This is a genomic window from Pseudomonas sp. Irchel s3f19, assembly GCF_900187555.1.
Lineage (GTDB): Bacteria > Pseudomonadota > Gammaproteobacteria > Pseudomonadales > Pseudomonadaceae > Aquipseudomonas > Aquipseudomonas capeferrum.
The window spans coordinates 56822-114492 of sequence record NZ_FYDW01000011.1 but is presented as its reverse complement, the minus strand read 5'-3'; the positions used below and the strand labels follow the sequence as shown (position 1 = coordinate 114492).

The following is a 57671-nucleotide window of genomic DNA, read 5'->3' as shown; positions in this document are numbered from 1 at the left end:
CGCAGTTTTTTCGCATCTGAAAACACCGCCTCGCTATAACCAAAACGCAGCGTGCTCCAATAACGTTTGCCGCCGCGCGTCACTTCACACCCCAGGTGACAACCAATGACTTCGTCGCCCAAGGTGATCAGGTCCAGACGCCCTACATGCTTGGCGATGCGAAACACATCGTCTGTGGGGAACTGCGCGGCATGAATACCTTGCCTTGCGGTGGCATAGGGGCGCAGTAGCTGGCTGTCGGCCATTGCGATTTCTTCATCCGACAGTGTCCGCCTCATCTGGTAGAGCGGTCGGTTCTTGCGAATGCTGCGGCGCAATTCGCTGTCGTAGCGTGCGGTAATGTCCTCCAGCGGGCGCCCCAGCGGTACCACGGCGCTCAGGTAGTGCGGCACCGACAAGGCCCCGGTGGTGGGCAATTCACTCACCAGCACCACATGGGTCGACGCTTCAGGCTCTGCACTGTCGGCGGCCACCGCGCCGGTGCCCGGTACCTTGCCACCAATCAGCAACTTGGCCATCTCGCGCTGATGCTTACGGCCGATGTAGAGGATTTCGTAGGGGCTTTCCTGCTGCAGCCGGAACCTCGCGACTTCCCACCGCCAAAAACAGGCTCGCCCAAGCACTTCTCGTATTTTGCTGGAGAGCAACCTGATCTCGTAGCGCGTGGAGGGAGAGATGAGTTTTCGTGCAAGAGCCGCCAAGTTCTCTTTCATGCTGGTTCGACATCCTTTGATGTTGTCTAAGGGCAGATCAGCAAAAGATCACAGTTGACTGCAATAAACACACCCAACGCGCTGATATATAAAAGATTGCTTACGAAACATCACTCTCACATTCAGTAACAATTTAAGATGCAAGGCCATGCTTTGGCAAGCGGCACTTTGACAGCATGAACACCTATTTTATGACGTCAAATTTCTTGTTTGCATTTGATGACTTTATGACGCTAACCCATGACGTATGTTCAGTTAAGCGCACTACTCGGCTACCACCTGGTTATTAGCAATTGCCCTTTGATACTGGCTCCTCATAAAGGAGCATCCACATGCCCGCCCTCTCTACGCTCGCCCCCCATCAAGACCTGCTCAAGCAACAGCTTCCTGCCTGGGCCCATCGAATAGCGGCCTCTCAATGGCAGCGTTTGAAACAAAGCCATGTACCGGCCTATTTCACCCAGGACTGGTTCGCCAATGCCGCCCCTGCTCTTCGCGAGGCTGTACAGCGTAGCCAATCGCGCCTGTTACGCTCGCAAGCCACGCTCGCTCGCTCGCTGCGGGGGCTTGAACAAGTTGCCGAATTCGCTGAATCGCGACTCAAAGCTTGCCTCGCCGAGCGGGGCTGCACGGCACCCTTGCGTGGCACTGAGCTGCTTCGGGTAGAAAGCACCTGGCATTGGATAGGGCTGCGCACGCTTTACAGTCATCGACGCGACAATCTGCTGCAAGCCGCACTGCAGAACTTCGCCGACGACGAGTCCTTCACGCCCCAAAGTGCCATCGCCCTGAGCGCCAATATTCATGTAACAGCCGCCGAGGTGCAGGGCATCGCGTTCACCGGCGCGCAAACGCCCGCATCGCACTTTGCGATGCCCACGGAGCACTACCTGGTGGATCCATTGCCGCTGGCACCCGCTTCGTTCGCCGCGCTGTGTCGCACACTGGACTTAGGGGGGCAATACCAGACTCATCTGGATCAGCATTTCGCCAAGCCCCCGGTACGTGAGCAGGCAATAGCCGTGTACAAGGACCGGTTGCGCCTGGCTGCCGACCTGGCCTACCTGCGCCATGAACTGAGCGGTGCCACGCGTGACCACGTCGACCTTTTGTTGCAGGGCGATAATCTGCCGTGCTGGCAACTGGCGTTATTCGGTATCACGCTGCACGAGGTCATGCTGATCGAAGCAGGGCGCGCCGGGCTGCTGCTCTATCTGCCCGGCCACGAGGCGCTGCGGCTAGTTACCGATCTTGATGCAGTTCACGACGCATTGGCGGCCCTGTTGCTGGAGCCCGCCACCCGGCAGATGTTCATGGCTTACATTGAGCAGAGCCAGCATCAACACTTTCTCGACTTGCTGCACCAAAACCTTGATGCCTCGGGCACGTCTGCCGACGACCAGGCATGGTCGCGGGCCAGTCATGCAGACCTGCGCCCGACGCGGCTAGCCATCACCGAGGAGCCATTCGGTTTCTATCAGGCGCAGCACGTAGACCGCCTCAAGCGCGAAGCACGCCAACTGGCGGTGCCGACGGCTGAAGCCGATGCCAAGGCGCGGGCGAGCCGTCTGCAAGCGTGGGAAGACCGTGGCCTGGATGCGCTGAACCTGGCCGGTTTCTTCATTCCTGCCGTGGGCACGCTGATGCTGGCGGTGACAGCGTGCCAACTGCTTGGCGAAGTGTACGAGGGTTATGAAGCCTGGCATCAGGGTGATCGCCATTTGGCACTGGGCCATCTGGAGGCGGCCGGGCTGAGTCTGGCACTTGCCGCTGGCTTGGCGACTGCAGGCCACGTGGTGCCGAAGCTGTTCAAAAGCCCGCTGCTGGAGCAGCTGCAGGAGGTGCGCAGCAGCGATGGCGGCTACAAGCTCTGGCAACCTGATCTCACACCTTACCGCAGCGACCAGCCGTTACCGGAGCACGTACAAGCCAACGCACAGGGCCAGTACCTGCTCGACGGCCGGTATTTCATTCGCATGGATGGCCATCTCTACGAGCAACGCCTGGACAATGAATTACAGCAATGGCGTATCGTCCACCCCCATGTGCAAGACGCTTGGCAACCCCCGCTGGAACACAACGAACAGGGCGCTTGGCGCGGCTGTCATGAACAGCCATCACAGTGGTCGTTCGCGGTACTGATACGTCGTTTGGGGCAAGACTACCCTGCGCTGACGGCAGACCAACTTACCCTGGCAGGCCGCATCAGTGGTAGCGATGCAGCCAGCTTGCGCCGCGTACACCTCGAGGGGCAGCCGGCACCTGTGTTGTTGCTCGACACCTTGCAACGTATGGCCGCGCAAGCCGAGGCGCAAGCACTGGGTGGCGACGCGCCAGAGGCCTTGTTCGCGCGCCTGTATAACGGCGAGGGGCCCATCGAGCCCGCAACAGATCGGTTACTGCAGGCCTACCCTCGCCTGTCGGCCGCACTGGCCAGGCGCTTGCTGGCGCCACTGGACGCTGTAGAAGCACTGGCCTGGGAACACGACGCAACGTTACCTGCCTGGCTGCGCCAACAAATTGAACATACACACAGCGAACTGCCTCTTGTACGTGCCTTGGAAGGCGTGCTGGTGCCGGCTCGGGCCAGTGCCGAAAGCGAACGCCTGCTGTTCAGCGCCCTCGCTGACTGGCCTGACTGGCCGCGCGATGTACGCCTGGAGCTGCGTGCCGGTAGCCCCGAAGGCCCGCTGCTCGACAGTGTTGGCAGTGACCAGGCCAGGCGCATCTGCCGGGTCATCAGGTCTACAGAAGGCTATGAAGCTGACCTGGGGCAGCGCCCTGCCCCCGCCACGCGGGACCAGGACCTGTGCCGCGCAATCGAACAGGCGCTGCCGCAGGCCGATCGTGGCGCACTGGCGATCACCGTGGCAGATGGGGGTTCGATACGCCAGCGCATCCAGAGCTGGGCCAACGAAAACAGGGAGGCCCTTGCGCAAAGACTGTGGGGGCATGGCGCCATGCGACGCGCGCTCCCCGGCCAGCTACGTGGGGGGCGCCCGCTTGACCCCGAACCACCGCACCCGCGCCAAACGAGTTCACTGGCCGGGGCCTACCGCCGTCTGTACCCCAATGCCACCGATTCAGAGATCGAGGATGCGCTTGAAAGCGGGCAAGAAGATGATGAGACTGAGGACAATTCCCTTCTCTCCCCCACACAAAGACTGCGCGACCTGCAGCAACGTCTGGATACCCTGCGCCGCGACCTGCACGAGTGGGCCCGCCTCGACCCGCAGCGCCCACACCAGCGGCAGCGAGCGATCCGCCCGATCGTCAACGCCTGGCGGCGCCTCTCGACGGTTTCGCTCGGGGACGGGGGGCGCATCTACAGCCTCGACCTTTCCGGCCTGGAGCTTGAAGACCAGGATTTGGCCAGCCTGGTCTTGCCGGACGACTTCACCCATGTGGAGCACTTGTCGCTGAGCAATAACCCCTCGCTCAGCCAGTTGCCCGCAGTGCTCCATGAGCGCCTTCCCTGGCTGAGACGTTTGTTGCTGTCCAAATGCCGCTTCAATTCACTACCCCGTTTGGCCAACCCTGGCCGATTGACCTGGCTCGACCTGGACAACAACCGCATCACTTGGGACTACCGCGCACAAGCATCCTTGAATCAATGCTCCGGGCTCGTAGTCCTCGACCTTTCGGGCAACCCACTGCTGGAGGCCCCTGACTTGAATGGGCTTGATCACCTGAAAACCCTGTTCCTGAATGATTGCGGGCTGACCGAGTTACCCGCAGGCCTGGAGCGGATCGCCGAACCTATGGTCCTGGACATGTCGGGCAACCAGTTCCTGAAATTGCCCGACGGCTTCAGCCTCCCGGAACCGTCCGCCCAGGCCCTATGCCTGGAAAGTGAATGGCTCGGCGAAAGCGTGCTTGCACAAATTGATGCTTACAACACGGCCCATCAGGTCGATCTGCTGGTAAGTGAAAGTGACTATGACGAGTTCTTCGAGCAAACCGGGCCTGAGGAAGCCGCACTTTGGCAGCGCTTTCCGCTGCAGTATCGTCGCGACCTCAGGCCACTGCTCGGCGACGATTTTTTTCGAAGCCAGCCCCAGCAAGCGCGAGCGGAATTCTGGCGCCGCCTGGCAGCCATCGATGCTGATCAGGTACTGCGCGAAGAATGGCTGACCCACCCGCCAGCCAACCTGTTCCAACTGCCACTGTGAAGTGATCAGCAGCCGCGCCTGTCACCCAGGTGACAGGCGCTGCCGGCGCGGGTTGCGCGCTATCCAGCCGTGCAATTCGGCGGCGGGCATCGGCCGCCCGATCAGGTAACCTTGCCCCTGATCGCACCCGGCATTGCGCAGAAAGTCGTACTGCTCCTGGGTTTCGATACCCTCTGCGGTAATGCGGTACCCCAGGGCATGCCCCAGGTCGATGATGGCGCGGGCAATGGCCACGGCATCATCGTCAACCGGCAAGTCCTTGATGAACGCGCGGTCGATCTTCAGGTGATCGATAGGCAGCGCGCGCAGGTAGGCCAGTGATGAATAGCCGGTACCAAAGTCATCCACCGCAGTGGCCACCCCCATGGCCTGCAATTGCGCCAGCACCGCACAGGCTTGCTGCTGGCTCTCCATCAGCAGGCTCTCGGTAATCTCCACTTCCAGCAGATGGGCGGGCAACCCATGGCGCTCCAGGGCCACCGCCAGGCTCGACACATAATCGCTGCGCTCGATCTGCAGCGCCGCGACGTTGATCGCCAGCGGTCCCGGCAGGCAATCGTCCATACGCCATGCCGCCAACTGCGCACAGGCCAGTTCCAGCACCCGCTCACCCACGGGGATGATCAACCCGGTACGTTCTGCCAAGGGGATGAACTCGGCCGGTGATACCAGGCCGGCTTGCGGATCGCGCCAGCGCAGCAGCGCCTCGGCACCCTCCAGCCTGCCGCTGAACAGGTCCACTTTGGGCTGGTACCAAAGCTCGAACTCATCGTTGTTCAGCGCCCGGCGCAAATTGCGCTCCAGTTCCAGGCGTTGCTGCAAGCGCGCAGTCATGTCCGGGTGGTAGGGCCGCCAGGTGTTACGCCCGCTTTCCTTGGCGGCATACATGGCGGTATCGGCGTGGCGCAGTAGGTTGTCGACACCTTCGCCGTGCTGCGGGCACCAGGCCAGGCCGATGCTGCCGGTAACCAACGCGGCATTGCCCTTGAGGTCGAACGGCCGTTGCAGGCAGCGCAGCAGGTGGCACAGTTGGTGGCTTATCTGGCCCTGAGTGCCCTGGAGCATGAACACGAACTCGTCGCCGCCCAAGCGGCAGACGCGGTCGTGCAGGTCCAGTTCCTGCAGAAAACGTGCGGTGGCTTGTTGCAGCAGCAGGTCGCCCATGGCATGGCCGAGGCTGTCGTTGACCTGTTTGAAACCGTCGATGTCGAGTACCAACACGGCCAGGCCGTGCCCCTTGTTGATGGCCTCGGCCAGTTGCCGCTGGAACAGCACCCGGTTGGGCAACCCGGTGATGGTGTCGTAGTGCGCCAAGCGCTCGAACTGCGCCTGTGAGTGGTGCAGCTCGCGGTTTTGCTGCTGCAGATGGCGCTGCTTGCGCTTGAGCCGCACGGCGTACAGGCCAAGCAAGCCCGTGGCGGCAACGACCAACCAGAACAGCGGCGAAGCCAGCAGTGCGCACGTCTGTTCATCGCAAAACGGGGGGCTGGATGTGATCATAGGCCTGCGCACGCACTCGGTTAGTGCTGTATCGGCGCAGCGCAGGCAATGTTGAGCCAGACTGGTGTTTTTCCTGCGGCCGGTGCATGCTCGAAGCTGAAGCGTTTCACCTGGCACGCAATCCGCTCAGATATGTGAGGTGCAGTACCCATGAACCGTCTGCTCGATTCACTCTTCCCCACTGCCGACAACATCCCCGACACCTGGCGCCTGGAAGCCCCCCTGGAACAACGCGACTACTTGGTGAACGGCCAGCTCAAGCGCTGGGACGGCCCGCTGGCCACGGTGCGCAGCCCGGTCTGGCTGAAGCAGGCCGACGGCGAGCAGCAGGTCGTGCTCGGCAGCGCCCCGCTGCTTGACGCCGACACCGCCCTTACCGCGCTGGATGCCGCCGTGCAGGCCTACGACAAAGGCCGCGGCGCCTGGCCAACAATGCGCGTGGCCGAGCGCATACAGCACGTCGAAAGCTTCCTTGCACGCATGCGCGAACAGCGCCAGGCGGTGGTCAAACTGCTGATGTGGGAAATCGGCAAGAACCTCAAGGACTCGGAAAAAGAGTTCGACCGCACCTGCGACTACATCGTCGACACCATCAATGCACTCAAGGACCTCGACCGCCGCTCAAGCCGTTTCGAGCTCGAACAAGGCACCCTTGGCCAGATCCGTAGGGCGCCACTGGGCGTGGCACTGTGCATGGGGCCATACAACTATCCCCTCAATGAAACCTTCACAACGTTGATCCCCGCGCTGATCATGGGCAATACCGTGGTGTTCAAGCCGGCCAAGTTTGGCGTGCTGCTGATTCGCCCGTTGCTCGAAGCTTTCCGCGACAGCTTCCCGCCTGGGGTGATCAACGTCATCTATGGCCGCGGCCGCGAGACCGTCAGCGCGCTCATGGCCAGCGGCCTGGTCGACGTGTTCGCCTTCATCGGTACCCACAAAGCCGCCAGCGACCTGAAGAAACTGCACCCACGCCCACACCGCCTGCGCGCGGCGCTCGGCCTGGACGCCAAGAACCCCGGCATCGTGCTGCCCCAGGTCGACCTGGACAACGCCGTCGAAGAGGCCGTCACCGGCGCCCTGTCATTCAACGGCCAACGCTGCACTGCGCTGAAGATACTGTTCGTCCACGAGGATGTGGTCGAGGTCTTCCTGGACAAATTCCAGCGCAAGCTGGCCGCGCTCAAGCCGGGCATGCCGTGGGAGCCAGGCGTCGCGCTGACGCCTTTGCCGGAGCCGGGCAAGGTCGACTACCTCGACGGTCTGGTGGCCGATGCCACGGCCAAGGGCGCCCGCGTCATCAACGAAGGCGGCGGGCAGAGCCGCGGCTCGTTCTTCTACCCCGCCCTGCTCTACCCGGTGAACCATGAAATGCGCGTGTACCACGAAGAGCAGTTCGGGCCGCTGGTGCCGGTGGTGCCCTACCGCGACCTGCAGACCGTCATCGACTACGTGCTCGACTCCGATTACGGGCAGCAGCTGAGCTTGTTCGGCAACGACCCGGCGACCATCGGCAGCCTGGTCGATACCTTTGCCAACCAGGTCGGCCGCATCAACATCAACGCCCAGTGCCAGCGCGGGCCAGACACCTACCCGTTCAACGGCCGCAAGAACAGCGCCGAAGGTACGCTGTCGGTGCATGACGCTTTGCGCGTGTTCTCGATCCGCACGCTGGTGGCGACCAAGTTCCAGGAAGCCAACAAAGCGCTGATCAGTGAGATCATCCGCAATCGCCAATCGAGCTTCCTGACCACCGACTACATCTTCTAACCCGCCAGCGCTTAATGGAGAAATGGCATTTGCATTGGTCGCCAAGCTGTATAAACATACAGCTTCGCGATCAGTGTCGGCCTTGCCCTCGCAAGCGGCCAGCACTGCCAATGCAAAAGGAGGCCATACCATGCCAGCCAAACCCATCCCCGAAGGCCAGCACAGCATCACCCCTTACCTAGGCATCAAGGACGCCGCCAAGGCCATCGACTTCTACAAGCAGGCCTTCGGCGCCATCGAAATGTTCCGCCTCGACGGCCCTGACGGCCGCGTCGGTCACGCCGAGCTGAAGATTGGCGACTCGTCACTGATGCTCGCCGACCCGTGCGACATGGAGGGCGGGCTTACCGCCAGCCAGCATGTCGATGGCGCGGCCATCGGCCTGCACCTGTACGTCGAAGACTGCGACCAGGTCTACGCCCAGGCCATTGCAGCGGGTGCCACTGCGCTGCGGCCGCTGCAGGATCAGTTCTACGGTGACCGCAGCGGCACCCTGAAAGACCCGTTCGGCAACCTGTGGTTCATCTCCACGCACAAAGAGGACCTCACCCCGGAAGAAATCCGTGCCCGCGCGGCCAAACTGTTCAGTGGCAACTAAGCCGCCGGCTGCGCGCCTCAAGTTGAAAGTGAAAGCGCTTTGCTTGAAGCTTGGGGCTCGTAGCTTGGAGCTGCCCGTCAATGCGTATCATCGATAAAACCGCCGCGCAGGTGCGCAGCCTCACACCCGCCGAAGAAGAACTGCTGGTTGGCTTCAGCACAGGGACGCTCGTCGGCCCACGGCTGCTGCAGGCCAACCAGTTGCTGATGAAGGTGCGTAACGCCAACCAGTGGCTGGCCTGCGACTGCCGCAAAGACGCCCTGCCGGTGCTCAACGTGACCCTCAATGGCAGCACCGGCACGCTGTTTTTGAAAAACAACCCCGGTACCGCCGAGCATGCACCGGGCTGCCCGTTCACCAAGGACGAGCGTGAAGCCGCAGAGCGCGAAGACGACCCTGCACCACCCGCCGCGTGGCTGCCACCCGATACACCGTTGCGCCTGATCGGTGACTTTCGCCCGGCCCAGGACAACGGCGGCGGTGATGGCAATGAGCGGCGCGAGCAGCAACGGTTGCTGTCGCTGTTGCTGACCTGGGTCGAGATCAGCGGCCTGAACCTCTACGCCACCCACCTGAAAAAAGACCTCACCGGGCAGTTTGCCGAATTGCGCAGCGTTGCCAGCCGCTACCCGCTGCTGGAGCGGGTGCCGGCCAGCAACTACCTGGAAACCCGCCTGGACATGAAGCACATGATGATGCTCAAGGCCCGGCTGCGCGAGGCCACCGTGTTCGGCAACCACCGCCGGCATGGCCTGATGCTCGACTGTGTCGACCAGATCAAAGGGCGCAAGCTGTTCAACAACCGCAGCGACGAGGGGTTCGACTTCCAGGGCCATCACCTCTATTGGGGCGGCAACCGCACGGCCGGCCCCCTGTTGGCATTGGCGCTGTACTCGCCCACCAGCGCCGGTAGCCATTTCTACGAACTGATCCATGTGGCCAGCGTACCGGTGCTGTCGCGTGCCCACCTGTTCCCGGTGTACCGCGATGAAGAGCGCGAGCCGCTCAAGGCGCTGGTGTCGCTGATCGACTGGATGGCCAGCAAGGGTGTGAAGGTGCAGATGCGCCGACCGGTGATCGGCGGCCAGGTGATGGATGAACTGGTCCTGACGTCGGATCAGGACCGGGTGCTGTCAGTGTCGCTGCTGGAGCAACCGATCGGCCCCGAGCCGGATGCCGAGAACTTCAAGCGCTACGCCGACTTCAAGAGCCTGGAGACCTTCCGCAAGTTTGTGGCGGGTTTCTTCATGCGGGAGCGCTGAAACCCTCAGGTGTTGGATGTGCGTCCAACACCTGAGGTTGTACTCAGATCAACCAAGAAACAGCTGGTAAGCCGGGTTCTCGGTCTCGTCCCAATAGCGATACCCCATCTCGTCCAGTGCCTGGGGCAACCTCGCCTGCTCATCGGCCGGCACTTCAAGTGCAGCAAATACCCGCGCTTCTGCGGCGCCATGGTTGCGGTAATGGAACAGGCTGATGTTCCAACGTTTGCCCAACCGCTCCAGGAAGCCCAGCAGCGCACCTGGCCGCTCCGGGAACTCGAAGCGCAGCACACGCTCATCCGCCCCAGGCGCGGCATGCCCGCCCACGGTGTGGCGCACATGCAGCTTGGCCAGTTCGTTGTCGGTCAGGTCGAGTACGCTGTAACCCTGCTCGGCGAGGCTGGCCAGCAGCTTTTCACGTGGGTCGTGCAGCGGGTGGGTCTGCACCCCGACAAACAGACGCGCTTCCTTGCCCGGGTAGTAGCGGTAGTTGAACTCGGTGATCTGGCGTTTGCCCAGTGCCTGGCAGAAGGCGCGGAAGCTGCCCGGTTGCTCGGGGATGGTCACGGCGATGATCGCCTCGCGCTGCTCGCCCAGTTCTGCCCGCTCGGCCACATGCCGCAGGCGGTCGAAATTGACGTTGGCGCCGGAGTCGATGGCGACCAGGGTCTGCCCCTGCACACCCTCGCGGGCCACATACTTCTTGATACCGGCCACGGCCAGGGCACCGGAAGGCTCGGTGATCGAGCGGGTGTCGTCGTAGATGTCCTTGATCGCCGCGCACAGCTCATCGCTGTTGACGGTCACCACCTCATCGACGAAGTGCCGGCACAGCTCGAAGCAATGGGCACCGATCTGCGCCACCGCCACACCATCGGCAAACGTGCCGACCTGGGGCAGGATCACCCGTTCGCCTGCGGCCAGCGCAGCCTGCAGGCAGTTGGAGTCTTCCGGCTCGACGCCGATCACCTTGACCTCGGGCCGCAGGTATTTCACGTAGGCGGCAATGCCCGCCACCAACCCGCCACCGCCCACCGGGACGAAGATCGCATGCAGATCACCCGGGTGCTGGCGCAGGATCTCCATGGCCACCGTACCTTGCCCGGCGATCACGTCCGGGTCATCGAAGGGTGGCACGAAGGTAGCGCCCTCTTGCTCGGCCAGCTGCAGGGCATGGGCCAGTGCGTGGGGGAAGCTCTCACCGTACTGCACCACGTGGCCACCCCGCGAACGCACCCCTTCGACCTTCAGCGAAGGTGTGGTGGTTGGCATGACGATGGTGGCTTTCAGGCCCAGGTGCGAAGCTGCCAGGGCGACGCCCTGGGCGTGGTTGCCCGCCGACGCGGTGATCACCCCGCGTTCACGCTGGGCCGCTGTCAGACGCGACAGCCGCGTGTAGGCACCGCGGATCTTGAACGAGAACGTGGGTTGCAGGTCTTCACGCTTGAGCAACACCTGGTTGCCAAGGCTGGCAGACAGCGCTGGCGCTGGCTGCAGCGGTGTTTCGATGGCCAGGTCGTAGACGGGCGCTGAGAGAATGCGCCGCACCTGCTCCGAGAGTAGCTGCTGGGGCGTGGGCGGGGTACGCAGGTTGGCGCTGAAGCTGGTCATCGATGACTCCTTGGCTGTTTTCACGGTGCCCAGGAGTCAGAGAGTAAAAACCCGCCTCCAGGGCGGGTTAGGTGCACGTACGCGCTAGCCCGCCAAACTGATAATGGCGGTAATAATAATGGCGTTCACGTGCGGGAATGTGTTCATGGGGTAAGAACTTATCCCGCCACATGGCAGCAAGTCAACACTTTGCCTGCTGCGCCGAAAGCGGCACATCGAAGACCTTGTCGAAGCCCCACTGGAACACGAAGGCATAGACGAAGAAGAACACGAACAGCGCCAGGTTGGTCAGAAACGCCGCCCACAGGCTCACATCCAGCCACCACGCCACCAGCGGCAGCAGAATCACCACCAGCCCGCCTTCAAAACCCAAGGCATGCAAGACCCGGCGCATGAAGGTGCGCTTACGCTGCTGCTGACGCGCCTCCCAGCGCTCGAACGCCCAGTTGAAGGCCATGTTCCAGCTCATGGCAATGCCCGACATGAGCACCGACAGCGCGGCCGATTGGGCCATACCGGCAGCAAACGCCAGTTCCAGCGCTGGGGCCACGCAGGCCACGGCGATGGCTTCGTAGAGGATGGCCTGGACGATTTTGCGTGCCTTGCCTTGCATGTTCAGCTCCCTGAAAAACGACCTACCAAGCTACAAGATGTGGCCCACAAGAAAAAGGCTGAAATTCATATCTGACTAACCGTTCAATAAAAGGCTCGACCGCACTGTGCGCCGCTGTGGCCTGCCCAGCACGTATTGGACAACCCTGTATTGGGCTGCTTGTACAAATGCCGTGCACGCAGCGACACGTCATGCACCTTCGTCCAGGGAGCCGTACGAGGACCACGCATGAGCCTGCATGCCTCAAAGGAGCTCACCGATGCTCAACTGCGCCATGGCCACCACCTGGACCCTCCTCAGCCCGTTCTACGGCACCAACATCGACCTGCAAGACCTGGTAGCCGCCATGCTGATCAGCTACGCGCTGTTCATCAGCGGCCTGGTCATCTACAGCTACCTGCGTATCCGCCAGGCCAAGCTGCACAACTTTTATATGTCCAAGGTGCTGCTCGACCAGGCTTACGACATCGACAACTTCAAGCAGGTCAACGACCGGTTTGGGCATGATGTTGGCGATGAGGTGCTCAAGCGCGTGGCTCAGCACATCAAGGCGTCAATCGTAGGCCATGAATTCGCCAGGCTCGGCGGCGAGGAGTTCGTAATCTTCTTCCATGGGCTGGATCAGCCGGCTGCCGATCGACAGGTTGCGGCGTTGTGCAGGCGTGTACGTGAAGACCGGGGGGCGCATCCGGTGACGATCAGCATCGGGCTGGCCCGGGTGGACCCTGCAGATACCTTGACCAGGGCGCTGGTCAAGGCGGATCAGGCGTTATATGAGGCCAAGCACAACGGTAAAGATCGCTTCGTGCTGTGGACTGCCCAGCAGAGCGAACCTACCCACCCGCAGGCAGGCGAATCCTGAACTGCGCCCCGCCCAGCGCAGACTGCGCCACCGTCAACGTGCCGCCCTGCCCTTCGATGGCCCTCCGGCTGATCGCCAGCCCCAGGCCGAAACCACCGGTATTGCGGTCACGGCTACGGTCCAGGCGATAGAACGGCTGGAAGATCCGCTCACGTTCTTCAACCGGAATGCCGATCCCGTCGTCCTCGACCGTCAGCAGGCAAGCGCCGTCCTCTTCAAGCCGCAACCTCAACAACAGGTTTTCGTCGCAATAACGCATCGCATTGCGCACCAGGTTCTGCACCGCCCGGGCTGTCAGCCGTGGGTCGAGCACGAACCGCGGCAGCTCACGCTCGGCACGCACTTCCCACTGGATGCCGCGGCTGTCGAGCTCTTCGGCAAAGCCGCCAAGCACACTGTCGACCAGCTCCAGCAACGACACCTCGACCCGCTCACGGGCCTGGTCGGCGTTGTACAGGCGGCTGTAGGACAGTAGCTCGAGCACCAATTCGTCCAGCTCACGCACGTGCCCAACCAGCTCCAGCAGGCGCTTGCGGCTGGTGGGCGGCACCTCGTCGAACAGCAGCACAAGGCCGAAGTCCAGGCGAGTCAGCGGTGTGCGCAGCTCATGGGATACCGCATTGAGCAGCTCGCGCTGCTGGTTGACGTGGCGCTCCAGGTCGCTGGCCATGGTGTCGAACACCCCGGCCAGTTCGCCGATGTTCGAGTGCGGCGAGATGTGCGTGCGTTCCGCCATCTGCCCCTGGCCCAGGCGCCGGGCGGTCTCTTTGAGCCGCTCCAGGTCGCGCCAGTGCGGCCATACCCACAGCAGCAGGCAACCGAGCATGGCCGCGCCGATCAACACCGTGACGCCCCACGACAGCACGTTGATGTCCAGTGGGTCCGGGGGCGCATGCAGGCGCACCAGCCAGTCCTTGTCGAGCGGTGCCAGCACCGTCTCGTAATAGCCCCAGTCGGCGATGCGCACGGCGTACGACCCGTGCTCCAGGCGCGCCTGTTCATCCTCGCTCAGCTCGGCCTGGTCCCTGCGCAGCAGCTTGATTTCGAGCGGTGCGAAGGCGTCTGCCAGGTCTTGCTCCACCGCTGGCCAGCGCTCGCGCGGGGCTTGCTGGAACTGGCGCACGATCAGCGACTGCACGCCTTTGGCCTGGTCCAGGTTGTAGGCCATGAAGCGATCATGGAACAGCCCGACGATAGTGTCGGGGATGAACAGCAGCGCACCGGCGTAGGCGACGATGATCACCAGGTAGAGGCGCACCAGGATCTTCAGCATACTCGGTCAGCACTCCCACTCGACGCGGCTGAACAGGTAACCTTTGCCCCACACGGTCTTGATCTTGCGGGCCTCGCCAGCGCTGTCGTCGAACTTGCGGCGCAGCTTGGAAATGGCGACATCCACCGAGCGGTCGGTGCCGTTGAACTCGATGCCGCGCAATTGCTGGAGGATGCGGTCGCGGCTGAGCACTTCACCGGCATTGCGCGCCAGCACCACCAACAGGTTGTATTCGCCGCTGGAAAGCTCCACTTCTTCACCGCGCCAGCTGACCAGGCGCTCGGCCAGGTCGATGCGCAAGCAGCCGACCAGGATCTGCTCGCTGTCCAGGCGCGGCTCGTGAACGCCGCTGCGGCGCAGCAAGGTCCGTACACGCGCCAGCAGCACACGGGGCTCGCACGGTTTGGTCACGTAGTCGTCGGCGCCCATCTCCAGGCCCAGCACCTGGTCGTGGCTGTCGTCGCGGGCCGTCAGCATCAGGATCGGCAGGTTCTGCGATTCCTGGCGCAGCAGGCGGCACACCTGCAGGCCATCGATACCTGGCAGCATCAGATCGAGGATGACCAGGTCGGGTTTGTCCTGGCGCAAGGCCTCCAGCACATGATCGCCGCGGGCGATCACCCGGACATGAAAGTCGTTGCGTTGCAGGTAGCTGGCGATCAGTTCGGACAGAGCGCTGTCGTCCTCGACCAGGAGAATATTCGGCATAGGCGTTTGGGTAGCGTTCAGTGAAGACGTCGCCGGCCTCTTCGCGGGCTTACCGGCGAAGGGTCCAGCACACAGGGTTACAGGCAGAATATAGAATCCCCTATAGCGACAGGATTTTTCTTCACACTTTTTCACACACGTCCTACAGGTATTAACAGGCACCGGAACGCCGTCTGCCTTAGCATACGCACGGTCATCATCGGAAGATCCGTATGCTTATTACCCGTATTCCTCGCCTGCGCCCCGTGGCGCTACTGGCGTTTCTGAGCATCTCCCTGGCCGGCTGTGGCGACAGCAACGAGCAGGAAGAAAAAAACCCCGCCCCCCACGTCCGCGTGGAAACCCTGCAATTGCAGCCACTGGCCATCAGCAGCGAACTCAGCGGCCGGATCCTCGCCCCGCGCACTGCCGAAGTGCGCGCACGGGTGGCCGGCGTGGTGCTCAAGCGGGTGTACCGTGAAGGCAGCGACGTCAAGCAAGGCGACGTGCTGTTTCTGATCGACCCGGCGCCGTTCAAGGCCGACCACGACAGCGCCCGCGCCACCCTGGCCAAGGCCCAGGCCAACCTGTATCAAGCGCGCCTGCAAGAGCAACGCTACCGCGAGCTGGTCGACGAAAAGGCCGTGAGCCGCCAGGAATACGACAATGCCCGGGCCAGCTTCCTGCAGGCCGACGCCGAAGTGTCCGAAGCCAAGGCCGCCCTGGAGCGCGCCCGCCTGAACCTGGGTTATGCCACGGTAACCGCGCCGATCTCTGGGCGAATCGGCCGTGCGCTGGTGACCGAAGGTGCACTGGTTGGGCAAAACGAGAGCACGCCCCTGGCCACCATCCAGCAACTGGACCCGATTCACGCCGACGTCACCCAGTCGACCCGCGAGCTCAACGCCCTGCGCCGTGCCCTGCGTGCCGGCGAGCTGCAGCAGGTCGGCGACGGCCAGGCCCGCGCCACCCTGATCCAGGACGATGGCAGCGCCTACCCGTTGCCCGGCAAGTTGCTGTTCTCCGACATCAGCGTCGACCCGAGCACCAACCAGATCACCCTGCGCAGCGAGTTCCCCAACCCGGACCTCGACCTGCTGCCAGGTAGCTACGTGCGCGTGCGCCTGGAGCAGGCGGTGCAGCCCAAAGGCCTCAGCGTGCCGCAGCGCGCCATCCTGCGTGACAGCGCCGGCGTGCCGAAAGTGCTGGTGGTCGACTCGCAGGCCCGCATCAGCGACCGTCAGGTGGTGCTGGGCAATGCCCAGGGCGACCGCTGGGTCGTCAGCGAAGGCTTGGCGCCCGGTGAACAAGTGGTTATCGAAGGCCTGCAGCACGTCAAGGCCGGCGACCAGGTGCAGGTCGAAGCGAGCCAGGGCACAGCGCCCGGCGCGCCGCCCATCGCACAGCACAACAGCCAGTGAGGGGCTGACCCATGCCGCATTTCTTCATTGACCGCCCGGTGTTCGCCTGGGTGGTCGCGTTGTTCATCCTGCTGGCCGGCGCCTTGGCCATCCCGCAGTTGCCGGTGGCCCAGTACCCCAACGTGGCCCCGCCACAGGTGGAAATCTATGCCGTGTACCCTGGCGCCTCGGCGGCGACCATGGACGAAAGCGTGGTCAGCCTGATCGAGCAGGAGCTCAACGGTGCCGACAACCTGTTGTATTTCGAGTCGCAAAGCAGCCTGGGCAGCGCCACCATCACCGCCACCTTCGAGCCTGGCACCCACCCCGACCTGGCCCAGGTCGATGTGCAGAACCGCCTGAAGGTGGTCGAGTCGCGCCTGCCCCGCCCCGTGACCCAGCAGGGCCTGCAAGTGGAAAAGGTATCCACCGGCTTCCTGCTGCTGGCCACCCTGACCTCGGAAGACGGCAAGCTCGACGAAACCGCCCTGTCGGATATCCTCGCGCGCAACGTGATGAACGAAATCCGTCGCCTGAAAGGCGTCGGCAAGGCCCAGTTGTATGGCTCCGAGCGCGCCATGCGGATCTGGATCGACCCGAGCAAGCTGATCGGCTTCAACCTCACGCCTAACGACGTAGCCGACGCCATCAGCGCACAGAACGCCCAGGTCGCCCCCGGCAGCATTGGTGACCTGCCCGCCCGTGGCACCCAGGAAATCACCGCCAACGTGCTGGTCAAGGGCCAGCTGAGCACCCCCGAGGAATTCGCGGCCATCGTGTTGCGCGCCAACGCGGACGGCTCCAGCGTGACCATCGGCGATGTCGCCCGGGTCGAGATCGGCGCCCAGGAATACCAGTACGGCACGCGCCTGAATGGCAAGCCGGCCACCGCCTTCAGCGTGCAGTTGGCCCCTGGCGCCAACGCCATGGAAACCGCCGACCTGGTGCGGGCGAAAATGCAGGAGTTGTCGCGCTACTTCCCGGAGGGGGTGAAATACGACATCCCTTACGACACCTCGCCCTTCGTCAAGGTGTCCATCCAGCAGGTGATCAACACCCTGTTCGAGGCCATGTTGCTGGTGTTCGCGGTGATGTTCCTGTTCCTGCAGAACCTGCGCTACACGCTGATCCCGACGCTGGTGGTGCCGGTGGCACTGATGGGCACCTTCGCCGTGATGATGGCCATGGGCTTCTCGGTCAACGTGCTGACCCTGTTCGGCATGGTGCTGGCCATCGGCATCCTGGTCGACGATGCCATCGTGGTGGTGGAAAACGTCGAGCGGATCATGGCCGAAGAAGGCCTGCCGCCCAAGCAAGCCACGCGCAAGGCCATGGGCCAGATCAGCGGGGCGATCGTCGGCATCACCCTGGTGCTAGTGGCGGTGTTCCTGCCCATGGCCTTCATGAAAGGTTCGGTGGGGGTGATCTACCAGCAGTTCTCGGTGTCCATGGCGGTGTCGATTCTGTTCTCGGCGTTTCTTGCCCTGAGCCTGACCCCTGCCCTGTGCGCCACCCTGCTCAAGCCGCTGGCCAAAGGTGAGCACCACGAACGCAAGGGCTTCTTCGGCTGGTTCAACCGGCGCTTCGATAGCATGAGCAACGGCTACCAGCGCTGGGTCGTGCACGCGCTCAAACGCAGCGGCCGTTACTTGCTGGTGTATGGCGTGCTGCTGGCCGTGCTGGGCTATGGCTTCAGCCAGCTGCCCACAGCGTTCCTGCCGACCGAAGACCAGGGCTACACCATCACCGACATCCAGCTGCCGCCCGGTGCCAGCCGCATGCGCACCGAGCAGGTGGCCGCCCAGATCGAGGCGCATAACGCCGAAGAACCGGGTGTAGGCAACACCACGCTGATCCTCGGCTTCAGCTTCTCCGGCAGCGGGCAGAACGCGGCGCTGGCCTTCACCACGCTCAAGGACTGGTCCGAGCGCGGTGCCGACGACAGCGCCCAGTCGATCGCCGACCGCGCCACTATGGCCTTCACCCAGCTCAAGGATGCCGTGGCCTACGCTGTACTGCCGCCCCCTATCGATGGCCTGGGTGAGTCGACCGGTTTCGAGTTCCGCCTGCAGGACCGGGGTGGCATGGGCCACACTGAACTGATGGCCGCGCGCGATGCATTGCTGGCCAATGCCGGCAAGAGCAAGGTGCTGACCAACGTGCGCGAGGCTTCGCTGGCCGAAAGCCCACAGGTGCAACTGGAAATCGACCGTCGCCAAGCCAATGCCCTGGGTGTGTCGTTCGCCGACATCGGCGCAGTGCTGGATACCGCCGTAGGCTCCAGCTACGTCAACGACTTCCCCAACCAGGGCCGTATGCAGCGGGTGGTGGTGCAGGCCGAGGGCGACCAGCGCAGCCAGGTCGAAGACCTGCTGAAAATCCACGTGCGCAACAGCAGCGGCAAGATGGTACCGCTGGGGGCCTTCGTTCAGGCGAAATGGGTCAGCGGCCCGGTACAACTGACGCGCTACAACGGTTACCCGGCGGTTTCGATCTCCGGTGAACCGGCCGCGGGCTACAGCTCGGGCGAAGCCATGGCCGAAGTCGAGCGCCTGGTCGCGCAACTGCCCGCCGGTGCGGGCCTGGAATGGACCGGCCTGTCCCTGCAAGAGCGGCTGTCCGGCAGCCAAGCACCGATGCTGATGGCGCTGTCGCTGCTGGTGGTGTTCCTGTGCCTGGCAGCGCTGTACGAAAGCTGGTCGATCCCGACCGCCGTGCTGTTGGTAGTTCCGCTCGGTGTGCTCGGTGCGGTGCTGGCCGTAACCCTGTGCGGCATGCCCAATGACGTGTTCTTCAAGGTCGGCGTGATCACCCTGATCGGCCTTTCGGCAAAGAACGCGATCCTCATCATCGAGTTCGCCAAGAGCCTGATGGACCAAGGCGTCGATGCCGTGGACGCTGCGGTACAGGCAGCCCGCCTGCGCCTGCGGCCGATCGTCATGACCTCGCTGGCCTTCATCCTCGGCGTGGTCCCCCTGGCCGTCGCCACCGGCGCCAGCTCGGCGAGCCAGCAGGCGATTGGTATCGGGGTGATCGGCGGCATGCTCAGCGCAACCCTGGCGGTGGTGTTCGTGCCCTTGTTCTTCGTGGTGGTGATGCGCCTGGCCGGGCGGGGTAAGGCCAAGCCTGAAGCGCGAGCCAGCCACGCCACTGAAGGCTGACAGGTCGGGGTAAGCCGATGAACAGGAGCGTTGGCGTTGCGCTCCACGCTCCTGTTCTGGTTAACCCGCTACTTGTTGTTAACCGCCGCCTTTAGCTTCGTGCCCGCTGTGAAAGCAGCCTTGTTTGCTGCAGGGATATCCAGCGGCGCCTTGGTCCGAGGATTTCGGCCAACCCGAGCAGGCCTGTGCTTCAACTTGAAAGTACCGAAGCCAATCAGGGCAACCTGGTCTCCCGTCGTCAACGCTTGGGTAACTTCTTCAATGAAAGCATCGAGGGCTTTTGCAGCCTTCAACTTTGAGACTTCTGCCTTTTCCGCGATGGACTTGGTCAGTTCGCCTTTGTTCATAGACTCGCTCCTTGGTTTGCAGGCTTGTCCCCAGGACAGCGCCGTCGGCGTATTTAGGGCCCCATTGGGGTAAGCCCACAACTGGTAAAAATGTCAGGTCGCGCACCCTGTTGTTCTGCCAATCTGGACTTTCACTTCCAGGCATGGGAGGTTGCCAAGCCTTGAACCTTGGAAACTGCCCGATGACCTGCCCCCCCTTGCCCTGCTGTTCTGTTCTCATCCTCGCCGGCGGCCGTGGCCAGCGCATGGGCGGCCGCGACAAGGGGTTGCTGGCCTGGAAGGGCGAGCCGCTGGTGGCGCATGTACAGCGCGTGGTGCGGCCGTTGAGCGATGACCTGGTGATATCCTGCAACCGCAACCAGGCGGCCTATCGGGCCTATGCCGACCAGTTGGTCGGGGACGCCGACCCGGACTTCCCCGGGCCGTTGGCCGGGGTGATCGCCGGCCTTGCCGCGGCGCGGCACGAATGGGTGGTGGTGCTGGCTTGCGATGCGCCGCTGATCGACCCAGTGTTGATCGAGGAATTGCTGCAGTTGGCGGTGACTGGCAACAGTGCGGCGATGGTGCGCCAGGGCGGTTACTGGCAACCGATGTTCAGTGTATTGCCGCGCAGGCTGTTACCGATGCTGCAACAGGCCTGGGCGGCCGGTGAGCGGAGTTTGCAGAAGGCCCTGCTGCTTGAGCCGGTGCAGGGGCTGGAGTGTGCCGAGGGTGACCGCAGGTTGAGCAATTTCAATAGCCCTGACCTGCTGCAGGGCTGAAGGGTCGATTTCCTCCACGCATTAACCAGCCGACAGCTCCCCGACGCTGATCTCGCGCATTCTGAACTTCTGCACCTTGCCGGTCACCGTCATCGGGAACTCATCGACAAAACGGAAGTAGCGCGGCACCTTGAAATGGGCAATCCGCGCCCTTGCCCATTCGCGCAGCTCGTCTCCAGTGGCCGCATGCCCCGGATGCAACCGCACCCAGGCAACGATCTCCTCGCCATACTTGCTGCACGGCACGCCAATCACCTGCACGTCGGCGACCGCCGGGTGAGTGAAGAAAAACTCCTCCAGCTCACGCGGGTAGATGTTCTCGCCGCCCCGAATGATCATGTCCTTGCTGCGCCCGACGATGCGCACATAGCCCTGCTCGTCCATCACCGCCAGGTCACCGGTATGCATCCAGCCTTCGGCATCGATGCTTTCGGCCGTGGCCTTGGGGTTGTTCCAGTAGCCCAGCATCACGCTGTAACCACGGGTACAGAGCTCGCCGATCTCACCGCGCGGCACGCTGTGGCCATCGCCATCGACGACCTTGTTCTCCAGCCACGGCTGGGTCCGCCCGACACTGCTCACCCGCCGCTCCAGGTCATCATTGGCGCCGGTCTGCAATGACACCGGGCTGGTTTCAGTCATGCCATAGGCAATCTGCACCTCGGCCATGTGCATCTCGTCGATGACCCGGCGCATGACTTCGATCGGGCAGGTAGCGCCGGCCATGATGCCGGTGCGCAGGCTCGAGAGGTCGAACGCGTGACGTTGCGGGTGATCCAGTTCGGCGATGAACATGGTCGGTACGCCGTACAGTGCCGTGGCCTTCTCTTCGGCGACCGCGCGTAACGTGGCCAACGGGTCGAACGCATCGTTGGGGTAGATCAGCGTACTGCCATGGGTCATGCAGCCCAGGTTGGCCATGACCATGCCAAAGCAGTGGTACAGCGGTACCGGCACCACCAAGCGATCATGCTCGGTCAGGCCGAGGCTTTCGCCGACCATGTAGCCATTGTTGAGGATGTTGCTGTGGCTCAGCGTGGCGCCCTTGGGGAAGCCGGTAGTGCCGGAGGTGTACTGGATGTTGATCGGGTCGTCACAGTGCAGTTGCGCCTGGCGCGCCGCAAGGGCCTCGGCGCTGACGGCATCGGCGCGAGCCTGCAAGGCGTCCCAGGCCATAAAGCCCGGCGGCGGTGCCGCAGCCAGGCTCACCACCCCGCGCAGTTCGGGGAAGCGCTCGCAGGCCAGTGCGCCCGGCGTGCCATGGGCAAGGCCCGGGACCAGGCCGAGCAGCATGGCGTGGTAATCGGAAGTCTTGAAGGCGTCGGCGCAGATCACCCAACGGCAACCCGACTGGACCAGGGCGTAGTCCAGTTCGCTTGTGCGGTAGGCCGGGTTGATGTTGACCAGGATTGCCCCGACCTTGGCGCTGGCGAACTGGGTGATACACCACTGGGCACAGTTGGGGGCCCAGATGCCCAGGCGGTCGCCCGGTTGCACGCCCAGGGCCATGAGCGCGCGGGCGTGCTGGTCGACGGCTGCGGCCAGTTGCCGCCAGGTGTAGCGCAATGATTGGTGGTGAACGACCAGGGCTTCGCGGTCGGGGAAGCGGGCCACGGTGGTGTCGAAGGCGTCGCCGATGCATTGGGTAAGCAAGGCCTTGCCCTGGTCGCCCTGGGAGTAGCTTGGCTGGGTCATGGGTGCGCTCTTGTTGTTCTTGTGTTGATTGGCCGGCCCTTGCGCAGGCAACACCGCCCCCACAGGTACTGCACGCCCTGTGGGAGCGGGTTTATCCGCCCTACCTGACAAACACTTGCGGCGTAGTGGTCGACATGTCCCCACCCGGCAGCTTGATGTTCTTCACTTTCTCCAGCGTCTGCGGGTCGAACACCGCCAGGTCGTTGAAGGTGCCGCCCAGGTACAGCTTGTCGCCCTTCTTGTCGAAGGCCACGCAGTAATAGGTGTGCTCAAGGTTAGCTGCCTTGATCAGTTTGCGTTCCTTGATGTCATACCGCGCCAGGCGGTTGAGCACACCGTAGATCTGGTTCGGATCCTTCGGCGAACGCAACCCGGTGAAGTACAGCTCGGTCAGGTCGGCAAACTCCTGGGTGTGGGTCTTGCCGGTCTTCAGGTCCACACTCAGGTAACCATAGAGCAGCTCGGCAGTGGCCGGGTCCTGCTTGTCGTCCTTGAACTTGGCGATGGTATAGAGCATCGAGAACTCGTGCCGGGCGCTCTGGTGCGGCCAGAAATACAGCACGTCCGGGGCGCTGTAGCCGGGCCGGTTCCAGTTGCGCAACGGCAATGCCACCTCGTACCTGCCGGTTTGCACGTCCATCTTGTAGATGTCCGGGCCGGCCACGAACAGGCTGCCATCGTCGGCGGCGCGCATCAGGTACACCTGGCGCGGCATCGGGAAGGTACGCGCAGGTTTGGCATCGAGGCCATCGGCGGTGCGGAACACCTCCAGGCGCGGCGGCTTGACCACATAGTGATCGTTCAGCCGCTGGGTCGGGTTGACCGTGGCATACACCTCTTTACCGTCCGGGCTGATGGCAAAGGAATACATCGATTTGCCGACCTCCCCGGGCACACTGGACAAACTGGCGTGGAAGGTGGTCTTGCAGGTGTCCAGGTCGATGCCGTAGAGGTCGCCGTAATGGTTGTTGAGCACATAGGCGGTGCGGTTGTCGGGCGCCATCATCGCGGTGCCCGGGCCGAACGCGTCAGGCATGCGGCAGCTCTTGTACACCGCATCCGTGGCCACATCGACCACGTGCAGGTTGTTCGGGTAGTTGGTCACGATCAGGTATTCATGGCCAGCCTTCAAGGCCGGCCCGGTGTCGTCAGCCTGTACCGCCCAGGCGCTGGCCGTGGCGGCGACGGTGAGCGCGAGCTGCGCGCAGAGTCCAGGTTTCATGCGGTTTCCCCTTGTCATTCTTGTTGGGCCGGTCACTTGTCTTTCGGGAATACGGTGCCAAGGTTGCGCCAGTCGTCCTGGGAGTTGGTCGCCTGGGCGTTCCAGTCCTGGTAGGTGCTCATCATGTCCGGCACCTGGGCCGGCCACCAGCAGGGGTCGGAACAGCCATAGAGGTCGGCCTCCATGGGCTGGCACAGCGAGCTCACGCCACCGAAGGCGTCCACCTCCCAACCCGGGTCGGTGGTGGCGGTACAGCCCGCCACCGCGCTCATCGCCATGACCTCTTCAACACGGTCTTCGGCAGCGGCCTGTTCGAGGATGCGCGCCTTGTTGTTCAGGGGCTTCAAGTGCTTCATGTCAGTGCGCCTTCCGCGGGGTGATATAGCGGTCGATGAAGGCCGGGTTGGCGGCCATGATGCGGCTGTAGACTTCGATGCCGAAGTCGACCCAGTCGCGCATCAGTTCGCAGTAGTGGTAGGTGGGGTGCTGCGGGTCGCCGTAGCGTGCGTAGCTTTCGTGGTAGCAGCCGCCGGAGCACAGGTTGCGGATACGGCAGCTTTCGCACCCCGTGTTGCTGCGGTCCAGGCGTTGCGACAGGAAGTCATTGAGCTGCGCTTGTTTGACGCCTTGGTGCACATTGCCAAAGGTCGGCAGGCTGGAGCCGGTGAAGCGGTGGCACAGGTTCAGCTCGCCTTCGTGGTCTACCGCCAGCATCTTCAACCCGGCGCCGCATGGCAGGGCTTTCTTGTGGCCTTCGTGGATGTCGGTGATCAGCTGGTGCAAGTTGGAGAAGCCGATGTTGCGGTGCTCCAGCGCTGCTTCCAGGTAGCGTCGGCCCAGGGTTTTCATATTGGCGAACACCTGCACCAGCTCGTCGCCGGTGAGGTTGAACGCCGACAGGTCGCCGGAGGTCACCGGAGCGAAACCGACCTCTGCAAAGCCCAACTCGTTGAACAGGTGATGCCAGATGGTCTCGACATCGGTGATGCCACGGGTCAGGGTCACCCGCGCCCCCACCGGGCGGCTGTTGTAGCGCGACAGCAGCATCTCGGCCTTGCGCCGCACCACGTCGTAGGTGCCCTGCCCGCCCACGGTGATGCGGTTGCGGTCATGCACGGTCTTGGGCCCGTCGATACTGATCGACAAGCCGAAGCGATGGGCGTTGAGCCAGTCGATGATCTCTTCGGTCAGCAAGGTGGCGTTGGTGGTCATGATGAACTCCACCTGCTTGCCAGCCTCGGCAAAACGCCGCTCGCAGTAGGCCACCATGTGCTCGATCAAAGGCCGGTTGGACAACGGCTCCCCGCCGAAGAACACCACGCTGTAGCGTTGCTCGTCGGGCGATTCCTTGAGCAGCATCTCCACCGATGCCTCGGCGGTGGCGGTACTCATCTTCTTGCCGGCCGAAGGTTTGTCCAGGTCCTCCTTGTAGCAGTAGGTGCAACTGAGGTTGCAGCCGGTGTTGACGTTGAGCACCACCGTGTTCAACGCCGTACGCTCGACCTGCTTGAGGGCGATTTCCGGCGTCAGTGGCGAGCCGTCGCTGACCACTTCCAGGGCGATCAGCTCGCGCAGGGTCTCTTCGATATCGACGCCGGCAAACTGCTGGCCGAGGCGCTGCATCAGCTCTTCGGCAGAGCAGCCTTGCTGGCGCAGGGTGTCGATGATGCCGCCGGTTACCGCGTCAGTGGCAAACAGCGAGCTGCTTGGGATATGAAACAGCATGCGGTCGGCATCGACCTGCACTTCGTGCAGGTTGCGTTCGACCAGGTTCAATTGTGCGCCCATGGCGACCTCCGATAATCGATCCGTTGGAAAACGCGTTCACACCTGCCTTATGGCAAGGGCGGGTTGTTCCAGCGTTGGACGGTGACGATCATGTGGCCCTCGCCGGTCTGGCCGCCGTCAGCCAGGGTGGCAATGACCTTCAGGTTGCCCGCGTTGTTGGTCATCATCTTGCGTGCCGGGTTAGGCCCTGCGCCGCCGGGCACGAAGACCCCGTCGGCCTGCATCTGGCCGGCGAACTTGACGTCCTCGTCCTCGACTGCACGCTCGTTGAACGGCTCGACCTTCCACTTGGCCGGCAGGTAACCGATGCGCAGCGGCTGGCCGCTGGCGTCCTTGCCCCAGGCTTCGGCTTCGAAACGCCCTTGCACCTTCGGTACCGAAGCGCCGTTCTCGCCGATGCGGGCGATGGAGAACGCCGGCACCACCTTGACCTCGTCGACCTTGTCGTACACCGCCAGGTTGACGCCCTTGAGCGCGCCCACCACCACTTCTCGCTGGCCTGGCTTGGCGTCTGCCGCCGCGCGCGCCTTGACCCGCATCAGGGTCGGCGTGGCCTCAAGTACTTCGGTCACTTCAACACCTGCGCCCAGTTCCGGCTTGCCCGACAGGCCGCTGCCGACCAGGGTGATCTCGCTCTCGGCACCCACCTTGATGTACGCCGGCTGCACTGCCAGCAGGCGTGCCTTGCCCGCTTTCACGGCGCTGAAATCCAGGCCGCGCTCATCGTGATCGGCCTCGAACATGCGGCCTTTCATCTCGCCATCCAGCGCCGCGAATACCTGGCGCAGGTTGCTGTCGCCGACTTTCACGTTGCCGCGCCATTCATAGCCGTTGTAGAGAATCGCCGAGCCGCTGCCCGTGAACGGCGTACCGTCGGCGTAGCTGCCGTTGACCTCGACCTTGAAGGTGTCGCCCTCCCCCGCGCTGACAGTCATCACCCCGCGTACATCGCCTTTGGCCAACATGTGGCCGCTGAACGCCCACTGCCCTGGCAACGCATCGGCCTTGGGCCGGGCCTGCTGCCATTGGGCCCAGGCCGGGCTGTCGAGCGGGAAGCGCTTGGCCAGGTCCGGCACCACTTGCTTGAGGGCGATTTCCAGCCAGTCGCGATCGCGGGCCTGGGCCTGGTATTCGAGGGACGGCCATTGGCCGAGGTGGAAGTTGACCAGGTGTTCCCATTCCTGGGCCGGGCGGCGTTGCAAGGCGACCCGGGCACCGGAGTGGCAACGGCCACAGGTTTCACTGAGCTGTTGGTCGAAGTGCTCGACCGTGTTCAGCCGGCGCTCCATGGCGTAACGCACGCCGTCGGTTTCACTGGGCGCCAGGCCCTGCTTGTCGGCCAGGTACTTGACCAGGGTGCGCCGATCATCGTCGCTGATCTGCAGGCCGTGCATGACCTGCATGCGGGCGATGCTCATCAGCCAGCCTTCGGGCGTCTTGCGCTGATGGCTGATGCGGCTGTAGTTGTCGTTGCCCTCGGGGATATGGCAACCCATGCACTTGGTTTGCAACAGGCTCGGGCCCTGCTCGGCCGCCATGGCCTGGGTGCTCAGCAGCGCGGCGGCGACCAGCGCCAGTTTGCCCGCATGCCGCCGGAGTCGAGTCGTCTTCAAGGTCAGACCTCCACGGTTGTTGTTCTTATCGTTTTTGCACGCTTTGGTACAGCAGATGTGCATGTGACTATGGCGATACAGGAACTGTGCCACCTGCTTCAAATGTGTTGAATTTCAGCCTCTTAGTAGGTTTACAACGGTCGTGAAGGCGAACCTGAGCCTTGTCGGAGCGTGCCATTTCGCGACAGTGTGTTTCATGTTGAGACAGGGCCCTGCCCCGCGAAGAGGCCAGTGCAGGCAGTGTTTCACCACCGTCTCACAGCGTCTCAATGTGCAACAGCGCAACCCTGCAATCGCAACCTTGCACGGCGGCAAACCCCAAGCGCCTCAAGCCCTTGGACCCGATCGGCGACCTTGGCACGGCCATTGCGCAACCGCCTCTCACATTCCAATGACAAGAGGCACTGCCCCATGCTTTCCGAACTGCCCATCCTGCCCGCCACCCGCGCCTTCCTCGAACGCAAGCTGAAGATGCGCATCGGCGCCGACTGGCAGGACGCCGCCAGCGGGCGCACCCTGTCGTTTCGCAACCCGGCCACTGGCGAGGTGCTCGGTGAAGTGCCCGCCGCCGACGCCGAAGATGTCGACCGCGCCGTACGTGCCGCGCGCCAGGCCTTCGACGATTCGCCGTGGAGCCGCCTGCGCCCGCGAGAGCGCCAGAACATGCTGTGGCGTCTGGCCGACCTCATGGAGCGCGATGCGCAACAACTGGCTGAGCTTGAGTGCCTGAACAACGGTAAGAGCGCCGCCGTGGCCAAGGTCATGGACGTGCAGTTGGCCATCGATTTCTTGCGCTACATGGCCGGCTGGGCCACCAAGATCGAGGGTAGCACCGTCGAAGCTTCGATGCCGTTGATGCCCAACGACCAGTTCCACGGCTTTGTCCGCCGCGAGGCGGTTGGCGTGGTGGGCGCCATCGTCGCCTGGAACTTCCCGCTGCTGCTGGCCTGCTGGAAGCTGGGCCCGGCCTTGGCCACCGGCTGCACGGTGGTGCTCAAGCCCGCCGACGAAACCCCACTGACCGCGCTCAAACTGGCCGAACTGGTGGACGAAGCCGGCTACCCGGCCGGCGTGCTCAACGTAATTACCGGCACCGGCCTGAATGCCGGTGCGGCGCTCAGCCGCCACCCGGGCGTCGACAAGCTGACCTTCACCGGCTCGACCGAAGTCGGCAAGCTGATCGGCAAGGCGGCCATGGACAACATGACCCGCGTCACCCTGGAACTCGGCGGCAAGTCGCCGACCATCGTCATGCCCGACGCCAACCTGCAAGAAGCCGCCGCCGGCGCCGCCACGGCAATCTTCTTCAACCAGGGCCAGGTGTGCTGCGCAGGCTCGCGGCTGTACGTGCACCGCAAGCACTTCGACAACGTGGTGGCCGACATCGCCGGCATTGCCAACGGCATGAAGCTCGGCAGCGGGTTGGACCCAGCGGTGCAAATGGGCCCGCTGATCTCGGCCAAGCAGCAGGACCGCGTCACCGGCTACATCGAGCTCGGCCGCGAGCTGGGCGCAACCATTGCCTGCGGTGGCGAAAGCTTCGGGCCGGGGTACTTCGTCAAGCCGACCGTCATCGTCGATGTCGATCAGCGCCACCGCCTGGTGCAGGAAGAAATCTTCGGGCCGGTGCTGGTGGCGATGCCGTTCGATGACATCGACGAGGTGATCGGCATGGCCAACGACAACCCCTATGGGCTGGGGGCGAGCATCTGGTCGAACGACCTGGGGGCGGTGCATCGGATGATTCCGCGGATCAAGTCCGGGTCGGTGTGGGTCAACTGCCACAGCGCGCTCGATCCTGCCCTGCCGTTCGGTGGCTACAAGATGTCCGGCGTCGGCCGCGAAATGGGTGCGGCGGCCATCGAGCACTACACCGAACTCAAGTCGGTGTTGATCAAGCTCTGACCTTCAGCCGCTACCGGCCCTTGCACAGGTACACCACTGAACGCGAAAGCTGTGGGGTACCTGTGGCAGCGGGTTCACCCGCGAAGCGGCCGGCACAGGCCGCGCAAAAACAACAATTGTGGGGGCGTGAAACGCCCCCGGGTTCTCAACCATAGCCCTGTTCAACGAGCCAACGCCGCACCCACATCTGCTGCTCCTGCGGCTGCCCCGCAAGCACAGCATTTAGCGCCTGGCCAGCCTGCAACCTGCGTACCAGCGGCGCCAGTTCCACGCCCTGCAAATGCCAGACCCCAAGCGGCTGGTCCGCCGTCACCACCACCTCGGCTTCGTCCACCAGCCCGTCACGCAGTACCGGTCGCCGCGCCACCCGTACCGCCTGCCAGTCCGCGGCCGTGTGCAGCGGTTGTGCATCCGGCCACCCCTGGCGACCGTCCCAGAACGGTTGCCCGGCCCGGCCTTGCTCCTGGGCATAGAAATCCCGACCGATGCGGGCAAAGCGCAGGAACAGTTGCTCGACCCGCTGCCGATGAAACTGCAGCGCCAACGCCGCCCGCTCGGGCCGGCGCAACAGGGTGTTGATGACCACAGGCGCCTGCAGCGCCGAGGACAGCGACTGGAAAATGCCGTTGCCCGACAAGGGGTCTACCGCCATCGCCGCATCACCCACCCGCAGCCAGCTCTCTGCGGCACAGTCGCCCGCCAGGATCGCCGTGCTGCTGCGCGCATGTACCTGCGCCGGTGCCAGCGCCTGCTCATCGAACAGCTCGGCCACCAGCGCGCTGTGCCGTCGGCGGTTGGCGCAAGAGTCAGCCAAAGCCGCCTTGCCCGGCAGCCCTGCGGCGTCCAGGGTGACCTGCCAGTAGCAGCGGCCATCTTCCAGGCGGGCCATCCACGCCCAGCCGTCCTCCAGGCTTTCCACCGCCGATGCCGGCACGCCTGGGCGACCTTGCCAGGTGTTGAGGAGGCTGACCGTCTCCGGCCCTCGCAGGCGGTCGGCGGCTAGCGGTGCCTGGCGGCCGCGGGCTTCGACCAGAAACTGCGCCGCCAGTACCTGGCCATCGTCAAGGCGCACACGGTGCCCGTCTTGTTGCGACACCTCACGCACCCGGCCCTCGACCACGGTCACGCCGGCACTGAGCAAATCGTCACGCAGTGCCCGGTCAAAGCGTTGCCTGTCGAGCAGAAACTCCTGGTTCATCTGCAGGTGCTGGCCGTTCCAGCGCACCTGCCGGCTTGCCGGCATCGCTGCCTGCCTCAGCGCGCCGCCAAGGCCTGCGTGGCGCAAACCTTCCAGTACCCGTTGTGAAACGCCTTCGACCGCAGCAAAGCGGCGCCATTCAGAGACCACCGTGACCGGGTAGCCCAGGCGCCGCAAACCGATGGCCGTGGCCGCCCCTGCAGGGCCGGCGCCCAGCACCAGGATGCGTGGCTCAGACATCTTCGGCAACTCGCCGCTCAGGGCCATTGAACGCGGCATGGGCGCGCAACCAGTCGAACACCTGCTGGCGTTGCAGGCCCGGCCGTTCCCGCAGCAACGCCGCCACCCGACCGGTCAAGGCCGCACAGCCCAGGCTTGCACCGGCCAGGCCGCCTGCGCCCACAGCGCCACCGAAGTCGGCCTGGGTGCTGCCGAGCCACGACCACTGCCCCGCTGCACAGCGGGCATCGCCGGTCATGCGGATCACGCCTGGGTAGCTCGCCGGGTAGACCGCGCCGCCCTGTGCCGGGCTGGAGGCGCACAGCAGCACGCCGGCGGCCTGGGCCTCGGCACAGGCCTGATGCAGCACCGGCCGGTCCTGATGCAGGCCAAGGCTGAGGTTGATCAGTGTCGCGCCCTCTTCCACCAGCCATAACACCGCAGCCGCCACCTGCAACGCACTGGTGCTCGCCTGCGCGTTGAACACCTGAGCCACCAGCAGCGGAACGGGGCCTGATTCACGCAGCAAGCCCGCGACGACAGCGCTGCCGTGCCCCAGCTGGTCAGGCAGCGTTTCACCTTCGCGCAGCTGGCCTTGCTCCAGCCAGAACCGCCGCGCGCCCACCACTTGCACGGCCTGGGCCGACGAGCAGCCACTGTCGATAACCCCGACCCGCAGCTCAGTGCCCATGCCTGATGGCCTCCTGGGGCAAGACCTGCAACTGCCCGTCACGCAACTGCAAGTGCAGGTCGGCATCGGCCAGGGTCGAGGCACGGTGGCTGATCAGGATGCGGGTGCTCCCAGCGAACAACTGGTCGATGGCCGCGATCACTTCCCGCTCAGTCGCTTCGTCCACCGCCGAGGTGGCCTCGTCCAGCACCAGTATCGCCGGGGCCTGCAACACCGCGCGGGCAATGGCGATACGTTGTTTCTGGCCGCCGGACAACTGCTGGCCGCGCTCGCCCAGCAAGCCGTCCAGCCCCAACGGCAGGCTTTCGACCAGGCTGTCCAGGCGTGCCAGGCGCACTACCCGTTCAAGCTCCGCGCGGCTGGCCTGGGGCACCCCGTAGGCGAGGTTCTGCGCCAAGGTGCCACGGAACAGCACGATGTCCTGGCTGACCACGGCGATGCGCCGACGCAGCGCCGCCAGGTCCAGCTCGCGCAGGTCGGTACCGTCCAGCAGGATGCGCCCGGCATCGGGGTCGTAGAAGCGTTGCAGCAGGTCGATCAGGGTCGACTTGCCAACCCCCGAAGCGCCGCTGATGGCAACCTTCAGGCCACCCGGCACGCACACATTCAGGTTGTTCAGCACCGCGCCCTGGCGCCCGTCATGGGCAAAGTGCAAGGCTTCCAGGCGCAACTCGCCTGGCCCGTCGGGTATCGGCCGTGGCGTATCCGCCTGGCGCACGGCCAAGGCTTCCTGCTTGAGTTCCATCACCCGCCCCAGGCTCACGGCCATGCGCTGCACCGCCACATACAAGCCCAACAGGCTTTGCACCGGCCCCACCGCCATGCCCATGTAGGTGGAAAACGCGATCAGCGCGCCCAGCTGCCAGGTGCCCTGGATCACCCACCAGCCGCCCACCAGAAAGGCGCAGGCGCGGCACCACGAGGTCAGCGTGCCGGGTATAGCCTGGGTAAAGAACTCGGTCACCTGGACCTTGAGCAACTGGCTCATGTAGCCCTGGCCCAACTGGTCGAGGCGCCCGGCTTCCCGCCCCTGCTGGCCGGCCGCCTGGATGAACTTCATGGCGGGCAGCGTCTCGACCAGGAACGACGACACGTCCGCCGAGCGCTCGCGCAGGCTGCGTACCTCGCGCTCGACCTTGCGCCGCATCCAGCGCAGCCACAGCACTTCGATCGGGATCAGCAGTGCCAGCAGCAGCGACAACTGCCAGGACAGCATCAGCATCAGGGCCACTGCGCCGACCAGGCCGATCACGGCCGACACCGCCGAAAACAGCGAGTCGACGGCAAAGCGCTGGATTTCGGCAACGTCGCCGTCCAGCCGCGAGAGGATGTCGCCGAGGCGCCGCCGCCCATAGAAGGTCGGCGACAACTGCTGCAGGTGGCGGTACAGGTCGTCGCGCAGGGCAAACAGAATGCGCCCGGACAAGCGTGTATGCAGGTAGCGGTTGACCCCGGCCAGCACGGTGCCGAGCAGGCCCGCCCCGATCATGATCGCCGCCATGTGCCAGAGCGTCTGGTAGTCCTTGGCCAGCAGGCCTTCGTCGATCAGGGTCTTGACCAGCCAGGGTTGCGCCAGGGCCAGCAGCGAGGCGCCCAGGGACAGGCCCAACAACACGCCGATGGCGCGCCGATGGGGGCGCACGAAACCATACAGCCAGGCCAGAGCCTGGCGCATGAGTACAGGGTCGCTGGTCTCTACCAGCCTTGCGAACAGGCCGCCCATGTCAGCTACGCAGCTGCTTGAGCTTGCGGTACAGCGTCGCGCGGCTGATACCCAGGGCCTCGGCGGCGGCCGAGACATTGCCCTGGTGGCGGCCCAGGGCAGTGCGGATCAGGTCCAGTTCGTTGTCCTTGAGGCTGCCGGACGGCGTTGTGCCCGTGGCCAGTTCATCCAGCAGGCAATCGGTGAGGTGATCGAGGGTCAGCACCTGCTCGCCGTCCTCTCGCATGGCCAGCGCGGTGCGCAAGACCATCTCCAATTGGCGGATGTTGCCCGGCCAGTCGAAACCTTCGAGCAAGGCGGCAAGTGCCGGGTCGAGGGTCACCCCTTTGGCGCCGAACTTGTCCAGCAGGCCCTGGATGATCCCGCCCAGGTCATCACGCTCGCGCAGGGCCGGCAAGCGCATCGATACGCCGTTGACCCGGTAGTAGAGGTCTTCGCGAAAATGCTGTTCGAGCACCAGACGCTTGAGGTCGCGGTGGGTGGCGCAGATCAGTGCCACATCGATGTCCTGCTCGTCGCCTGCGCCCAGCGGCGCCACCCGGCGCTCCTGCAAGACCCGCAACAACCTGGCCTGCAGGGCCAGCGGCATGTCGCCGATCTCGTCGAGGAACAGCGTGCCGCCATGGGCTTGCATCAGCCGTCCGACCATCCCGCCACGGCGCGAACCTGTGAATGCCCCTTCGCGGTAACCGAACAGTTCAGACTCGATCAGCCCTTCGGGAATGGCCGCGCAGTTGACCGCTACAAATGGCTTTTCAGCCCGTGGGCTGGCCTGATGCAGCGCGCGGGCGACGACTTCCTTGCCGGTGCCGGTCTCGCCCAGCAGCAGCACCGGCAGGCCATTGCCCAGCCCTTGCCGGGCCATGCGCAGGTTGCGCGCCAGACGCGGGTCGCCGCCGGCCAGAGCCTCCAGCGCAGGCGACTGGGTGGCCGGCACCGGTTTGCTCACCGCCACACTGCCGCTCAGTTGGCCATGGCGCGGCAGTTGCAAAGCACGGAAGAAGAATTCGCCCTTGGCCGTCTGCACACTGCTTACAGCGCCCTGCCACAGCCGGGCGATGAAGGCGGGTGAACGTTCACCCAGCAGCTCGCTGCTACGCCGGCCGAGCAGTTGCTGGCGCGGCACCTGCAGCAGTTGGCAGGCACTGTCGTTGGCTGCCAATACTTCGCCGTCCATGCTCAGCGCCAAGAGGCCGTGCCAGGCACTGTTGAGGTACTGCGCACGGCTGTGGAAGGCCAGTACCAGTTGCTCTGGGTGGCACAGGCCGAACAGCCGGCTTTCGATATTGCCTGCAGCCAGCATCAGCGTAGACAGGCTGTCCTGGGGTTGCGCCATCACCCCTTCGCGGGTGATGTCGAGCACACCGATCACCTCGCCACGCGGGTCGCGCAGCGGTACCGAAGTACAGGAAAACGGGCTGAGGCGATCGAGGTAGTGTTCGCCACAGTTGATCAGGGTCGGCCGCCCTTCCACCACGGCCGTGCCGATGGCGTTGGTGCCGCGCAAGGACTCGCTCCAGCAACTGCCGGGGTGCAGGTCGCGCAGGCCTTCGCGGGTGAGCACGTGGGTCTGGCCTTCGATGGCCAGCACATTGGCCTGGGCATCGCCGAGGATGATGATGCCCGCTTTGCCCTGGCGCGAGACCAGGTAGTCCAGTTCGGGGGTGACGGCATCGACCAGCAGGCGGTTGCGCTCCAGCAGCATGCGCAGGTCGTGGCCTTGTTCAAGGCCCAGGCCAACCTGTTCGCCTTGCAGGCAGTCCAGGCCATGGCCGAGGCTGCGGCGCCAGGACGCGTCGATTTCGTCGCGCAGCACGCCCAGCGGCAGCTCGCCTTCGCTGGCCAGCTTGAGCCGGGCCTGGCGGGATTCGTGTAGTGGGTCTTGGGCGTTTGTTATTTGTTGTCGCGCCATTTTCTACTCCGGCTGCGCCCCGCACGGTAGAGGGGAACGGGCTTGGGAATTTTTCCGCAGTGTGCGGGAGAAATGGGCTGGCGTCATCAGGCTGCTGTCGGGAGGTTGGGGTTGGGGCCTTCAGGGGTATTGCGGGAGATCTTCAGCGCTCTCGAGATCGAGCGCCGCCCGCGCGGCGCTTCGCGGGGCAAGCCCGCTCCCACATCTGTTTCGGGCCAATGAGGTCTGTGGCATTTGCGCGCGACTGCCTTGTTTGTACGACGCGATATTGAGGCGGGCGCCAGGGGGGCGCGCGCCGATACCTCAGGAATAACTGGCCCGAAACTGACGCTGCTTCAGCCCCTACCGCGCGTGGCGAACAAGAGCACTCATGAACACCCAATATTATTGAATGATGCTTATCAAGATAGCCCATCAAAATAATGCAAAACTGCATTAAAAATGGCGCCTCGAACTTTTATTCGAGCACTTCACAGCCCCGACGACATTAACGTCACCCCTACGGACATCCCTGTAAAAGACAAGAAAAGCAGCAGTCATGCGGGTTCGAACAGGCTTAAAGGCATGGGCGATATCAAGTCCCGGGCTCAGTTCGGCATCAGCGGCAGCTATGACGTAGGCCCCGTTGTCCTCGGCGCGACGTTGGAACACGCATTGGAGGAAGACGATCACAACGACGCTGGCAAGGCGTTCACCTCCCTGGAACTGAGCGTAGGTACCAACGTGTATGAAGGCCCACATGGTTCGCTCGACCTTGGCCTGACCAGTCTGTTTGGCGACAAGAACTATATGCAGATCTGGTATGGCGTCACCGCCGGCCAAGCATTGCAGAGCCGCTTCCAGGCCTATGACGCCAAGGGCGGATTGGTCAGTACCGGGCTGTACCTGGCGTGGACCATGCCAATCAGCGAGCACACCACATTCTCGACGCTGCTGGACGTGCAGTATTTGTCCAAGGAGGCGGCTGACAGCCCGATTGTCGAGCGACGCCTGCAGAGTGCGATCCTTGGCTCGCTGGAATACACCTTCTGAGCGAGCACCCGCTTGCTGTTTTTCCTGATGAGGCCCGCCTTGCGTTTGGGCCTTCAGGGGCATTGCAGGGGAGCTTCAGCGTTCGATATCCAAAGCGCTGAAAATCCACCGACGAAGCAAAAATCAGAATCACGGCCCCGGTCACTGCAACTGAGACTGAGACTGACTCAGGTACTTCTCCACCGCCCCCTTGTCGGCATCCCCCTGCACCTGCCACAACCGCCGCTCGATCCCCTGCGCCAGCAAATGCCCCACCGCCGCCTCGATCGCCGACAACACACAAAGCTGCGCGGGTTCATTGGTGGTGTACCCCACCTCGGCCTCCAGCAACTTCTTGAACTCGATGAACTTGAACACCCCCGCACTGCGCCCCACCGAATAGATGGTCTTGCTGGTCATCACGTTGGCCAGCACCTGCCCGGTGCGTACGTCCACCGCGCGCAGGTTCACGGTCACCTGGTCGACCCGGTATTCGCGGGAGATGTCGATGCCCAGGTAACGCGCCCCTTCCCCGCCACTGCGCACGTTGGTGTCGTAGGCGATGATGCCGCCTTCAAGCATCAGGTTGGCCGCCTGCAGCGGTGGCAGCTCACCCATGATGTTCTCCGCCACATCCGGCTTCTTCTGCGAGGCGCGGATGATCTTGCGCTCGGTCAGCAGGTTCTGCAGGCCTTCACGCTCCAGCACCACGAACCAGCCACTGGCACTCAGGGCATCCATCAACATGCTGGCCGCGCCCTGGGTGACGCTGGTCGAGAACGAACTGGCCGGGGTCGGCTTGTACTGCCCAGTCTGGTCACGGAAGCCATACACCACCGCCATCAGCCGGCCTTTGGGGCGTGGCATGTTGATCAGGTCGTAGTAGGTCGAGGCCCGAGGGGTCAGGGTCGGGGTTTCCGAGTCCTGTTCGGCCGACATGGGGTCGCGCAGGCTGCAGCCTTGCAGGCTGTGCAGGGCGGCGAGGATCAGCAATGTGCTCAACAGACGTTTCATGGTGTTCTCTCCCCAACTCAAAGCCCTTCCCTCTCAGGGGTTCAGGCCGCTGACCTCAATGATCGAGATTTCTCCGGTGACGCGGTCGGTGACTTTGATGCTCAAGGCACCCGAGTCGTCGATCACATCGATCAGGAAGGCATCGGTAGCCATGCTGCCCGTGCTGCCATTACTGATGTTGTCCAGCAACTGCGAGAGCATTCGCGACTCCAACTGGTTGCTGAAGCGCTCCAGGGCCGTGGTGCCCGAAAAGGCGGAAGCACGGTCCTTGAGGTCGGGGTCGTCGTAGTCGTTCTGTGCCTGGGCGTTGTTCAGCAGCCAGGTGCCGTTGAGCGGGTTGCCACCGAAGGCCGGGTTGACCGGGGTGTACACCAGCTCCGTGGCCTGGGCGGCACAGGCGCTGGCCAACAGGCAGGCGGCGATGCAATGGGGAATGCGGGTTTTCATAGCTCGTCCCTCTCCAGATCGGTGGTGTCCTGCAGCAAGCGTTGCAGCTTGCGTTGAATGATCTGCTGCTTGACCAGGTCGGCGGCCGCGACAGCCTCGTCTTTCAGTTCCGTGGTGTTGGGTGGCAGGAAGCGCCGGTACAGCACTTCGCGCTCGAACTCCACGGTAACCAGGCTGCCCCAGCGGGCATCCGGGCGTTCGCGCACCACCAGGTTGAAATCCAGGCGGCTGGTGGCACGCAGGCGGTCGGCGAAGTAGTAGTAAAAGTCGTGGCCGATGTGCGAGATGGTGTTGTCGACGATGAAGCCCATCATCTCGTCCTCCTCAGCCGCCTTCAGCAGGCTGCAGGGCGATGCCGCCAGCAGCAGGCTCAGGCACAGCGCAGCCAGGCGTTTCATGGCGTGTCTCCCGCGCCGGCCTGGGGCTGGGCACCGTTGGGGCTGTCGGCGAACGCCTGCTCGGCGACAAACTGCCAGTCGCTGTAGTGTTCCAGCCCTTCGAAGCCCGACCACTCGGCGGCAAAACCACTGTGCTTGAACGGCGTGGCATCCGAGCGGCTGTGCACGCCGGTGATGCGGCCATCGATCGAGCGCAGCAGGCCCCAGTCGTCGCTGTTGGTGATCGGGTCCGGGTAGAGCCTGCGGATATGCCGCTTGGCCTCGGGAAAACGGTTGTCCTGCAGCAGGTCGGCCAGCTCCTGCGGGTACTGGGCCAAACCCGGCGAGGCGCGGTAGTAGCTGCGCAGGGCCTGGGCATACTGGCTGCCCACCCACAGCAACTGGCGCTCGTGATCGCGCCGGGCAACGCTCGACCAGACTGTCCCGGTGGCGGCCAAGGCCACGCTGCTGACCGCAATCAACAGCAGCACACCCAGGTAGGTGAAGCCGGCACAGGCCTTACCATTCGGCATAGAGGCTGCCATCACGCGCCCTCCCTGTAGCACCGCTCTTGATATCGGCCACACCGCCGGCCACGCCTTCTGGCGGCGGCAGCAGTTGCCAGGCATCGCTGCGTTCGGTGATCGGGTCGACCGGGGTGTTGCGCAGGTAGCGCAGCTCCACCAGTTGCTCCAGCGAATCGGGGTAGTGCCCGGTGTCGCCGTAGAAGTGGTCCAGCGACTCGCGCAGCACCGCCAGGCTCTGGCGCAGCGTGGCCTCGCGGGAGCTCTCCAGGCTGTTGAAGTAACGCGGCATGGCGATGGTCATCAGCGTGGCGATGATCGCCATCACCACCAGCAGTTCGATCAGGGTGAAGCCTTGGCTGCGTTTCATGGCCGTCACCATTGCCCGTAGGGGATGTTGTTGAGGCCTTTGCCACGGGCCTTGGAGTACACGTCGAAGACGTCTTCGCCTTCACGCGGGCTGTCGGGGCTGCTGTCGTAGGCACGCAGGCCCCAGGCCCCCTCGTCGTCATCCTTGGCCGCCAGCAGCGGGTCGTGGGGGATGCGCCGCAGGAAGTAGAACTTGGCCCCTTTGGCACTGCGCACATCGCGCACGCCTTCGACCAGCACCTGCAGGTTTGGCGGGTAACCGCTGGCATCCAGGCGCTTTTCGATGTAACCGGCGTCGAAGGCACGCTTGTAGGCGTCGATGGCATCGCGGATCTGGTACAGCGCCTCGCGCAGCTGTTGCTCCTTGCCACGGCGCACCACGGTTTCGGTCAGCGGCGCGGCCATGCTGGCAAGCAGCCCGAGCAGTGCCAGGGTCAGCACCACCTCGATCAGGCTGAAGCCTTGCACGCGGCGTTTCATGGCCGTGGGCTCCCGTTGGCGGGCACTACGGCCATCTGGCTTTCGACCACCGGCTTGTCACTGGACGGCGCAGTGCCCGGCACCTCCATCGGTGGCAGTGGCGCCATTTGCCGCACTTGCAGGCTCGACTCGGTGCCGGTGGCGAACTCCATGTCAGACGGGCTCTGGTACGGCAGGTTGCGCACGATGCGCGGGGTGATCGCCAGCACCAGTTCAGACTTGCTCATGTCGTCCTTGTTGCTGCCGAACAACCGGCCCAGGCCGGGAATGTCGCCAAGGCCCGGGATCTTGTTGCCGCTGGCGTTGTGGTCGTTGCGCACCAGCCCGGCCAGCACCTGGGTTTCGCCGTCGTGCAGGCGCAGGCTGGTCTGGGCGTTGCGGGTATCGACCTGGACCGGGATGGTGCCCTGGCGCGTGGCTTCCAGCGGGGTGGCGTTGCTCACTTCGAGTGCGATCTTGATCGCCACTTCGTTGTTCAAGTGCACGGTCGGCTGCACTTCGAGCTTCAAGCCCACATCCAGGTAGGTGACACTCTCGGTAATCACCGGGCCCTGGGTCGAAGGCACCGAGGTGGCGCTGATGATCGGCACCCGCTGGCCAATGTGGATACGCGCCTGCTCGCGGTTGCTGACGCGAATCACCGGGCTTGCCAGGGTGTTGATGTCTTTGTCCTGGGCATTGATCTTGGCCTGCGGCGCCGGCGAGATGCTGATGCGGCTGGAGTCGATGCCGCGCAGTTGGTCGAGCACGCTGACCGACTTGCCGTCGGAGGTCAGCACGCCGAAGGTGTTGGGCCATTGCAGGCCGAGGTCGAGGATGCGCGAAGTGGCCACCTCCATCACCTCCACTTCCAGCACCACCTCGGGGTTGGACTGGTCCTGGGACTGCAGCAGCTTTTCGGCCATGCGCACGGCATCGGGGCTGTCGCGCATGGTCAGGGTGTTGAGGCGCTCGTCGACGAACACGTCACGGGTCTTGAGCATGGTCTTGACCATGTTCAGCGCCGTGTTGGCGTCGATGCTGGTCAGGTAGAACGTGCGCATGACCAGTTCCTGATAGTCCTTGGTCTTTTGCGGCGAGTCGGGGTAGATCATCAGGGTGTTGTCGTTGACGATCTTCTGGCGTAGCTGGTTCTGCTCCAGCAGCAGAGCCACGGCGTCCTCGATGCGCACGTCGCGAACGAAGATGGTGGCCTTCATGTCCGGGCGCAGGTCCTTGTCGAAGATGAAGTTGATGCCGGCGACCTGGGACAGCACTTCGAAGATGGTCTTCAGGTTGGCGTCGCGAAACTCCAGGGTCACCGGGCGTTCCAGCTTGCTGCGCAGCTGCGGGAACGGCTGCGCGGTGCGCGCCTGGACGTTCTCGATGTCACTGCGCAGGGTCATGCCCTTCTGGTTCTGCGGGTCCAGGCGCAGCACTTCGCGCATGTAGCGCTCGGCGCCGAACAGGTCGCCCTGGCGCAGGGCCGCCTGGCCAAGGGCGACACGTTCGTCGAGGGTGCGGATCAGCTCCAGCTGGCGGATGCCTTCCTGGGCGCGGCGGTTGTTCGGTTCGATGCTCAGCACCCGGCCATAGCCCATGCGCGCACCGGCGAAATCGTGGCGGATGCGGTCGCTGTCGGCCTGGCTCAGCAGCGCCTCGACCGCCGCCTGGCGGCCATGGGCCAGGGCGATGTTCAGCTCGGTGTCGCGCGGGTCTTCACGCAGGGCCTCTTCCAGACGCGCGATCCCGGCTTCGTACTGCCCCTCCTTCATCAGTTCTGCGCTGTCTTCACGTACCGCACTGGAGCCACAGCCTGCGATGGCCACGCACAGCGCCAGAAGCAGGAACGGAGCAGGCTTGCACAGCTTTGACGACTTCATGGTGCGCTCCCGACAGACAAGGTCTGCGACTGGTGCAAAGGCAGGTAGACCAGGTCCAGCTCATTGGCCGAGACCCGATCGAGGCGGTAGGTGTCTTCGATGACGTCGCCCTGGCGCACGACGTACAGTTTTTCGCCGCTCTGCAGAAACACCTGCAGGTCGTCGCGATCGCCCAGGCGGCCGACGAACTGGAAAGGCAGCGCCGGGGCGGTGGGTGCGGCAACCACCACAGGGGTGGCAATGACCGGTTGTTCGGTGACGGTGGCCAGGGTCTGCGGTTTGCTCCAGCGCTGGCTCGGGAACAGATCGGTAGAAACCCGTTCCGGCCCCTTCGCGGCAGCTCCGCGCCCCGATGTGTCCGCTTCCACACGGTCAGGGGTACTCACAGAACCTGTAGCAGCGGGCTTGCCCGCGAACAGCCCCACACTGTCCTCTTGGCCGAACCAATGCTCCGGCGCCCACGCCAACGCGGCAGAAAGCCCTAGAAACCCGGCCCAGATCACCGCACGTTGAGTCTTCATCACGACCTCGACAAGTAGAGGGTCATGCGCAGGCGGGCGTTGAGCTCGCTGTCGCCGATGCGTTTGCGTTGCAGCTCGAGGTCTTCCAGCACCAAGGTTGGCAGCTGGCCCAGCAGGCCCTTGAGGAAGCCGCGGATCTGCGGATAGCTGCCGCGCACCGGCAGCACGATCTGGTAGCGCGCCAACTGGGTTTTCGGGTCGATGCCCAAGGCATATTCGCCGCGTGCCAGGCTGATGTGCTCGGCACTGGCCAGGTGATACAGGCGCTCGATCAGCTCGCTGGCCTGCGGCTGCCCAGGCAGTTGCTGGCGCAGCGTGTCGAGGGCCTGCTGCTCGGGTTTGACCGCGATCTTCAGCTCGCCCCGCTGCACCCGCCCCACTTGCACGCTGGCGTCCGCCTCGCTGGCGCGCAGTTCGCGCACGGTTTGCCAGTGCGGCAACACAGCGGCCAATGCCACGCCGACGGCCAGCAGGCCAACGGCGACAGCGGCAAGGCCCACCGGGCCGATGCGGCGCAGGCGTTCCTGCATGATCAGGCTGCTCAGCGGGTCAGGGACGCGCATGGCCGGTCTCCCAGGTAGCGGTAAGGGTGAAACGCACCGGGTGCTCCGGCTGGCCCACCATCACCTCGTGGTTGAGCAAGGAAACATCGCTGAGCTCGGCGCTGGCCTCCAGGCGCTGGTGGTACTGCAGCATCGCCTCCAGGTTGCGCGCCTCGGCGGCGATGCGTACCTGGCCCTTGCGTGCATCCGGGGTCAGGCCAAGCAGCGCGACGTCGTCCTGCGGCTGCGCTTCGAGCATGGCGAACAGCTGCTGCCAAGGCCGTTGCAGCTGCTGCGAGACACTGCGCATCTGCGCCAGGCGCTCGGCCTGTTCGCGGCTGGCAGCACTGCTTTGCGGGGCCGCAGTGGCCGGGCGCCGGCCCAGTTGCAGTTCCAGGCTGTGCAGGCGGCTTTCCAGGTCGACCTGCTCGACCTGCAAGCGTTGTTGCAGCACCACCAGGGCGGCCACCACGGCGCAACCCAGGGCCAGTAGCGACCAGGCCAAGGCGCCGCTGCGCCGGGGCTGGAATTCCAGGTCGAGGCGGCGCATGTCAGGCCACCGCCCGCCACATGGCGCACAACGGGTCGGCTTCGCTGGCCGGTTGGCACAGCTGCACCGCCGCCAATTGCGGCACGTCGCCCCGGCCGGGCGCATGCAGGTACACCCGTGGCAGATGCTCCCCGTACAACTCGCAGGTGCGTTCGATCAGCGCCTGCAGGGCCTGGTCGTTGTCGGCACAGCCTTGCGCCAGCACCTGCTGCCAGGCCCCCCCGGCGGCCAGCAGCAGCACGCTGCGGCGTGGCTCGGCGAGGACGAACAGGAAGTCGCCCTGCCCCAGCTGCGCCGAGCAACGGTTGTAGGCGGCCATCAGGTACGGCTGCACCGAACGCAGCTGCAGCCGGCTTTCCCGCCCCAGTGCCTGCAGCCGTTGCAGCAAGGCCTCCGGCAGCGCCGTGGCAATACGTGCGGCGCCTGCTGGCTCTGGCGAGAGGACGATGCGCCAGTCGCCCAGCGACTGCCCGTAGAGGTTTTCAAAGCAGGCCCGCGCATAGGCATCGAGTTCGCGCGGGTGGCCGATGGCATCGCTCCAGGGCACCAGGCAGAAGCGGCTGTAACGGGCCGACAGCAATACCCGCAACTGGGCACCGCGCACGGCGTGCTCGGCAAGCAGCGCGGCCAGCGCCTCGACGGCGGCCTCACAGGCCGGTTGGGCCGCCTCGCAGCTGAACTCGCGGCTGCCTAGCCACTGCTGTTGGTTGGCGTGCCAGCGGCCCAGGCCTACACCCTCGGCGCCGAGCACGGCACAGTATCTATGAGCACCACGATCACGCGATAAATGTGACACGGTTGATCTCCTCAAGGGTGGTGCGGCCTTCACGGACCAGGTCCAGGGCCGAGGCGCGCAGCAAGCGCAGGCCGCGCTGGCAGGCGAGTGTCTTGATCTGCGACAGGGGGCGGCGTTCGACGATCATCTGCCGCAGGTCGTCGTCCAGGTGCAGCAGCTCGGCAATGGCACTGCGGCCGCGAAAGCCACTGCCGCGGCACTGCCCGCAACCCTGGACGCGGACAAACGTCCAGCCGGCCACGGCGGCGCGGGTCAGGCCTGAGGCCTGCAGGGTTTCATCGTCCGCCTCGCAGGCTGTGGCGCAGTGCGGGCAGGCCAGGCGAATCAGGCGCTGGGCCAGGATGGCGTTGAGCGCCGAGACGAAGCTGTAGGGGTCGACCTGCATCTGGCTGAAGCGGCCGATCACATCGAAGACGTTGTTGGCGTGAATGGTGGTGAACACCAGGTGCCCGGTCAGGGCCGACTGCACGGCGATCTGTGCGGTGTCGGGGTCGCGGATCTCGCCAACCAGGATCTTGTCCGGGTCGTGGCGCAGGATCGAACGCAGGCCGCGGGCAAAGGTCAGGCCCTTCTTTTCGTTGACCGGTATCTGCAACACACCGGGCAGTTGATATTCGACCGGGTCTTCGATGGTGATGATCTTGTCCACGCCATGGTTGATCTCGCTGATCATGGCGTACAGGGTGGTGGTCTTGCCGCTACCGGTGGGGCCGGTGACCAGGATCATGCCGTAGGGCTCGGCGGCCAGCCGGCGCAGGGCGCGCAGGGTGTCGTCGGCAAACCCCAGGGCCTGCAGCTGCACACCGCTGACCTTGTCGGACAGGTCCTGTTTGTCGAGCACCCGCAGCACGGCGTCTTCACCAAAAATGCTGGGCATGATCGAGACGCGGAAGTCGATCTGCCGTTCGCCCACGGCAACCTTGAACCGGCCGTCCTGGGGCACGCGCTTCTCACCGATGTCGAGCTCGGCCATGACCTTGATGCGCGAGATCACCTGGTCGGCGAAAGCGCTGCCGCTGGCCTTGCCGGCACCGTTGAGCACACCATCGATGCGATACTTGATGGTCAGGCCCTGGCCGGTCATGCCCAGGTGGATGTCGCTGGCGTGCAGCTTGAGGGCGTCGTAGAGGGTCGAGTTGACCAGTTTCACCACCCGGCTCTGGTCTTCGCTGATGCTGGTCAGCGACAGGCGTTGCAGCGGGTCGCTTTCGCTGCTGGCTTCGCTGTCGTGGTCAAGGGCATCGACGGCATGGAAGCTTTCTTCGTGGCGGGCCAGAAACGTCGCCAGCTCGGCGGCGTGGGCCAGGTACAGTGGCGCGCCTTGCAGCACATCGTCGATCCAGGCCAGGCGCGAAGAGTCGAAGGGGTCGGCGAACACGCCCAGCAGTTCGCCTTCGCGCTCGATCAGCACGAATTCGCGTTTCAGGCACTGGGCCAGGCTGACCTTGTCGAAGCGTGGGCTGCTGGCCAGCAGGGCTTGGCTGTGCAGCACCGGGTAATGCAGGGTGATGCCCAGGCGGTGGGTGAAGGTGCCTGGGGTGTCGTTGACCAGGCGTTCCAGGCAGTTGAGCAGGCGTTCGTCACCGGCTTGCAGACGGGCCTGGGCCAGCAGTTCACGCGGGTAGGCACACAGTGGCTGTGCTGGCTGCAGGGGTGTGGCGGCTGTATCGACTGCTTCGGACATGGCCTGCGACTCCGCTCAGGGGGCGCGTCGCAGGCTGGCTCAGCCAGGGTAGCGGGCGCCGCTATTCCCCTGTGAGCAGTTGTTCGTCGTCAGCACCTGGGGGCTTTGCGCCATTGCGGCGGCGGTCGGCCAGTACCCAGCTACCATCGTACAACTGCAGGGGGAACGATTCGTTCCTGGTCTGGCGTCGTTCGACGAACCCTTCTGCCGGGTTGTCCGTGGCCCTGCGCCGGCGCTCGATGCCCATCAGGTCGAAGATCGCGCGGGCCAGTTCCGCCAACGGGAACGGCTTGAACAGGACATGGGTCACACCAAGTTCGGCGGCGCGCTCACGGACCTCGGCGGTCGGGTGGGCGGTGATCAGCACGAAATGGCACTGCCTGTTCTTGCGCACGGTCTCCAGAACCTGAAACCCCTCCATGTCGGGCAAGCGGTAATCCAGCACGATCACTTGCGGTGCCAGGCTTTCAGCCTGCTCGATACCACTGGCACCGTCGTGGGCAACATGAACATCCAGGCCTTGCGCCTGCAAATACGCTTGCAGGTTCTGCGCGAGGGTCTGTTCGTCATCGACTACCAATACTCTGTTCACCAAGGTCGACTCCCCAATACTGCCCGGTTACCCGGTCTGCGAAGTGCGGCCTCGATAAGGCTTGAGCAGGCTTCGTGCCAGGCGTGAATAGTCATGCTGCACCACTGTAAGTCGTTGATCTGGCAAGGCTGCCCGAGGGCGCCCAGCCTGCTGCGCGCAGCCAGGCTCGCCCAGTTCCCCACATCCGGGGGACCTGATAGCACTTTGCCAAGTCGTTATCCCCCAGCTTTGGGGGAACACCATTGCGGGCCTCAGTCGGCGATTTCCACTTTAGCGGATTCGCGCAAACGTTGGCGCACGGTTTGCCGAGCCTGCGCCTGCAATTGCCCGATGAGCGTGGCCCTGGCCAAGCGCAGGCCCTGTTCTCGTATGACAGAAGGATTATCACTTTGGTTCTGCGCTCCTTGCAGGGTTTGCCGATTGGCCTCGTAGAAGGCCTCTACTTGTGCCTCGCTGGGCGCGTCGACCGCACTCAGTTGGGCATACAGCTGCTGGGCTGCCATCTCGTGACGGGTGTACTGAGCGTACTCTGCCCTATTGAAACCCGCCTCCGCCAGCCGCCGCTCGAACACTGTCGGGCTGCCGAATGCAGCCTCCACTTCGCCGACATGGGCAGCTACCTGTGCGTCACTGATGGCGATGCCCTGGCGCTGGGCTTCCTGCCACAACAGCTCCTTGTCGATCAGCTCATCCAAGGCCTGGTCACGCAGGCGTTTGTACAGCGTCGGGTTGCGGATGCTGGCTACCGCCCGCCCCTGGGCTTCGAGGTATTCCGTGAAGTAACGCTCCAGGCGCATGGCATCGATCTGCACACCGTTCACCCGCGCTGCCGGCACATCGGCCCAGCTCGCCGTGGTGGTCAGCAACAACAGGCACAACAACAGGGTACGCATGGCAACCTCCGCTCAAAGGGCGTCCGGCACAGGCCGGTATGGGGTAACCGAGGTGAATCGCGGCCCGGGCAAGGCCACTGCCACCACATGGGCACCGGCCATGCCCTGCCGACGGCCGGGGCCAAAGCCCAGGGCCGGGGTCAGGCCGGTCGTGACATCGTGCAGGCCTTCCAGGGCCGTGATCAACTGCTCGCGGCTGGCATCCCGGCCAATCTGCTTGAGGGCTTCGGTAAGCAGGCGCAGGGCGCACAGGGTATTGACCTGCAAGGACGCCTGGCGTGGGTCGAGGCCCTGGCGTTGCTGCAGGCCGGCCAGGGTTGCCAGGCCCTGTTCGGTCCAGTCTTCGGGTACGAACGGATAAGCCAGGAAGACCCGTTGCGACCACTGCTCAGACAGGCTTGCCAGCCCCCCGACCACCTGGCTGGAGGCCGCGAACAAGTACGGTTTGCGACCTGCCGCCTGCAGCGCTGTGGCCAGGTCGGCAAAGGCCTGGGCGCGGCCGAGAAAGACGATGCCCTGGCCGGCCACGGCCTGGCCATCGAAGGCCTGGATGGCGCCAGGTGCCCAGCCTTGCTGCACAAGCTGCTCGCGCACCTGCTCGGCCAGCGGCGCTTGCTCGTTACCGGCGTAGACCACGCGCAGGCCATCCGGGCCGAGGCCCAAGGCTTCGCGGGCATGGCCGGCCAGGCTCAGCAGTTGCACGGGCAAGCCCGGCAGAGGGTCGAAGATCTGCGCACTGCCGCCACTGCGCGGGGTGCTGCCGATCAGCGGCACATTCTGTTGCGCCAGCACGGGCGCCAGACGCTGGTCAAGCATCGGTGCCAGGGGAGTGATCAGGCTGAACACCTGCTCGTGTTCCAACAGCTGGCGCAGGGCCTGTTCGGCGCTGTTTGGGTCGCTGCCGGGGTCGAGCACCACCAGCTCCAGGCGCCGCCCATGCACACCGCCTTGCTGATTGAGTTGCGCCAAGCCGTCTTCAAGCACCGCGCGCACCACATGCCCCGCTTCGGCCAGCGGCCCAGAAGCGGGGAGCAACGTCCCCAGCCGCAGTACGCCCTCCTCCACGCCCGGGTCGCGGTCCTCGGCCAGGCGTTTGAGATAGGCCGTGAGGTTGCGCTGGTCGGCCAGGGTCAGTTCGAAACGCGGCATGGCGGTGTCGAGGTGGTTGCCGGCAGGGTCCACGCCCCGCTGGATCGCCCTGGCAAGGCTGGCGTCAGTGTAACCCGGGTAACTGCGCCCGTTGGCCTGGCGCTCGCCCTGCCCCGGTGCCAGGCGCTGCCAGTCGAGGCTAGGTGGGCGAACACCGCCCTCGGCGCGGCCGCGCCCGTCGCTGCCGTGGCAACTGGCGCAGGGCAGCACGCTGGCCGGCACGCTCATGTCGCTGGCGCCCACCCGCGCCAGCAATTGCGCGTCACTGCTTGACAGGCCTTCGCGGTACAGGCGTTTGCCAGCCTGTTCGTGCTCGGTGAGGTCAAGGGCGAAGGCTGAGCTGGCAACGCTTAAACCTAGCGTCAACAGCAGGGCGTTGTATGCGCGGCCAAACCCGCCTGCACTCATGATGTTCACCGACCCGCCAGGGGTTGGGTCAGCAGCTGCATGCGCTGGGCGATCGCCACAGGTGGTGCATCCGGGCGGATCTTGCTCCAGCGCTTGCCTGCCACGTCACCGGCAATCAGTTGCGTGGAATGCTGCTCGGGGCTGGGCAGGAACTGGCCGATACGGCCCAGTACCAGGTCGACACTGGCCTTGTCGCCCGTCAGGAACAACCAGTTGGGGCCATCCACACCCTGCTTCTGGGCAAAGGCCTTGAGCGCCGCCGGGGTGTCGTTGAGCGGGTCGCTGCTGATCGAGACGAAGGTCACCTGCCCTGCCAAAACCGGCCCCATGGCCTCACGCACCTCCCGCAGTTTGCGGGTGATCAGCGGGCAGGCGTCGGTGCAGTGGGTGAAGATCACGTTGAGCATCACCACCTTGTCCTTCAGCACATCACTGTAAAAGCGCAGCTCGCGGCCGTTCTGGTCCTTGAGCACGGTATCGGTGAACCAGGTCTGCGCATCGCGGGTACCGCCGCCACTGCTCATCGCCTGGGGCGCGGGCTGTGGTTCGGGGGCCTGGGGCGCATGGCCGTCATGGGCGAAGGCCACCGAGGCGAGAATCCACAGGCAGCCGCCCAATACCAGCCAGTCGAAACTGCGCATACCGACGCGGCGAGAGGTCGAATGGCTCATGGTTGCACCTCGTTATGGTCGGCGATGGGTTCGGCGCTGTGCTCGGCAATGGCCGTGCTTTTGGCATGCACCCGGCGGGCGCTCAGGCGGTTGATCTCCGCGACCAATACCGTCGGGTCGGTGAAGCCGTAGTAGCGGGTCCAGTGCCCGCTGCGGCCATCACCCACCAGGATCAGCGGCGGGTGCTGGCTCAGGTCGGCGCTGAAGCTGCCCAGGCCTTTGAGGGTTTCGGTGATGGCGTACGGCGTACCGGTCAGCCAGCTCCAGCCTGGGCCTTTCTGAAAGGCCTTGGCGTAGTGCTGCAGGCGCTTGGCGTCATCGCGCTGCGGGTCGACGCTGATCGACACCAGGTGGATCTCATCGCCGACACGGCCGCCCAACTGCTGCTGGACCTTGCCCATGATCGACGACACCACTGGGCACACCGTGGTGCAGCTGGTGTAGATGAACCCCATCACCACCAGGTGATCCCCGACCAGGTCCTTCTCCAGGCGCACCGGCATGCCGTCCTGGTCGAGCAGCGAGACATCGGCGAAGCGCAAGCTGGCCTTCTCCTGTCGCGCGGCGGGCGGTTGCTCGGCAGGGCCGCCGTGGTCATGCCCGGCGTGGGCCAGGGCCAGGTTGCTGGACAACATCAGTGGCAGCGCCAGGCTCAGGCCCAGCCGTGTAAAAGCATGCTTGGCGTTCATCGCACACTCCTTATTTGCATCTGGGTAGCGTCCCCTTGGGCAGCCGTGGAGACCGAAACCGGCAGGACGCGCAGGCTGGTGTAGTTTTCTTCGGCAAACTTGCGGCCAAGCGACGGCGACTGCACATGCAGGTACCAGGCGCCGGCTTCAGGCAGGGTCAATGCAGCCTGGTAGATGCCCTCGCCCACTTCTTCGAGGCGCAGGTTGCGCGGCATCGACGACGGCGCCAGGAAATAGCGCAGGCTCAGGTCGCTCAGGCCCAGCCGCGGCTCGCCGTCATCGCCAACGATGCGCACCCGCGCGGTGAAGGCGCTGTGCTGCGGCAGCGGCTGTTCAAGGCCGAGAAACTCGGCATGCGCGCCCTTGTGCTTGCGGGCATTCGGCGCTGCGGCGACATCGGTGCTGAAGCAGTGAATGATCTGCGGCTGGTTGAGCAGGAAGGCCACGTCAAACTTGCCGGCTGCCGGCATTTTCACCGTCGAGCCGTACACCCCTGGGGCCACCTCGCGCAGGCTGCGGTCGACGACGATGGCGGCGCGGGCCTGATGGCCGCGGTTGTTGTAGCCAGACATCGGCGCGTTCATGCCCTCGGCGTAGAAGTAAGTGGTGTTGTCCACTGGGTTGACCACGAACACCGAGTTGTCGTCACGCGATACCGACAGCCCCTGGGCCAGCGGCAGGTCGCCGGCCTGGCGCGGCGCGGCGGGGCCTGCGTCGAAGCCTTGGACGATCGGCGAACGCCCCTGCCCAAGGCTGCCCAGGTTGATCATGCTGACCCTCGGCGAGGCCAGGCCGCGCACGTAGGCATAGCCCTTGGTGAAGGTCAGCTGATACGGTTCGGCCGCCACCGGGATGCGGTGGATCAGCGTGTCGGTACTGGCGTCGATCACCAGGGCCTGGTTTTCCAGGGTGTTGAGCACGATGCCGTAGCGCCCGTCACTGCTGAAGCGCATCGGGCCAAGGCCCTGTTCGGCCGTGAGGGTGTGGCGCAATTGATGGCTACGGCCATCGAATACCCGCACCGTGCCTTCCCTGCCGTCGACCACGTAGACCGCCTGGGACAACGCCGAGTAGCTCACCGACAGCGGGTGCGGGCCCACCTCCAGGGTCTTGGTCAGGCGCATTTCGGGGATGTCGATGATGCTCAGGGTGCCGCTGTCGCGGTTGCTGACGTAGGCGTAGCGCGAGTCGCTGCTGAAGGCGATCTCGTGGTGCCCGGAGCCGGTGGCGAAGGACTTGAGCGTACTGCGCCCGGGCACATCGATCACCGTTACCCCACCCTTGGCCGGGTCACTGCTGTTATTGCCCACCCAAAGCCGGTGCTGGTCAGGTTGCAGCACCACCCGCGTCGGTTGCTCGCCGGCGTCCAGGTCCGCCACGCGGGTGAAGGTTTCGGTGTCGATCACCGACACCTTGCCGCGCTCGGGGATCGACACGAACACCTGTTTGTCGTCGCCGGTGGCCGCCCAGTCCATGGGGCTGCCTGGCAATTCGATGCGGGCCATGGTGCTGGTGACACCGCCCACCGACACCGTCGGGTCGATCACCGTCAGGCTGGCGTCCTTGTTCAGCATCAATAGGAAGTAGCTGTTGAGGTCGAGCAACGGCCGGGCGCCAATGCTGCTTTTCAAGAACAGTGCGACACGGGCCTTGCAGCTTTGGTCACGATCGCCGACCGGTGCCGACTGGGCCGGGTCGATCCAGGCCCCCGGCGCCATGCCTGACAGCGGCTGGCCGCTGGTCTGGTCGCTGACCTTGAAGCGGATGCTGGCAAAGGCGCCTTCGCGCAGCTCGCCCCCGGCCAGCGGGCGGGCCTCGAACTCCACGGTCACGCCGTCCCGGCTGAGCCGATGCAGTGCCTGCGGGTCGGCAGGCTCCTGCAACAGCTCGCGCGGGTCGCACCAGAGTTTTTCATAGGCAACGCCCAGGCCGATCAGCGCTACCCCCAGCAGTACCCCCAAGTAAGCAGGGCGAGTCTTCTTGTTCATGCTCGCGCTCCCATGTCGTTATTGTGCTGCAGCCGTTGCCGGCGGCGCTTCGTTGGTTACCCGCAAGATCCCCCACAACCCCGAGAGGTTGCCGTAGGCGGCGTAGTCGCGGAACAGGTAGTCCCCCGGCACCGCGTTGGCCCCGCCTGCGCTGGGCAGCATGAAGCTGAAGTGCGCTGCCGGCAGTACGCTTTCCTGGGCACCGATGTAGATGGACATCGGGTTGTAACCGAAGCGCACCGAGCCGATGCCGGGCAGGCTCATCGGGTAGCCATTGACGTCATTCTTCTCGGCCTGGTAGGCGTGCAGCGGCCACAGGTGCCCGTCCAGCTGGTAGGTGATGCCGCGGCTGCCACCGCTTGGCATCAGCACATGGCTGCGCGCCGGCTGGCCAGGCTTGGCCCACAGCACCGGCGTTTGCGGGTCGCCACCGACCAGGGCGTTGCTGTAGGCCATGTGGGCATTTGGCACATCGGCAAAGCCATTGCCGTCGGCGTGGCCGAAGGGTGCGTCCGGCGCCATGCCGAAGCGCAGCCACAACGGTTCGGTCTTGTAGTTCATGGCCATGTTGCCGTTGTCTTTAGGGTCGCCCGGCACGCCATTGCCCTCAGTAGCGATACCTTCCACAGGCCGGCCATCAGCCCAGCGCATGTTCATCGAGCGCTGCCACACCGTTACAAAGTCGCGGTAGTCGGGCTGGCCGCTGACTTTCACTGTCGCCTGGGCACGGCTGGCGGTGTCCTCGGTGAAAGTGGCAGCCTGCGGCAGGATGCTCATGGCACCCACCAGGCCTTTTTGCGGTTGCTTGATGAAGTCCGACGGGGTCAGGTTGAGGCCGCCGAACTCGATCGCCGTGGTGTTGATGTTGTCTACCGTACGGCCCAGTTGCAGCACCGGTTTGCCTTCGCGCTCCAGGTGGCCGGCGTAGTACTGGTACACCTTGGACGGGTAGGCGCCGCTGTTGCCGGCACGCGGCGGCACGGTCTGCACCGGGTTGAGGCCAACGTTGGCACCGTCGGACTTGGTGATGTCGTAGGCCAGCAACTGGGCATGCAGGCCCACATGGCTGGAAGGCCGCATCAGGTTGTTGTTGAAGGCGGTGGAGCCTTCGCTGCCGTTGCGGTCACGTTTGACCACGTTCTGCATCACTGCGGTGCTCGGCAGGTCGGGCATCACCAGCGGCAGGCGGTTTTCCAGGGTGATGCTGATGCAGTCACCGGCGCTGGCGCGCAGCACCAGCGGCTCTACCGGCACGCCGGGCTTGAGCTTGCCGGTGCTGGCATCCAGGTCTGCCTTGCGCACATACAGCACAGCGGTCGGGTCGTGCAGCGGCGCGCTGTGGCCGCCGACGGTGAAGGTAGTGCCGTCCTCCTCGTCGACCACCGTGACCTGCGGGATGCTGGTGGTGCGGCTGTTGAACACCAGGGTGCCGCCGGCGGCCTTGAGCGGGCCACCGACATGCTGGCCAACCCCCGCCGGGTCGGCGATGCTGACGCCGTGGCGGTTCTCGAGGATATCGTTGGCCAGTGCGGCGACGATCTCGTAGTTGCGCTTGACCGTCGCCCGGGTGCCGATGCCATTGACGTTGGCCGTGGTTTTCGGGCAGATGCCGTCAAAGTTCACGGTGTTGCGCATGGCCACCGGCTGCGGGTTGTTCGACAGCGGGAACAGGTCCGGGCGCAAGGTGGTGTAGTTGCGCATGATGCCCCAGATGCCATTCCAGTAGCCTTCCAATGCCGCGTCCAGCGAGTACAGGTAGTCGCCGTTGGTGGCGGCGGAGCTGGAGATCATCGACACCGGCGCCATGAAGCCCAGTTGCTCGGAGATGCCGATCATCTGCGACGCTTTCCACCCCGAGTTGGAGCTGCTGCCAAAGCCCGAGCCGTTCTGCAGCCACTTGACCCCGTGCAAGGTGACGTTGTGCTCCTCTTCATGGCCACCGGCATGCATACGCAGCCGCACGTTGTCGCCCGAGTAGGTGCGCAACATTGGCGTGAACGGGTCGCCGGGTTCGCTGCCGGCGGTGTTGATGTGCGGCGGGAATACCGTGGTGCCACCGGTGGGGCCCACCGCCGAGGTGATCGCCGAAGGCGCCATGTTCATCGCCGGGATCGCGCGGTCAATGCGGCTTTGCAAGGCATAGCTGAGGTCGCCGCCCAGGCCGTCGGCCTGCATGCCACGCTTGCCGTCCGGGGCCACCTTGTTGGGGTCGAACACCCGCAGGGCCAACGGCTCGTTACGGTAGTTGACGACGAACATGCCAGGGTCATCCACCGAAATGGCCTGTGGGCACGGCCGCGTCGGGCATCCTGGGCTCAGCCCGCCACGCGACTCGACCACCGATTCGAGCAGCGACGAGGCCTTCTGCCGTACCGGTGGGTTGATGGCGTAGCGGAAGCTGTCGGCAGTGGCCGGGTACGACTGGCCATTGGGAATACCGTCGGGCCCCGCGCCAACGTACACGCCCGCTTCATAGGCATGCTGGAAGTCGCTGTACTCGAGGAAGAACTCGCGGTAGCTGTCGTTACGGCCATCGCCGTCATGGTCACCGGTCTTGATCACCGCCTGCCACGAGGTCGGCCCGCCGTCCTGGCGAGACGGGTTGTACAGCTGCTCGCCGGTTTCGGCGTGGTACCAGGTAGAGCCGGCAGGCTCGGCCAGTACCGTGGCGTAAAGGCCCAACTGCTGGTGGGTCGATGGGCCAAGGTGGTCGTGGGTGAAGATGGTGCCCAGGCCACGGTCGACGTTATGCACGTTGACCACCGGGTCGGCGAACCAACGTTGCATCGCCGTGCGCGCGCCCAGCCAGTCGGCCCGGCCGAAACGCCCGAAGTAAGGGTGTTGCTTGGCTTTCGGGCAGGCGGCGGTACCGTCCCGGCTGTCGCCTTCGGTGCAACCGTTGTAGGCACGAATGGCATGCACGCGCTCGACCACGCTGCCGGGCGAGAGGATGCCGTCCTCGTAGTTCCAGCCGTTGGCCGAACCGTCGGCTGCGGTGAGGTCCCACTTGGGTAGGTGAATATGCTGGCCGATCACGTCGGTCGGGGTGCGTACCTGGTAGTCGTCCATCTCATAAATGGAGGGGATCAGGTTGGTGTGCTGGTACATGGTGCAGTCGAAAGTGTTCATGCGCATCACCAACGGCTCTGGCGGGCGCTGCTTGGTGATCACCGGCCAGGCATCTTCCCAGAGGGCGATGATGCGTGCCTGCGGGAAGTGGTAGCCGACCTTGTTGTAGACCGCATCGAACTGGATATTGGCGCCCTTGTAGATGCGCGGGCGGTCGGCGGTGAAGGTAGAAGCGCCGCGGAAGTTCATGCCGGTCAGGCTCTCGCCGCTGGCGTACTCGCCCACACCCGACGACTGGGTGAGGCGCTTGCCACGGTCGTCCATGCAGGGTTCGAAGAACGGCGCACCGGCGGTCGGCAGGGCGCCGTTGGTGCGGAAGTTACGCGCCACCGGTTGGCTGCCGGGTATCAGCGCATAGCTGGGGTGCTCGGCCTTGGCGTGGAATTTCATGGCTGCCTGCTCGACTTCCGTGCCCTCTTCGGGCAGGTAGATCGGCTTGGCTTTGTGCACCACCTTGGAGAAATCCAGCTTGGTGGTGGTGGTCTGTGCTTCACCCCCTGCCGAAACACCATCCAGTGCATGCCGGCCGAGGCCACCATCCCAACCATCGACCTGGTTGGCGTCCAGGTTGGCCCACAGGGCGTTGCCGCTGTTCTTGAGTTGCTGGGCCAGTGCAGGGTCGAGCATGTCCAGCGGCGGGGTGGGAGGCCGTTGGCCGACGCTGCTTTCCATGCCACCGATCCAGAACGGATAACCGGGGTTTTTCAAGGTGCCGTCGGCGTTACGGTTGCTCTCGCTGCGGTCGACCAGTGCCAGCGAGCCGACGGCCTTGGGTTCATCTACCCCATGGCCATGGTCATCGTCGCCCTCCTCGCCGTCGTCATCCTCCTCGTCATTGGCTGCCACCCGTTGCTCGGCAAGCTTGGGTACCACGACCACCTTGCCCGGCATGGGCGCCATGGCTTTGCCAGGCAGTGGGACGATGGCGGGGATGGGTGTGCCCGCAATGATTTCACCGTCGGGCAAGGCCCGCGCGCCAACCGCCGGTTTGCCGCTGCGCAGGGCAAACGGGGTGCTGTGGTAGCCGTTCGCGGCCTGGCCACTGACCTCCAGCCGGGTGCCTTCCTCGAACACATCGTGCACCCGCCACATGGCCCACATGCCCTGGGCGAAGTGCGGGTAGAAGTGGCAGTGATAGATGGCATCGCCGGCCACCCGGTTACGGTTGCCAGAGCCACCGTTGGCGATCTCGTAGGTGTAGCCGATGCCCGGGCCGATACCCTGGGCGTCGACGTAGTCGGAGTTATCGTCGTTGGGGTTGAACAGCCACTGGTGCCCGTGCAAATGGAAGATGTGCTGTTCGTGACCGTTGTGCGTGTTGCGGAACTTGGTGAAGTCACCAATGTAGCTGTGGTGGACGTTGGCCGGTTCTGACGGGTACAGGGCCATGCTGGCCTTGACGCCGATGGCACTGGCCGGCGGCGTCTCGCCTGGGCGGATGTTCTCCAGGCCAACGTTGGCCGGCACATCCACCAGTGTGCCGATATCGCCCACGGTGTGGGCGCTGAGGAAGAACTCCTCGTAGGCGCAGGACAAGCAGTCGTGCATCGGGCCCACGCCCAGGCGGTTGGCCACCACTTCGGCACCCATGCCCCCAGAGCCGTAGTTGATCATGAACGAATCACGGGTCGGCTCCAGTACATGGCCCATGATCGGGTCGGCCCAGTAACCGGGGAAGGCCTGGGTTGCGGCCACTTCGTCGGCGAACTGCGAGGCGAAATCACGGAACGCGTCCAGCCGGTTGGGCAGCGCCGGGTTACGTTTGTTGACGCTTTCCAGCGGATAGGTCGAACGCGGGAAGCTGCCATCGGGGTTGGGGCCCATGACAATGGCATCGGTCTCGCTGTTGAGGATCTCGTTGCCATCGACCATGGCGATGATCGGTTTACCGGCCTTGCCTTCGGTGATCCAAGGCTCGGCCTGCGGGTAGCGTGCCTGGTAATCGATAACCGGTTGGCCAGTGGCGGTGCGGCCGGTGCTGGCCAGGCGCATCTCTTCTTCTGTGAGGGTGTTGCGGAAGGTGCGCCCGCCTTTGGGCACCACCACCACCTGGCCGAACAAGCCATTGGCAACATTACCGGCACCGCCCTGGCCGCCGAAGGTCGCGCCTTGGCTGGTGGCGGCGAACGCCCCTTCGCGTTCGGCATACAGGGTGTAGCTGCGGGTATTGCCCGGTGACACCAGGAAGTTGCCGTTGCGGCCGGTGTTGGCAGCAATATCGCCAATGCTGTTGACCGCTTGCATGCCATTGACCTGAAAGCCTACGTGGCGGTCGCTGACTTGCTCATCGGCAACGAAGTGCTCACCGCCTTCGTTTTCGAATTCGGTTTCCGGCCCTTCCTCCTCCTCACCTTCGGCCTCGTTCTCTTCGTGGTCGATGCCGTGCTTGTTGGGGTTGGCCTGGTAAGCCAGCAGGTTGGTCAGGTTGACGGTGAGGCAATCGCCTGCCGCCACGCGCAACACGATTGGCCGTGGACGCTTGTCCGGGCGCAAAGTGACTTTGCCAGGCACGGCGGCGCCACCTTTGCCGAGCGGGACCTGGTGCTCGTCCACCACATCCTCGCGCAAGGCGAACATCATGCCATTGGCGTTTTGCGCGCCGAGGCGGTTGAACATCAGCGGCTGGTCCAGTGCCACCACATTGGCAACCAAGGTGCGCTGGCACTGCACAGCTGCCTCGCTGGTCGCTTCCCAGCCAAGCAGGGCCAGGAAGAATGATGACAGGACGGGGCCTTTGAGCGGGGTCGACATGCTGCACCTCCGGAACACAGGAACTCTGCGAGGAGGTTCAGCAAGGTATATGCCACATGTGAATTACTATTAATTTCAATGTGTTATGCGATCAACCGAAACAGATTGGGGAGGATTCCCCAACGGCTTTCCCCGATTCGGGGGATGGGGCTGCTGCGCAGCCCATCGCCTTAACCCATCAACCCACGCACACAGAAATACAAGATCGAAGGCCCCATCAGGCAGCCCAGCCCGGTATGGAATGTCGCTGTCAACGCGCCGTAGGGCACCAGCCGCCGGTCCGTTGCCGCCAACCCTGCCGTCACCCCCGACACCGTCCCGGCCAAACCGCCGAACACCATGGCCGAACGCGGGTTGTCCAGGGCCAGCAGGCGCGCCGATACCGGCGTGAACACCATGACCAGAATCGCCTTGATCAACCCCGTGGCAATCGACAACGCCATCACATCGGAGCTGGCCCCCAGGGCCGCGCCCGTCACTGGCCCGACGATATAGGTGACGGCGCCCGCACCGATGGTGGTCATGCTC

General features: G+C 64.4%; 44 protein-coding genes and 2 pseudogenes (2 of these 46 running past the window's edge). 10 read left to right on the top strand and 36 right to left on the bottom strand.

Annotation, left to right across the window (positions count from 1 at the left end; translation table 11 throughout):
• Window positions 1–713, bottom strand: the 5' portion of a protein-coding gene (locus tag CKW22_RS21600; RefSeq protein WP_095065062.1) for a hypothetical protein. Its footprint begins 442 nt before the window's first position; 713 of the gene's 1155 nt are visible here — the first part of the coding sequence; its start codon is at window positions 711–713; the stop codon falls past the left edge of the window.
• Window positions 714–1045: 332 nt separating this feature from the next.
• On the opposite strand from CKW22_RS21600, the gene CKW22_RS21595 reads away from it, so the two are divergent.
• Entirely contained in the window at window positions 1046–4885 is a 3840-nt protein-coding gene (locus tag CKW22_RS21595; protein WP_095065060.1) for a leucine-rich repeat domain-containing protein, read from the top strand.
• Window positions 4886–4906: 21 nt separating this feature from the next.
• On the opposite strand, the gene CKW22_RS21590 is transcribed toward CKW22_RS21595, so the two are convergent.
• Window positions 4907–6385: a bifunctional diguanylate cyclase/phosphodiesterase gene (locus tag CKW22_RS21590; protein WP_095065058.1), complete on the bottom strand. Its 1479-nt coding sequence runs from the start codon at window positions 6383–6385 to the stop codon at window positions 4907–4909.
• Window positions 6386–6535: 150 nt separating this feature from the next.
• On the opposite strand from CKW22_RS21590, the gene CKW22_RS21585 reads away from it, so the two are divergent.
• From CKW22_RS21585 to CKW22_RS21575, 3 genes are all read left to right on the top strand, one after another.
• Window positions 6536–8155, top strand: a complete 1620-nt coding sequence (locus CKW22_RS21585; RefSeq protein WP_033697633.1) for an NADP-dependent glyceraldehyde-3-phosphate dehydrogenase — start codon at window positions 6536–6538, stop codon at window positions 8153–8155.
• 130 nt (window positions 8156–8285) lie between these two features.
• The gene (locus CKW22_RS21580) at window positions 8286–8753 is read left to right on the top strand and encodes a VOC family protein (protein WP_047583332.1); all 468 of its coding nucleotides are present in this window, start codon (window positions 8286–8288) and stop codon (window positions 8751–8753) included.
• 80 nt (window positions 8754–8833) lie between these two features.
• Window positions 8834–10015: a hypothetical protein gene (locus CKW22_RS21575; RefSeq protein ID WP_033697629.1), complete on the top strand. Its 1182-nt coding sequence runs from the start codon at window positions 8834–8836 to the stop codon at window positions 10013–10015.
• Window positions 10016–10063: 48 nt separating this feature from the next.
• On the opposite strand, the gene ilvA is transcribed toward CKW22_RS21575, so the two are convergent.
• Both ilvA and CKW22_RS21565 read right to left on the bottom strand, forming a co-directional pair.
• The gene (ilvA, locus tag CKW22_RS21570) at window positions 10064–11626 is read right to left on the bottom strand and encodes a threonine ammonia-lyase, biosynthetic (RefSeq protein WP_033697627.1); all 1563 of its coding nucleotides are present in this window, start codon (window positions 11624–11626) and stop codon (window positions 10064–10066) included.
• 181 nt (window positions 11627–11807) lie between these two features.
• Window positions 11808–12239 carry a PACE efflux transporter gene (locus CKW22_RS21565; protein ID WP_033697625.1) on the bottom strand — a complete coding sequence of 144 codons (432 nt, stop codon included), beginning with the start codon at window positions 12237–12239 and terminating at the stop codon, window positions 11808–11810.
• A gap of 268 nt (window positions 12240–12507) precedes the next feature.
• Here CKW22_RS21565 and CKW22_RS21560 point away from each other — a divergent pair.
• Window positions 12508–13101, top strand: a pseudogene (locus CKW22_RS21560) (GGDEF domain-containing protein); the annotation flags it as partial.
• Here CKW22_RS21560 and CKW22_RS21555 read toward each other — a convergent pair.
• A complete protein-coding gene (locus tag CKW22_RS21555) occupies window positions 13073–14374 on the bottom strand; it encodes an ATP-binding protein (RefSeq protein WP_033697623.1) in 1302 nt (433 codons plus the stop codon). The pseudogene CKW22_RS21560 and the gene CKW22_RS21555 overlap by 29 nt on opposite strands.
• Before the next feature lie 6 nt (window positions 14375–14380).
• Window positions 14381–15082: a response regulator transcription factor gene (locus tag CKW22_RS21550; RefSeq protein WP_095065056.1), complete on the bottom strand. Its 702-nt coding sequence runs from the start codon at window positions 15080–15082 to the stop codon at window positions 14381–14383.
• 212 nt (window positions 15083–15294) lie between these two features.
• Here CKW22_RS21550 and CKW22_RS21545 point away from each other — a divergent pair, with 212 nt between their 5' ends.
• A complete protein-coding gene (locus CKW22_RS21545; RefSeq protein WP_095065054.1) occupies window positions 15295–16482 on the top strand; it encodes an efflux RND transporter periplasmic adaptor subunit in 1188 nt (395 codons plus the stop codon).
• A gap of 11 nt (window positions 16483–16493) precedes the next feature.
• Window positions 16494–19622 carry an efflux RND transporter permease subunit gene (locus CKW22_RS21540; protein ID WP_095065052.1) on the top strand — a complete coding sequence of 1043 codons (3129 nt, stop codon included), beginning with the start codon at window positions 16494–16496 and terminating at the stop codon, window positions 19620–19622.
• Between the two features lie 68 nt (window positions 19623–19690).
• Here CKW22_RS21540 and CKW22_RS21535 read toward each other — a convergent pair whose 3' ends face one another.
• Window positions 19691–19969, bottom strand: a complete 279-nt coding sequence (locus CKW22_RS21535) for an HU family DNA-binding protein (RefSeq protein ID WP_047583335.1) — start codon at window positions 19967–19969, stop codon at window positions 19691–19693.
• Window positions 19970–20151: 182 nt separating this feature from the next.
• Here CKW22_RS21535 and mobA point away from each other — a divergent pair, with 182 nt between their 5' ends.
• Window positions 20152–20730 (top strand): molybdenum cofactor guanylyltransferase MobA, encoded by a 579-nt coding sequence (gene mobA, locus CKW22_RS21530; RefSeq protein WP_033697616.1) that lies wholly within the window; start codon window positions 20152–20154, stop codon window positions 20728–20730.
• Window positions 20731–20751: 21 nt separating this feature from the next.
• Here mobA and CKW22_RS21525 read toward each other — a convergent pair whose 3' ends face one another.
• From CKW22_RS21525 to peaA, 5 genes are all read right to left on the bottom strand, one after another.
• The gene (locus CKW22_RS21525; protein WP_095065050.1) at window positions 20752–22425 is read right to left on the bottom strand and encodes a fatty acid CoA ligase family protein; all 1674 of its coding nucleotides are present in this window, start codon (window positions 22423–22425) and stop codon (window positions 20752–20754) included.
• 100 nt (window positions 22426–22525) lie between these two features.
• Window positions 22526–23647 (bottom strand): quinohemoprotein amine dehydrogenase subunit beta, encoded by a 1122-nt coding sequence (gene peaD / locus CKW22_RS21520; RefSeq protein ID WP_047583337.1) that lies wholly within the window; start codon window positions 23645–23647, stop codon window positions 22526–22528.
• A 32-nt stretch (window positions 23648–23679) separates the two neighbouring features.
• A complete protein-coding gene (qhpC, locus tag CKW22_RS21515; protein WP_008091708.1) occupies window positions 23680–24003 on the bottom strand; it encodes a quinohemoprotein amine dehydrogenase subunit gamma in 324 nt (107 codons plus the stop codon).
• 1 nt (window position 24004) lies between these two features.
• Window positions 24005–25435: a quinohemoprotein amine dehydrogenase maturation protein gene (gene peaB / locus CKW22_RS21510; RefSeq protein WP_033697612.1), complete on the bottom strand. Its 1431-nt coding sequence runs from the start codon at window positions 25433–25435 to the stop codon at window positions 24005–24007.
• A 47-nt stretch (window positions 25436–25482) separates the two neighbouring features.
• Entirely contained in the window at window positions 25483–27048 is a 1566-nt protein-coding gene (gene peaA / locus CKW22_RS21505) for a quinohemoprotein amine dehydrogenase subunit alpha (RefSeq protein WP_047583358.1), read from the bottom strand.
• A 411-nt stretch (window positions 27049–27459) separates the two neighbouring features.
• Here peaA and CKW22_RS21500 point away from each other — a divergent pair, with 411 nt between their 5' ends.
• Window positions 27460–28953: an aldehyde dehydrogenase gene (locus CKW22_RS21500; protein WP_033697611.1), complete on the top strand. Its 1494-nt coding sequence runs from the start codon at window positions 27460–27462 to the stop codon at window positions 28951–28953.
• Window positions 28954–29098: 145 nt separating this feature from the next.
• Here CKW22_RS21500 and CKW22_RS21495 read toward each other — a convergent pair whose 3' ends face one another.
• The 4 genes from CKW22_RS21495 to CKW22_RS21480 are packed head-to-tail and all read right to left on the bottom strand — an operon-like array spanning window position 29099 to window position 34696.
• Complete coding sequence (locus CKW22_RS21495) at window positions 29099–30391, bottom strand: NAD(P)/FAD-dependent oxidoreductase (RefSeq protein WP_033697610.1); 1293 nt, start codon at window positions 30389–30391, stop codon at window positions 29099–29101.
• Window positions 30384–31061 carry a S8 family serine peptidase gene (locus CKW22_RS21490; RefSeq protein WP_033697609.1) on the bottom strand — a complete coding sequence of 226 codons (678 nt, stop codon included), beginning with the start codon at window positions 31059–31061 and terminating at the stop codon, window positions 30384–30386. The genes CKW22_RS21495 and CKW22_RS21490 overlap by 8 nt, the downstream gene beginning before the upstream one ends.
• Window positions 31051–32784 carry an ABC transporter ATP-binding protein gene (locus tag CKW22_RS21485; protein ID WP_033697608.1) on the bottom strand — a complete coding sequence of 578 codons (1734 nt, stop codon included), beginning with the start codon at window positions 32782–32784 and terminating at the stop codon, window positions 31051–31053. The genes CKW22_RS21490 and CKW22_RS21485 overlap by 11 nt, the downstream gene beginning before the upstream one ends.
• A gap of 1 nt (window position 32785) precedes the next feature.
• Window positions 32786–34696, bottom strand: coding sequence for a sigma-54-dependent Fis family transcriptional regulator (locus CKW22_RS21480; protein ID WP_033697607.1), 1911 nt, complete (start codon window positions 34694–34696; stop codon window positions 32786–32788).
• A 516-nt stretch (window positions 34697–35212) separates the two neighbouring features.
• On the opposite strand from CKW22_RS21480, the pseudogene CKW22_RS21475 reads away from it, so the two are divergent.
• Window positions 35213–35728, top strand: a pseudogene (locus tag CKW22_RS21475) (MipA/OmpV family protein); the annotation flags it as partial.
• A gap of 141 nt (window positions 35729–35869) precedes the next feature.
• Here CKW22_RS21475 and CKW22_RS21470 read toward each other — a convergent pair.
• The 20 genes from CKW22_RS21470 to madM all read right to left on the bottom strand — a co-directional run.
• Window positions 35870–36721, bottom strand: coding sequence for a CsgG/HfaB family protein (locus tag CKW22_RS21470; RefSeq protein WP_095065048.1), 852 nt, complete (start codon window positions 36719–36721; stop codon window positions 35870–35872).
• Between the two features lie 33 nt (window positions 36722–36754).
• Entirely contained in the window at window positions 36755–37168 is a 414-nt protein-coding gene (locus CKW22_RS21465; RefSeq protein ID WP_033697605.1) for a curli assembly protein CsgF, read from the bottom strand.
• Window positions 37165–37566, bottom strand: coding sequence for a curli production assembly/transport protein CsgE (gene csgE, locus CKW22_RS21460; protein WP_033697604.1), 402 nt, complete (start codon window positions 37564–37566; stop codon window positions 37165–37167). The genes CKW22_RS21465 and csgE overlap by 4 nt, the downstream gene beginning before the upstream one ends.
• Window positions 37563–38090, bottom strand: a complete 528-nt coding sequence (locus CKW22_RS21455) for a type II secretion system protein (RefSeq protein ID WP_033697603.1) — start codon at window positions 38088–38090, stop codon at window positions 37563–37565. The genes csgE and CKW22_RS21455 overlap by 4 nt, the downstream gene beginning before the upstream one ends.
• Window positions 38065–38439, bottom strand: a complete 375-nt coding sequence (locus CKW22_RS21450) for a type II secretion system protein (protein ID WP_033697602.1) — start codon at window positions 38437–38439, stop codon at window positions 38065–38067. The genes CKW22_RS21455 and CKW22_RS21450 overlap by 26 nt, the downstream gene beginning before the upstream one ends.
• A gap of 5 nt (window positions 38440–38444) precedes the next feature.
• Window positions 38445–38918: a type II secretion system protein gene (locus CKW22_RS21445; protein ID WP_033697600.1), complete on the bottom strand. Its 474-nt coding sequence runs from the start codon at window positions 38916–38918 to the stop codon at window positions 38445–38447.
• Complete coding sequence (locus CKW22_RS21440) at window positions 38915–40780, bottom strand: secretin N-terminal domain-containing protein (protein ID WP_033697598.1); 1866 nt, start codon at window positions 40778–40780, stop codon at window positions 38915–38917. The genes CKW22_RS21445 and CKW22_RS21440 overlap by 4 nt, the downstream gene beginning before the upstream one ends.
• On the bottom strand, window positions 40777–41301 hold the full coding sequence (locus tag CKW22_RS21435) for a hypothetical protein (protein ID WP_033697596.1): 525 nt from the start codon (window positions 41299–41301) through the stop codon (window positions 40777–40779). Before CKW22_RS21435 ends, CKW22_RS21440 begins: the two co-directional genes overlap by 4 nt.
• The gene (gene pilO / locus CKW22_RS21430; RefSeq protein WP_033697594.1) at window positions 41301–41864 is read right to left on the bottom strand and encodes a type 4a pilus biogenesis protein PilO; all 564 of its coding nucleotides are present in this window, start codon (window positions 41862–41864) and stop codon (window positions 41301–41303) included. Before pilO ends, CKW22_RS21435 begins: the two co-directional genes overlap by 1 nt.
• Window positions 41851–42393, bottom strand: coding sequence for a pilus assembly protein (locus CKW22_RS21425; RefSeq protein ID WP_033697592.1), 543 nt, complete (start codon window positions 42391–42393; stop codon window positions 41851–41853). The genes pilO and CKW22_RS21425 overlap by 14 nt, the downstream gene beginning before the upstream one ends.
• Window position 42394: 1 nt before the next feature.
• Complete coding sequence (locus CKW22_RS21420) at window positions 42395–43189, bottom strand: hypothetical protein (protein WP_095065046.1); 795 nt, start codon at window positions 43187–43189, stop codon at window positions 42395–42397.
• The gene (locus CKW22_RS21415; RefSeq protein ID WP_050506046.1) at window positions 43170–44873 is read right to left on the bottom strand and encodes a GspE/PulE family protein; all 1704 of its coding nucleotides are present in this window, start codon (window positions 44871–44873) and stop codon (window positions 43170–43172) included. The genes CKW22_RS21420 and CKW22_RS21415 overlap by 20 nt, the downstream gene beginning before the upstream one ends.
• A 61-nt stretch (window positions 44874–44934) precedes the next feature.
• On the bottom strand, window positions 44935–45468 hold the full coding sequence (locus tag CKW22_RS21410) for a response regulator (RefSeq protein ID WP_033697588.1): 534 nt from the start codon (window positions 45466–45468) through the stop codon (window positions 44935–44937).
• Between the two features lie 248 nt (window positions 45469–45716).
• Entirely contained in the window at window positions 45717–46358 is a 642-nt protein-coding gene (locus CKW22_RS21405) for a SurA N-terminal domain-containing protein (protein ID WP_033697586.1), read from the bottom strand.
• A 12-nt stretch (window positions 46359–46370) separates the two neighbouring features.
• On the bottom strand, window positions 46371–47915 hold the full coding sequence (locus tag CKW22_RS21400) for an ABC transporter substrate-binding protein (protein WP_095065087.1): 1545 nt from the start codon (window positions 47913–47915) through the stop codon (window positions 46371–46373).
• A gap of 5 nt (window positions 47916–47920) precedes the next feature.
• Window positions 47921–48586 (bottom strand): SCO family protein, encoded by a 666-nt coding sequence (locus tag CKW22_RS21395; RefSeq protein WP_033697584.1) that lies wholly within the window; start codon window positions 48584–48586, stop codon window positions 47921–47923.
• The gene (locus tag CKW22_RS21390) at window positions 48583–49275 is read right to left on the bottom strand and encodes an SCO family protein (protein WP_033697582.1); all 693 of its coding nucleotides are present in this window, start codon (window positions 49273–49275) and stop codon (window positions 48583–48585) included. Before CKW22_RS21390 ends, CKW22_RS21395 begins: the two co-directional genes overlap by 4 nt.
• Window positions 49272–51263, bottom strand: coding sequence for a YncE family protein (locus CKW22_RS21385; protein WP_033697578.1), 1992 nt, complete (start codon window positions 51261–51263; stop codon window positions 49272–49274). The genes CKW22_RS21390 and CKW22_RS21385 overlap by 4 nt, the downstream gene beginning before the upstream one ends.
• Before the next feature lie 18 nt (window positions 51264–51281).
• Window positions 51282–57143 carry a manganese-oxidizing multicopper oxidase MnxG gene (gene mnxG, locus CKW22_RS21380; protein ID WP_095065044.1) on the bottom strand — a complete coding sequence of 1954 codons (5862 nt, stop codon included), beginning with the start codon at window positions 57141–57143 and terminating at the stop codon, window positions 51282–51284.
• Between the two features lie 170 nt (window positions 57144–57313).
• A protein-coding gene (madM, locus tag CKW22_RS21375) for a malonate transporter subunit MadM (protein WP_033697574.1) crosses the window boundary here: on the bottom strand, window positions 57314–57671 show its 3' end. Its footprint extends 407 nt past the window's final position; the window shows 358 of its 765 coding nt (coding positions 408–765); the start codon falls outside the window, past its right edge — the gene reads right to left on this strand; it ends in the stop codon at window positions 57314–57316.

Excerpts from the sequence above, each read along its gene's own strand:
- CKW22_RS21595 (WP_095065060.1), top strand. The coding sequence starts at position 1,046 with ATGCCCGCCCTCTCTACGCTCGCCCCCCATCAAGACCTGCTCAAGCAA.
- CKW22_RS21590 (WP_095065058.1), bottom strand. The coding sequence starts at position 6,385 with ATGATCACATCCAGCCCCCCGTTTTGCGATGAACAGACGTGCGCACTG.
- CKW22_RS21585 (WP_033697633.1), top strand. The coding sequence starts at position 6,536 with ATGAACCGTCTGCTCGATTCACTCTTCCCCACTGCCGACAACATCCCC.
- CKW22_RS21580 (WP_047583332.1), top strand. The coding sequence starts at position 8,286 with ATGCCAGCCAAACCCATCCCCGAAGGCCAGCACAGCATCACCCCTTAC.
- CKW22_RS21575 (WP_033697629.1), top strand. The coding sequence starts at position 8,834 with ATGCGTATCATCGATAAAACCGCCGCGCAGGTGCGCAGCCTCACACCC.
- ilvA (WP_033697627.1), bottom strand. The coding sequence starts at position 11,626 with ATGACCAGCTTCAGCGCCAACCTGCGTACCCCGCCCACGCCCCAGCAG.
- CKW22_RS21565 (WP_033697625.1), bottom strand. The coding sequence starts at position 12,239 with ATGCAAGGCAAGGCACGCAAAATCGTCCAGGCCATCCTCTACGAAGCC.
- CKW22_RS21555 (WP_033697623.1), bottom strand. The coding sequence starts at position 14,374 with ATGCTGAAGATCCTGGTGCGCCTCTACCTGGTGATCATCGTCGCCTAC.
- CKW22_RS21550 (WP_095065056.1), bottom strand. The coding sequence starts at position 15,082 with ATGCCGAATATTCTCCTGGTCGAGGACGACAGCGCTCTGTCCGAACTG.
- CKW22_RS21545 (WP_095065054.1), top strand. The coding sequence starts at position 15,295 with ATGCTTATTACCCGTATTCCTCGCCTGCGCCCCGTGGCGCTACTGGCG.
- CKW22_RS21540 (WP_095065052.1), top strand. The coding sequence starts at position 16,494 with ATGCCGCATTTCTTCATTGACCGCCCGGTGTTCGCCTGGGTGGTCGCG.
- CKW22_RS21535 (WP_047583335.1), bottom strand. The coding sequence starts at position 19,969 with ATGAACAAAGGCGAACTGACCAAGTCCATCGCGGAAAAGGCAGAAGTC.
- mobA (WP_033697616.1), top strand. The coding sequence starts at position 20,152 with ATGACCTGCCCCCCCTTGCCCTGCTGTTCTGTTCTCATCCTCGCCGGC.
- CKW22_RS21525 (WP_095065050.1), bottom strand. The coding sequence starts at position 22,425 with ATGACCCAGCCAAGCTACTCCCAGGGCGACCAGGGCAAGGCCTTGCTT.
- peaD (WP_047583337.1), bottom strand. The coding sequence starts at position 23,647 with ATGAAACCTGGACTCTGCGCGCAGCTCGCGCTCACCGTCGCCGCCACG.
- qhpC (WP_008091708.1), bottom strand. The coding sequence starts at position 24,003 with ATGAAGCACTTGAAGCCCCTGAACAACAAGGCGCGCATCCTCGAACAG.
- peaB (WP_033697612.1), bottom strand. The coding sequence starts at position 25,435 with ATGGGCGCACAATTGAACCTGGTCGAACGCAACCTGCACGAAGTGCAG.
- CKW22_RS21500 (WP_033697611.1), top strand. The coding sequence starts at position 27,460 with ATGCTTTCCGAACTGCCCATCCTGCCCGCCACCCGCGCCTTCCTCGAA.
- CKW22_RS21495 (WP_033697610.1), bottom strand. The coding sequence starts at position 30,391 with ATGTCTGAGCCACGCATCCTGGTGCTGGGCGCCGGCCCTGCAGGGGCG.
- CKW22_RS21490 (WP_033697609.1), bottom strand. The coding sequence starts at position 31,061 with ATGGGCACTGAGCTGCGGGTCGGGGTTATCGACAGTGGCTGCTCGTCG.
- CKW22_RS21485 (WP_033697608.1), bottom strand. The coding sequence starts at position 32,784 with ATGGGCGGCCTGTTCGCAAGGCTGGTAGAGACCAGCGACCCTGTACTC.
- CKW22_RS21480 (WP_033697607.1), bottom strand. The coding sequence starts at position 34,696 with ATGGCGCGACAACAAATAACAAACGCCCAAGACCCACTACACGAATCC.
- CKW22_RS21470 (WP_095065048.1), bottom strand. The coding sequence starts at position 36,721 with ATGAAACGTCTGTTGAGCACATTGCTGATCCTCGCCGCCCTGCACAGC.
- CKW22_RS21465 (WP_033697605.1), bottom strand. The coding sequence starts at position 37,168 with ATGAAAACCCGCATTCCCCATTGCATCGCCGCCTGCCTGTTGGCCAGC.
- csgE (WP_033697604.1), bottom strand. The coding sequence starts at position 37,566 with ATGAAACGCCTGGCTGCGCTGTGCCTGAGCCTGCTGCTGGCGGCATCG.
- CKW22_RS21455 (WP_033697603.1), bottom strand. The coding sequence starts at position 38,090 with ATGGCAGCCTCTATGCCGAATGGTAAGGCCTGTGCCGGCTTCACCTAC.
- CKW22_RS21450 (WP_033697602.1), bottom strand. The coding sequence starts at position 38,439 with ATGAAACGCAGCCAAGGCTTCACCCTGATCGAACTGCTGGTGGTGATG.
- CKW22_RS21445 (WP_033697600.1), bottom strand. The coding sequence starts at position 38,918 with ATGAAACGCCGCGTGCAAGGCTTCAGCCTGATCGAGGTGGTGCTGACC.
- CKW22_RS21440 (WP_033697598.1), bottom strand. The coding sequence starts at position 40,780 with ATGAAGTCGTCAAAGCTGTGCAAGCCTGCTCCGTTCCTGCTTCTGGCG.
- CKW22_RS21435 (WP_033697596.1), bottom strand. The coding sequence starts at position 41,301 with ATGAAGACTCAACGTGCGGTGATCTGGGCCGGGTTTCTAGGGCTTTCT.
- pilO (WP_033697594.1), bottom strand. The coding sequence starts at position 41,864 with ATGCGCGTCCCTGACCCGCTGAGCAGCCTGATCATGCAGGAACGCCTG.
- CKW22_RS21425 (WP_033697592.1), bottom strand. The coding sequence starts at position 42,393 with ATGCGCCGCCTCGACCTGGAATTCCAGCCCCGGCGCAGCGGCGCCTTG.
- CKW22_RS21415 (WP_050506046.1), bottom strand. The coding sequence starts at position 44,873 with ATGTCCGAAGCAGTCGATACAGCCGCCACACCCCTGCAGCCAGCACAG.
- CKW22_RS21405 (WP_033697586.1), bottom strand. The coding sequence starts at position 46,358 with ATGCGTACCCTGTTGTTGTGCCTGTTGTTGCTGACCACCACGGCGAGC.
- CKW22_RS21400 (WP_095065087.1), bottom strand. The coding sequence starts at position 47,915 with ATGAGTGCAGGCGGGTTTGGCCGCGCATACAACGCCCTGCTGTTGACG.
- CKW22_RS21395 (WP_033697584.1), bottom strand. The coding sequence starts at position 48,586 with ATGAGCCATTCGACCTCTCGCCGCGTCGGTATGCGCAGTTTCGACTGG.
- CKW22_RS21390 (WP_033697582.1), bottom strand. The coding sequence starts at position 49,275 with ATGAACGCCAAGCATGCTTTTACACGGCTGGGCCTGAGCCTGGCGCTG.
- CKW22_RS21385 (WP_033697578.1), bottom strand. The coding sequence starts at position 51,263 with ATGAACAAGAAGACTCGCCCTGCTTACTTGGGGGTACTGCTGGGGGTA.
- mnxG (WP_095065044.1), bottom strand. The coding sequence starts at position 57,143 with ATGTCGACCCCGCTCAAAGGCCCCGTCCTGTCATCATTCTTCCTGGCC.